Raw genomic sequence first — 57,671 nt, 5'->3', positions numbered from 1 at the left:
GGTCAGCAGCCATGACGTTCTGGGCGACACCGGCAACAGGACGGGCTACAGCGTTTCTGAGGCCGCCCATCCCTACCACGTCTTCACCTCCGCCGGTCACGAGGTGGACTTCGTGTCCGTGCGCGGCGGCGAACCGCCAGCCGTGATCTTCGACGGGGAGGAGAACGACCCGGACGTGGTCGGCTTCCTCGCCGACGAGACCGTGCGGGCGAAGCTCGCGGCGACCCGGCCGGCCGCGCAGGTGGCGTCGGGCGACTACTCGGCGATCTTCTACGTCGGCGGCCACGGAGCGATGTGGGACTTCCCGGAGTCGCCGGACCTCGCCCGGCTCGCGATCGAGATCTACGAGCGGGGAGGCGTCGTCTCGGCCGTCTGCCACGGCCCAGCCGCTCTCGTCAACCTCCGGCTGTCGGACGGCTCCTACCTGGTGGACGGGAGGAGGGTGGCCTCCTTCACCAACGAGGAGGAGCAGTCCCTGGGCCTGGTCCACGTCATGCCCTTCCTCCTGGAGGACCGTCTGAAGGAACGCGGCGCCCTCCACACCAAGGCGCCGAACTACGTCTGCCACACCGAGAACGACGGCCGGGTGATCACGGGTCAGAACCCGGCGTCGGCCGCCCCGGTCGCGGAACTCGTCGTGAACGAGCTCAAGCAGGCCGGGTAGCCCGGCGAGAGCGTGACGCCGGTCGCGGACGAGGAGGCCGCCGACGTTCCCGTTCGACGAGTCCGTCCTGACGGCTCGCGCACGTCCGCGGGCCCGGGACGCGGGCGACGGCGGCGACCGCCGCGGCGGCGGGTATGCGCGCCAGTCGTGACACGCGGCCGGCTGCGTCACGCCGATCACGGCACGGCTCCGGCCGGATCACGATCCGCCGATGTGCTCCGCACCCCACCATGTCTCCGGGTGTCACCGGGACACCGGCGCGGTTCCGCCTGCCGGAGCCGGGCTGGACCCGCGCGCCGTCCGGCCACCCCGTCGCGAACGGCCGCCGTGAACTGCTGTCACAAGAGGGAGATCACCATGCACGGTTTGATCCAGGTCGCGGGAATCATCGACCAAGCCGAGGCGAACCTGATCATCGAGGAGGGCGCCGACTGGCTGGGCTTCGCGCTGCGGCTCCCCGCGAAGAACGAGGACCTCTCCGAGGCGGACGCGGCAGCGATCATCAAGGCGATCCAGCCGGAGCACAAGGGCGTCATCATCACATATCTGACCGATGCCGACGAGATCGCGGCGTTCTGCGCCGAGATGGGCGTCGGCGCCATCCAGTTGCACGGCGACGTGACGCCCGCCGAGCTGCGCAGGCTGCGCGCCCTCACCCCCGACCTGTACGTCCTGAAGAGCCTGGTGGTGAAGGCGGACAACATCGACGAGCTGTCCACGATCGTCGCGGACTCCGCTGAATGGGTGGACATGTTCATCACCGACAGCTTCAACCCGGCGACCGGCGCCAAGGGCGCGACGGGCCTGGTGCACGACTGGGGCATCAGCGCCGAGCTGGTGCGGATCTCGCCGCGGCCGCTGATGCTGGCCGGCGGGCTGAACCCGGAGAACGTCGCGGAGGCGATCGAGCAGGTCCGCCCCGCCGCCGTGGACGCCCACACCGGCCTGGAGGACCCGGTCACCCGCCGGAAGGACCGCGTGAAGGTGCGCACGTTCGTCGCGGAGGCGCGCGCGGCCTTCGCCCGGACCGCCCCCGAAGGCGCGCGGAGGTGAGCGGGATGACCGACACGACCACGTCAGTCGAGGACGCGGTGCACCTGCTGCCGCAGACCAGGTACCTGCGCGCGCTGCACACGATCGTCCGCGACCGGCACGCGAAGCGCGACGACTTCGTCCTGAACGCGGGCCGGATCATCCGCAAGCTGATCGAGGCCGGCCTGGAGCTGCTGCCGTTCGAGCCGTACGACGTGCAGACCCCGGTCGGACGGACCTACCACGGCCTGCGGGTCGGTCCGCAGATCTGCGGTGTGGCCGTCGCCCGAGCCGGCGAGAGCATGGAGGCGGAGCTGCGGGCGCTGGCACCGGACGTCCGGATCGGCAAGATCCTGATCCAGCGCGACACGGTGACGAAGCTTCCGCACCTGTACTACGCGAAGCTGCCGCTCGACATCGCCCGCCGCCACGTGCTGCTGCTCGACCCCATGCTCGCCACCGGCGGCACCGCGCTGGCCGCGATCGAGGTCCTGCTCGGAGAGGGCGTGCCCGAGGAACACATCGTGTTCATCAACGTGCTCTCGGCGCCGGAGGGCATCGCGGCCGTTCGCGAGCGCTATCCGAGCGTGCGGATGGTGACGTCGTCCATCGAGGAACGGCTGAACGAGAACGCCTACATGCTGCCCGGCATCGGCGACTTCGGCGACCGGTTCTTCGGGACCGACGTGGTGTCGTGACCCGCGCCACCGCATGAAGGACAGCCAGGCCTGACCCGCGTCCCGACCGTTCACAACGCCCGAAGGAGCACAACGACCCATGCCCACCGCAGACGCCGGCAGCGTCACCAAAGTCGCCATCTTCTACTACTCCGGCACCGGCAACATCCACAAGCTCGCCACGGCCGCGGCCGAGGCGGCAGAGAAGGCCGGCGCGGAGACGCGCCTGCGCCGGGTGCCCGAGTACGTCGACGCGTCACTGGCGCCGGAGTTCACCGAATGGACGCAGGCGTGGTCGGAGCACGCCGAGTCGGTCAGGGACATCCCGACCGCCGGCATCGACGACCTCGACTGGGCGGACGCGGTCCTGTGGGGCAGCCCCGGTCGTTTCGGCCTCATCGCGGCGCCGCTCAAGCACTTCATCGACCTGGCCTGGCCCCTGCACGCCCGCCGCGGGCTGGTCAACAAGGTCATGTCGTCGTTCACCTCGACCGGCTCCCCGCACGGCGGGCAGGAGAGCACGATCCTGTCGCTCAACAACGTCTTCTACCACTGGGGCGCGATCATCGTGGCCCCGGGCGTCGCCGACGACATCCAGCTCGCGCCGAGCAACGGCAACCCCTACGGGGTGAGCTCGGTCTCCGGCGCGAAGGCGGTTCCCGGGCGGCTCGCCGAGAACGTCACCGAGGACAACCTGGCCGCGATCGCCTACCAGACCCGCAGGGTGCTCGAGATCGCCACCGCGTTGCGGCACGGCCTCGCCCTGAACCCGCCGGAGTGACCACCAGCGATTCCTCCACCTGATCCCGCCCTGTCGCCTGTTCCGCGCGGCGTGGAGCGGGTCCGTCCGGGGGCGGAGCGGGTCCGTCCCGGGATGGAGCGGGGTCCGTGCCGTTCCGGGCGTAAACCGGTCGCCGTTCCCGAAAGATCGACCGATTGCCACGTATGGGGGGACAAGTGAAACCGCTCATTGAGGCGAGACGGAACCCGTTCGCGCCCACCTGTCTTCCTGACTTCCTTCAGGAGGAAGCCCGGCTGCGGCCGGACGACACTGCCGTCGTGTACGGCGAACAGCACCTGACCTACCGTGAGCTGGTCCGGCGCAGCTCCGAGCTCTCCGGTTGCCTGGAACACCTCGGCGTGGCCGCCGACGACTGCGTCGGCCTGTTCGTCGAGCCGTCGATGGACCTGATGATCGGCGCTTGGGGAATCCTGCTCGCGGGCGGCGCCTACCTGCCGCTGTCACCGGAGTACCCGGAGGAGCGGCTCCGCTACATGATCGAGGACTCCGGCGCCGCGGTCGTGGTGACGCAGAAGGAGCTCGTGAACCAGCTGCGGGCGCTCGCACCCGAGGGCACGACGATCGTCACCCTGGAGGACGCCGAAGGCTTCGCCCCGGCCGGCACCCGGCCCGCCCCGGACGATCTGGCGTACGTCATCTACACCTCCGGCAGCACCGGCAGGCCGAAGGGCGTGATGATCGAGCACCGCAGCATCGTCAGCCAGATGCGCTGGCTCGCGGCGGCGTACGGGCTGAACCCCGAGAAGGTCCTGCTGCAGAAGACCCCCATGAGCTTCGACGCGGCGCAGTGGGAGATCCTCGCTCCCGCGTTCGGAGCGGTGGTCGTGATGGGCACTCCGGGGATCTACCGGGACGCCGAGCAGGTGATCCGCACCATCAACGCCCATGGCGTGACCATGCTGCAGTGCGTTCCCACGTTGCTCCAGGCGCTGCTGGACACCGAGGAACTGCACACGTGCACGTCGCTCACCCAGATCTTCACCGGTGGTGAGGCGCTGTCGAGGCGGCTCGCCCAGGCCTGCCTCGACACGCTGCCGTGGTGCGACCTGGTCAACCTGTACGGGCCGACCGAGTGCACGATCAACTCGTCGGCGTACACCGTCGACCGCGCCACCGTCGGCGAGGCCCCGAACGCGATCTCGATCGGCGCCCCGGTCGACAACACCGAGTACCACCTCCTCGACCGCGACATGTCCGAAGTGGCCGTCGGCGAGGTCGGGGAGCTGTACATCGGAGGCGTCCAGGTCGCCCGCGGATACCTGCACCGGCCCGAGCTGACGGCGGAGCGGTTCGTGGAGAACCGGTTCGGCGAGGGCAGGCTGTTCAAGACCGGCGACCTCGCCTACCGGAACGCCGACGGCACGGTGCAGTTCGTCGGCCGGGCGGACAACCAGGTGAAACTGCGCGGCTTCCGGGTCGAGCTGGACGAGATCAAGCTGGCGATCGAGGCCCACGACTGGGTCAAGCACGCCGCGGTCATCGTGAAGAACGACCCGCACAGCGGCTTCCAGAACCTCATCGCCTGCGTCGAGCTGAACCCCAGGGAAGCGGCCCTGATGGACCAGGGCAACCACGGCGCACACCACCAGTCCAAGGAGAGCAGGCTCCAGGTCCGGGCGCAGCTGTCCAACCCGGGGGTCCGCGACGACGAGGACCTCGCAGGCAGACCCGTGGCCGACCTGCCGGGGAAGACGGCCACGGAGGCGCAGCGGCGACAGGCGTTCGCCCGCAAGACCTACCGGTTCTACGAGGGCGGCGAGGTCACCAAGGCCGACATCCTCCGCCTGCTCGAACGGCGGACCGAGCGGCGGGCCGTGGGGCAGGCCGTGGGGCAGGCCGAGGGGCGGGTCGAGGAGCAGGCGGCCGGCGTCGGCTCGCGCGGCCTGGCCGAGGTCGGCGTCGCCGAGCTGGGCCGGATCCTGCGCCACTTCGGGCAGCACCTGAGCTCGGAACGGCTGCTGCCGAAGTACGCGTACGCCTCGCCCGGCGCACTGTACGCGACGCAGCTGTACCTGGAGATCACGGGAATCGGCGACCTGCCGCCGGGGACGTACTACTACCACCCGGTCGACCACCGGCTGGTGCTGATCACCGAGACGGCCGGCGCGGCCGGGCTGGCGGTGAGGCTGCACTTCGTCGGCAAGAGGCGGGCGATCGAGCCGGTCTACAAGAACAACATCGAGGAAGTGCTGGAGATCGAGGCCGGGCACATGGTCGGCCTGTTCGAGGAGATCCTGCCGGCGTACGGTCTCGACATCGCCGACCGGGAGTACACGCCGGCCGTGAAGGACGGCCTGGAGGTGGCCGCCGAGGACCACTACATCGGCACGTTCGAGCTGGTCCCGTACGCCGGGCCGCGCCCGGACGAGGTGGACGTGTACGTCCAGGCCCATCCCGGGAAGGTCGCCGACCTGCCGGCCGGCCAGTACGCCTACGAGGGCGGCCGGCTCGAGCCGATCTCCCCCGAGCTCGTCCTGCGCAAGCAGGTCATCGCCATCAACCAGGCGGTGTACGACAGGGCGAGCATCGGGATCTCACTGGTCAGCCGGACCGACCGGGAGTGGCGGCGGTACGTCGACCTGGGCCGCGCGCTCCAGCACCTGTCGATGAACGACCTCAACTTCGGGTTCATGTCGTCCGGGTACAGCTCGAAGACCGGCGACGACCTGCCCTCCGCCAGACGGATCGACGCCGTCCTGGGCGACCTCGGCCGGCCCACCGGCCCGTCGTACTTCTTCGTGGGCGGCCGGGTGAGCGACGAACAGCGGCGGCACGAGGGCATGAAGGAAGACGCCGTGCACATGCGGGGCCCGGTGGAGATGATCAGGGACGACCTGATCAAGCTCCTGCCCGAGTACATGATCCCCAACAAGGTCGTGATATTCGACGAGCTGCCGACCACCGCCAACGGCAAGATCGACGTCACCGCGCTCGTCGCGTCCGACCGGACCGACGTGGGCAGGGACGACCGTCCCTTCATCGCGCCCCGCACCACCGTCGAACGCCGCATCGCCGAGATGTGGAAGAAGCTGATGAAGCGGGAGACCGTCTCGGTGCAGGACGACTTCTTCGTCTCCGGCGGCAACTCCGTGATCGCGATCGGGCTGATCAACAAGATCAACCGGGAGTTGGGGGCGTCGCTGCCGTCACAGGCGTTGTTCCAGTCCCCCACCGTCGAGGCGCTGGCCCGGCGGGTGTCCGGGGTGGACGTGGAGGAGACCTCCCGGCTGGTTCCGTTGCAGCCCGCCGGGCCGGGCAGGCCGATCTACTGCTGGCCCGGCCTCGGCGGCTACCCGATGAACCTGCGGCTGCTGGCCGGGACGATGGGCACGGACAGGCCGTTCTACGGGGTGCAGGCGCAGGGCGTCAACGAGGGCGAGGTCCCCCACCCGACGATCAGGGACATGGCCGCCGAGGACGTCGAGGCCATCGTGCAGGTGCAGCCGGAGGGCCCGTACACGTTGTGGGGCTACTCCTTCGGGGCGCGGGTCGCCTTCGAGACCGCCTACCAGCTGGAACAGCGGGGTGAGCGGGTCGACCACCTCTTCCTGATCGCCCCCGGCTCGCCCAGGGTGAGCTCGGACGGCGAGCGGCAGGAACGGGTCGCCGGCTACGCCCACGAGGCGTACGTGACGATCCTCTTCTCGGTCTTCGCGGGCACGACCAGCGGTCCCCTGCTCGACCGGTGTCTCGCCGCGGCCGAGGACGACGAGAGCTTCGCCGCCTTCATCAGCGAGAACGTCGCGAATCTCGACGTCGACCTGGTCCGCCGGATCATGCGGATCGTGGCCACGACGTTCGAGTTCAGCTACACGTTCCGCGAGCTGAGCGAACGACGGATCGCCGCGCCCATCACCGTCTTCAAGGCGCGGGGAGACGACTACTCGTTCCTGGACGGCAGCCGCGGCTATTCGAGGTCGGCGCCGACCGTCGTCGAGCTTCAGGCCGACCACTACTCGCTGCTCAAAGCACCGGACATCGACGAGCTCGCAACCGCAATCCGCCGGCGCCTCGACACCCAGGAGGAAACCGTCATGCCGCACGTCAACATCAAGCACTTCCCGGTGCCGCTCACCGACGAGCAGAAGTCCGAGCTGGTCTCGGCCGTGACCCGGGCCCTGACCGACGCCTTCGGCTGCGACGAGGGCGCGGTGTCGATCGCCTTCGAGCCGATCGACAAGGAGGTCTGGAACGAGAAGGTCTACTTCCCCGAGATCGTCGACCGCAGGGACATCCTCAGCAAGCTGCCGGACTACGGCCCCGAGGCCAACTGAGGCGATGGCGGTGACGACGATGAGCGCCTACCCGCACGAGAGCATCCCGCTCGTCTTCAGTGCCGAGGTGGCCGACGCGATCCACGAGGGCCTCCCCGTGGTGGCGCTGGAGTCCAACGTCATCACCCACGGCCTGCCGTACCCGGAGAACGCCGCCACCGCCCGGAAGGTCGAGGAGGCCGTCCGGGCGGGCGGTTCGGTCCCGGCGACGATCGCCATCGAGAGCGGCAAGATCGTCGTCGGCATGACCGACGCCGACATCGAGCGGTTCGCCTCGACGCCGGGCATCCCCAAGGTCAGCAGCAGGGACATGCCGGTGGTCCTGGCGCAGGGCCGGATGGGCGCGCTGACGGTCGCCTCCTCCCTGGTTGCGGCCGAGCTCGCGGGCATCCCGTTCTTCTCCTCCGCCGGGATCGGGGGCGTCCACCGGGGCGCGGAGACGTCCATGGACGTGTCCTCCGACCTGATCCAGTTCACGCGCTCGAAGGTCGCCGTGGTGTCCGCGGGCGCGAAGAAGATCCTCGACCTCGGCCTGACCCTGGAGTACCTGGAGACCCAGTGCGTGCCGGTCGTCTCGTACCGGTCCGACGACTTCCCGGCCTTCTACTGCGTCTCCAGCGGGTTCCGTAGCCCGATGCGGCTCGACGACGACGACGTGATCGCCCGGGCGATCGAGAACCACTGGGCGCTGGGCAACCACAGCTCGTTCCTGATCACCACGCCGGTCCGGCCGGAGGAGGCGATCGACAGCGACGAGGTCGACGCCGCCATCGCCGAGGCCACGGCGGCCGCCGAGCGGGACGGCGTCCGGGGTCAGGCCATCACGAAGTACCTCATGCGCGCGGTGGACGCGGCCACGCAGGGCCGCTCGTCCCGGGCCAACATGGCGGTGCTCATCAGCACGGCCGAGGTCGGCGGGCGGCTCGCCGCGGCGCACGCCCGGTACCGCAGGGAGGTGGGGGGCTGATGCCCGCGGACACCAAGAACCTCATGCTGTTCGCCGGGCGCAGCCACCCCGAGCTGGCCGAGGAGGTGGCCAAGCACCTGGACGTGACGCTGACCCCCCAGTCGGTGTACGACTTCGCCAACGGCGAGATCTTCGTCAGGTTCGAGGAGTCGGTGCGCGGCAGCGACGCGTTCGTCATCCAGAGCCACTGCGCGCCGATCAACAAGTGGCTCATGGAACAGCTGCTCATGGTGGACGCGCTGAAACGCGCCAGCGCCGAGCGGATCACTGTGATCATGCCGTTCTACGCCTACTCGCGGCAGGACAAGAAGCACCGCGGCCGGGAGCCGATCTCGGCCCGGCTGGTCGCCGACCTGTTCAAGACCGCGGGCGCGGACCGGATCATGACGATCGACCTGCACACGGCCCAGATCCAGGGCTTCTTCGACGGCCCGGTCGACCACCTGTTCGCGCAGAGCCTGCTGGCCGAGTACGTCGGCGGCAAGTACGGCGACGCCGACATCACCGTGGTCTCCCCCGACGCCGGGCGGACCAAGCTGGCCGAGAAGTGGGCCGACCACCTGCGCGGCCGGCCGATCGCGTTCATCCACAAGACCCGCGACCCGCTGCGCCCCAACGAGGTCGTCGCCAACCGGGTCGTGGGTGAGGTCAGGGGACGCACCTGCGTGGTGATCGACGACATGATCGACACCGGCGGCACCATCGCCAAGGCCGTCCGCCAGATGCTGGACGAGGGCGCCGAGGACGTGGTCATCGCGGCCACCCACGGCGTGCTGTCCAACCGGGCGACCGACCTGCTGGCCGGCTCAGGCGCCCGCGAGGTGATCGTCACCAACACGCTGCCGATCCCCGCGGACAGGCGGTTCCCCCAGCTGACCGTGCTGTCTATCGCCCCCCTGCTGGCCAGGGCGATCCACGAGGTCTTCGAGCACGGCTCGGTCACCAGCCTCTTCGACGGACAGGCGTGACGCCCCTTCCGGCGGGAGCATCCCGTTCCGGGGGTGGACGTCCAGCATGGTGAGGAAGGCGCTCGCCGCGGGCGACTGGCTGACGCGGCTCCAGATGACGTATTCGACGCGGACCGGCGCATCGGTGACCTCGACGGTGACCACGCCGCTGAGCTGGGACACGTAGGCGGAGGGGAGCATGGCGACGCCGAGGCCCTGCCCGACGAGCCGGGCCAGGAAGTCCGCGTTGGTCACTTCGAACGCGACGTCGCGGGTGAGCCCGGCGGCGGAGAACGCCTGGTCGGACTGGACACGTCCGGCCGTCTTGGCCGGCAGGTCCACGAACATCTCCGAGGAGAGCCGGCGAAGGTCGACCGCCGGCTCCTCGGCGAGCGGGTGGTCCGGCGCGACCACGGCGACGAGCCGGTCACGGGCCAGCTCGCGGACGTTCACGCCTTCGGGCCGCACCGTGGTCGGCATCCCGAGGAAGGCCACTTCGATGGCCCCCTCCTTCACCTGCTCGACGAACTCCTCGCTCGCGCCCACGCGCAGGCTGATGCGCACGGACGGGTACCGCTCGTGGAACTCACGAAGGGCGCGGGGGATGTCGACCGCCGCGACGGTGGGGATCAGGCCCACGGCGAGCCGTCCGCGCACCTCGCCGACGGCCGCGGCCACCTCGGCCACCGCGCGCTCGGCGGCGTCCAGGCACTGGCGGGCGGCGGGGAGGAACGCGGCACCGGCCGGGCTGAGGCGCACCCGGCGGCTGGTCCGCTCGAAGAGTTTCGCGCCCAGTTCCCGTTCCAGCCGCGCTATCTGGTGGCTGAGCGCGGACTGGACGACCAGGCACCGTTCGGCTGCCCGGGTGAAGCTGTTCGTCTCGGCGACGGCGACGAAGTATCGCATCTGCTGCAGCTCCATGGATCTAGCTTGTATCACGATAGATGGCCTGACAAACATGTGTTGGACTCATTGATGGCGGCCGGGCGAGACTGTCAACGTGACGAGTTCGGCGGCACGAAGGATTTCCACAAAAAGCCGTCAGCGGTGTTCTCCATGGAAATCCGCCTAAGGGCTATGCCGAACTGCTCGCGCGAAATGCCCGAGAAGTCGCCGGGTCGCGGAACTCGTCCATCAGCCAGCCAGGTCGCGATTGAGAGGAAATATCGGTCATGAACCTCCCGCCACCGGGGAAGCAGGGGCCCACCGTCGCCGACATGTGGGTCGATCCGCGTTGTCCGTGGGCGTGGATCACCTTCCGCTGGCTGCAGGAAGTCGAGCAGGTGCGGTCGATCGACCTGCGTCTGCACGTGATGAGCCTCTCCGTGCTCAACGAGGGGCGGGAGGTGCCGGAGAAATACCGGACGGCCATGGTCGAAGGCTGGGGGCCGGTGCGCGTGTGCGTCGCGGCCGAACAGCGGCACGGTCGCGATGCGCTGCGGCCCCTCTACACCGCCATGGCGACCCTGATTCACCACAAGAAGGCCGGTCTGGGACGGGACATGATGCTCACCGCGCTCGCTGAGGCCGATCTGCCGGCGGAGCTCATCAAGGCCGCCGGCGTGACCGACTACGACGCGGCGCTGCGGGACAGCCACCACGCCGGGATGGACCCGGTCGGCGCCGAGGTCGGCACTCCCGTCATCCATGTCCCCGGGCCCGGCGGCGAGCTCATCGCGTTCTTCGGCCCGGTGGTCTCCCCCAGCCCGCGCGGCGAGGCCGCCGGCCGCCTCTGGGACGGCGTCCTCGCCGTGGCGGGCACCGACGGCTTCTTCGAGCTCAACCGCAGCCGCACCCGCGACCCCCTCTTCGACTGACGCATCGACTGGCCCCTCGCACGACGCGGCGGGCGACCCTCGTGAGTCGCCGCCGTCGGCAACCGCTATCCGAAAGGAACGGTCGAACGTGAACGCATGTATGGTGCCCGGCGCCCGCGGCCTCGGCTGCCGGCACGCCGGCACGGAGAGCGGCGCGACATGAGCGGCGGCCGGTCGTTCCTCACCACGGGTGTGACGGCGCTCGCGCCGGCGATCTGGGGAACCACCTATCTGGTGACGACGGAGTGGCTCCCGGCGGACCGCCCGCTGCTCGCCGCCACCGTACGGGCGCTCCCCGCGGGCCTGATCCTGCTGCTGTTCACCCGCGTCCTGCCGACCGGGGTGTGGCTGTGGCGCACCCTGGTCCTCGGGACGCTCAACATCGGCGCCTTCAACTTCCTGTTGTTCGTCGCGGCCTACCGCCTGCCGGGTGGCATCGCGGCGATGCTCATGACCGTGCAGCCCATGGCCGTCCTGGTGCTCGCGGCGGTGCTCATCGGGGACAGGATCCGGTTCACCCATGTGGCGGCCTGCGTCCTGGGCGCGCTCGGTGTGGTGCTGCTCGTGTTCAAGGGGACGGCGGCGCTGAACGTCGTCGGCGTGGTGGCGGCGCTGGCCGGAGCGGCCTGCATGGCCACCGGCATCACGCTCACCAAACTGTGGGGACGGCCCCCCGGAGTGGGGCTGCTTCCCTTCACCGGCTGGCAGCTCACCGCGGGCGGGCTCGTGCTGGCGCCGTTCACCCTGGCCATCGAGGGGCTGCCGACCACGATCACCGCGACGAACGTCCTCGGATTCGCCTACCTCATCTCCCTCGGCGCGGTCATCAGTTATGCGATCTGGTTCCGCGGGATAGAGAGGCTGCCGGCGCTGGCGGTCTCCGTCCTCGCCCTGGGCAGCCCGATCGTCGCGACCCTCCTCGGCTACCTGTTCCTGCACCAGACGCTGTCGATGCTGCAACTGGCCGGAATCGTCGTGATCATCGTCGCCGCGCTGCTCGCGCAACCCCGGCCGGCCGCCCCGCGAGGGGCCGACTTCCCCCAGGACAGCGGCGCTCCCCCGGTGCCCGAACCGAGGTCACCGTTGCCGGCGGAAGGGAGACGTTCGCGATGACGAGCCGGAACGACGAGAAGCCGGTAACCGCACGTCCGTAATCGGTCCGTACGTCCACACCTCGACCCCTGAGAGAGAAGACATGTCCTCAAACGACGAGCACCCGCTCTCGCCCTTCAGGTCCTGGCTGGGTGTCGCTGTCATCACAGCCAGCCTGTTCGTCTTCGTCACCACCGAGTTGATGCCCGTCGGCCTGCTCACCCCGGTCAGCAGAAGCCTGGACATAACGGTGGGAGTCGCCGGGCTGATGGTGACGTTGTACGGCGTCTCGGCCGGGCTGGGCGTACCGTTCATCGTGGCGTGGACCAGGCGCGTCAACCGGCGCGTGCTGCTGTCCGCGCTCCTGGCGATCCTGGCCGTGGGCAACCTGATCACGTCCATCTCGCCGAACTACCCGCTGGTCCTGACCGCGCGGCTCATCATGGGATTCGCCAACGGCGTGTTCTGGGCCATCGGGGTGAGCATGGCGATGCGCCTCGTTCCCGGCCGCCTCGCGAGCAGGGCGTCCGCCGTCGCGCTGTCCGGCATCTCGATCGCCACCGTGGTGGGCATCCCGCTGGGAACCCTGCTCGAAAGCCTGACCGACTGGCGGACCACCTTTCTCATCTGGAGCGGCCTCGGCGCGCTGGTGCTCCTCGCGGTGATCATCGTGGTTCCGTCGCTGCCGTCGGAGAACGCGGTCTCGGTCCGGGAGGTCTTCGGGCTTCCGATCAGAAACGTGCGACTCCGCGTGGTGCTGTTCGCCGTCGTCCTGTACGTGCTCGGGCACTTCGGGGCGTACACGTTCATCCGTCCCTTCATCGAGCAGAACTCCTCCACCTCCTCCCGGTTCTTCACCGTCCTGCTGATCATTTACGGCGTCGGCGGCGCGGCCGGGAACTTCATCGCCGGCTACACGGTGACCAAGAACCTGAGGGGCAGCTTCGCCGTCGCCTGCACGGGACTCGTCGCGGCCCTGCTCCTGCTGCTCACGATCGGTCACACGCAGGCCGGCCTGATCTTCTCGCTGATCCTGTGGGGCGTCTCCTTCGGCGCCGCCAACCTGTGCCAGATCAACGTGACGCTGGCCGCCGCGCCCGACACCTTCGAAGCCGCCATGTCCCTCAACACCCTGGCGTACAACACGTCCATCGCGCTCGGAGCGCTGTTCGGCGGGCTGTTCGCCGACCACCTGGGGGTCGACAGCGTCTTCTGGTACGGCGTGGTGCTGACGGCGGCCTCGGTGCTCCTCACCCTCGGCACGCGCCGGAGGACCGCACAGCCCGTCGCCGAGAACGAGATGGCCGCCAGCGCGTAGGCCGCCACTGCGCCGGAGGTCATGGGCCCGGTCGCCGGAGACGGCGGCCGGGCCCGCTCGGCGTCGGGCCGGCGCCGGACGTCTCGTCACCGGGGCGCGGCGGCGTCCTCCAGGTGGGCGATGATCGGGGCGATGACGGCGTCGAGCTCCCTGACCAGCACCGCCAGGGCCCGGCCGGCGGTCGCCGCCAGATGCTCGTCTGGCCCGGAGGGCGCGGGCGGCAGCTCCTCGAACGGCACGGGCACCTGCGCGAGCAGGCTCGCCCGCAGAAACGGCAGCGTGGCCGTCTCACGCGGGCTCGGCTCGACGAACTGGCCGAACACCCGCGGCCAGCCCTGCCAGCCGCGGTCCCGCCACCACACCCGGGAGGCGGTGAGGGCTCCGGGCAGCGGCGCGGCGATCCGCACCTCGGCGTTCAGCGTCCCGTCCCACGTGTTGCGGACGCACGTCGCCGACAGGATCCGGCGGTGCCATCGGACGTACGGCGGCGACATGACCGGCGTGGTGGCGACCCGCCACGCCGCGCAGGCGAAGGAGATCGGGGCGAAGTCCCCGAAGGAGTCCTCGAACGCGCCCACGTCGCGCCGGACCTGGTCGGCATAGCGGGTGTCGTCGCGGTCCAGCCAGAACGTCGTCACGGTCCCCCCACAAGTGGAGTGTCTACTCCGTTTGAGGATACGTCGTCAGGCCGGCAGCTCGAGCGTGACGATCGCGCCGCCGTCCGGGGCGTTGCCGAAGCGGAGCCGGGCGCCGATGACCCGGGCCTGGCCGACGGCGATGGTCAGGCCGAGCCCGTGCCCGCCGCCGCGTTCGGCCCTGCCGGTCCGGAACCGCCGCGGCCCGTCGGCCAGCAGGTCGCCGGGGAAGCCCGGGCCGTGGTCGCGGACCACGATCGTCCGGCCGCTCACCCCGATCTCCACCGGAGGCCGTCCGTGCCGGTGGGCGTTGACCACGAGGTTGGCGACGATCCGGTCCAGACGGCGCGGATCGGTCTCCGCCACGGGGTCGCCCACCACGGTCACCTCGGCGGTGAGACCCAGCCTGCTCAGCGACTCGGCCGTCAGCCGGTCGAGCGGCACCGGGAGGCGCTCGGCCTCCTCGGCGCCGGCGTCGAGGCGGGAGACCTCCAGCAGGTCCTCGACCAGCGACCGCAGCACGCGGACGCGGTCGCGGACCAGGTCGGTGGCCTCGCTCTCCGGCAGCAGCTCGGTGGCGGTGAGCAGCCCCATCAGCGGAGTGCGCAGGTCGTGCGCGATGTCGGCGGTGAAGCGCTGCTCGGCGAGCAGCCGGCGCTGGAGGTTCGCCGCCATCGAGTCCACGGCAGCCGAGATGTCGGCGATCTCGTCGCGTCCGCGCGCCTCGGTCCGGGCGTCCAGATCTCCGTCCGCGATGCGCCGCGCGGTGGCCGCCACGCGCCGGAGCCGGCGGTTCGGCAGCTCGGCCGCCAGGACCGTCACCGGGAGGATGACGCCGAGCGCGGCGAGCGCGGCGAGCACCATGTGGCGGTCGAGCGCCTGGAGGCTGCGCAGTTCCGGGCCCATCTCGATCCGTGCCACGAGCACCTGGCCGCCCACGCGTGCCGCCGCCCACATCCAGGGCTGGCCGGGCCGCTCCTCGACGTAGCAGGTGCTCCCGGCCAACACGGGGGAGAGGGCGCCCGTCTCCGGAGGCGCGAGCCGCTGCCGCAGCTCCGCGGGCAGCTCGCCCGGCTCCTTCATGGCGTCCGCGGGCGCCGTGCCCGTGCGCGCGTACTCCTGCTCGATCTGCGTGAGGGCCTGGAGCGCGTCGTCCTCGCCGAGGCGCATCGAACGGTCGAAGGTCGCCCGGTGAACCAGCACCCCGACCACGGCCGTGACCGCGCAGCATCCGACGGCGACGAGGGCGGCGATCTTCCACCGCAACGAGGTCGGGTTCACGACCGGCGAAGCTTGTAGCCGAAGCCGCGGACCGTCTCGATCCGGTCGGCGCCGATCTTCTTGCGCAGCCGCTGGACGCAGAGATCGACCACGCGGGTGTCGCCGTCCCAGCCGTAGTCCCAGACGTCGCGCAGCAACGTCTGGCGATCCAGGACGAGCCCGGGGTTGGCCGCGAACTCCAGCAGCAGCCGCAGCTCCGTGGGCGCGAGCGCGACCGGCCGCCCCGCCCGCCACACCTCCAGGGCGGCGGTGTCGACCGTGAGGTCGCCGAAGGCGAGCGCGGACCCGCCCGCCCCTTCGTCCGGGGTGCCGGCGGCGGACGCCGTCTCCCGCGGGGTGAAGGCCGCCCGCCGCAGCAGCGAGCGGATCCTGGCCACCAGCACGGAGATCTCGACCGGCTTGACGACGTAGTCGTCCGCGCCCGCCTCCAGGCCCGACACCACGTCCACGGCGTCGCCCCGGGCCGACATCAGCAGGATCGGCATCAGGCTGGACTCCCTGACCTTGCGGCACAGGCCGATGCCGTCCAGGCCCGGCAGCATGACGTCCAGCAGCAGCAGGTCGTGTCCGCCGTCCTGAAAGGACTCAAGGCCGCTCAGGCCGTCCCCGGCGGTCGACACGCGGTAGCCGTAGCGCTCCAGCGCCATCGTGACCGTCTTGAGGATGACGTCGTCGTCCTCGACCAGCAGCACGGTGACGGGCGCGTCGGAGGTCGTCCTGTCCACTACCGCGCGGCCCCTCGCCGGGCGGTTTCACCGCTGATGTCCACGTTGTACTGTACGGCGGCGGCGCGCGTGCTCATCGCGCCGCGCACGCCTCCCGTCCGGCCGGCCGCGACCAGCCGGGGCACGGCCGCCCGCACCGCCGTGATCAGCCGGTCGCTCGCGTCGAGCGCCGCCTGCTTCGCCGCCTCCGGGTCGGCGCCGACCCTCTGGGACAGGACGACGCCGAGCACGAGACGCGCCCCGTCGCCCGATCCGACCGTGACGGCCCACATCAGGCTGCCGCCGGCCCGCGTGCCGGATCCGGTCTTGATGCCGATCACCCCGTTCCTGCCCAGCAGCGTGTTGGTGTTGCGGATCACGCGCGGATCGCCAGGAAGGGACGTCCGCGTGGTGGCGACAATCCGCCGGAACACCTCGTTCCGCATCGCCTCGCCTGCCAGCTTCACCTGGTCGGCCGCCGTGCTCACCGTGGAGTCCTCGTAGCCGCTGGCGCCGGTGTAGACGGTGTCGGCCATGCCGAGGGCGCGGGCGGCGGCGTTCATCTTCCGCACGAACCCCTCCTGCGTGCCGGCGTCCCATCGGGCCAGCAGCCGAGCCACGTTGTTGCCGGACGGGATCATCATCAGCTCCAGCAGCCGACGCAGGGACAGCCGCTGTCCCTGCCGCACCGGGACGGTGGACTCCGTCGCCGACAGCGACTCGGCGGCGGCCGTCCCGTCGACCTCGATGAGCGGGCCCTCCTCGCCGTCCCTCAGCGGATGGCCCCGCAGCAGGACGTAGGCCGTCATCACCTTGGTCACGCTCGCGATGGGCACCGGCGTCATCGAGCCGCTGGATCCGAGGACGCCCTCGCCGGCCATGGCGACCACGGCCTGCCCGTCGGCGGGCCACGGCAGCGCGACGCCGGTGACGTGCCGCGGCGCGGGCAGCCGCTCCCAGCCGGAGGGGCCGAGACAGCCGGTCGCACCGGCGGCGACCACGAGGGCGAGGACGGCGAGGACGGCCCGCGGCAACGGGCGGACGCGGTCGCGGCGGGCGGAACGCATGACGGGGCACCTCCATGACGGACTTGTCCGCGCCCCACCAGGGCGCGTGCCCGTCACGATGCGATGCGCGGATGTCGGCCCCGCAGAGGCGACGCATCCGCCACGGCTCAACCGCGCATCAGTCCGCGCGCCTCCACCTCACGGCGGCTGTATCGGGCGTGAGATCGGGGGTGCCGACGAGCGGGATGCTTGTCGTAACATGTCGGGAAATCGGGGATGATCTCCGGCGTACGGTCGGCGTTCGCGAGGGGTGGGTCCACGACGCGCCGCCGACGGACGGCGGGCGGCCGTTCGCATCGGCGGGAGGTCAGGTGTCCGCACTCCGGCACCGGTGGTGGGCGCCCGTCGCCCTCGCGTACGCCGCCTTCGTCCTGGTGGGGCTCAGTGCGGGCGTGGGCGGGGTGCTGCTCCCCGCGCAGATCCGCGACTACGGCCTGGACAAGGCGACGATCGGGACCACCTTCTTCAGCTTCTCGGCCGGGTTCATGCTGGCGGGCTCGACGGCCGGCGCGCTGATCCACCGGTTCGGGGTCCGCGCGGCTTTGGCGGCGGGCGGCGGCGCGTACGTGCTGGCCGGGCTGTGCACGGCCCTGCGGCCGCCGTTCCTGGCCCTGGTGGTGATCCAGCTCGTCGCCGGGTACGGCACGGGGATCCTCGAGTCGGTGCTCAACGCCTACCTCGCCGGGCTGCCCAGGGCGACGACCCTGCTCAACCGCCTGCACGCGTTCTTCGGGGTGGGCGCGCTGCTCGGGCCCCTGCTGGCCACCTGGATGCTGGACCGCCTGCCGTGGACGGCGGTGTGGCTGGTCCTCGCGCTGATCTGCGTCCCGCTCATGGCCGGCTTCCTCCTGACGCTCCCCCGAGGGCGGACGGAGGTCCCGGAGACGACGGAGACGGGCGGGAACGGCCTGCTCGCCGCGGCGTCGCGGGAGCCGGCCGTCCTGCTGGGCGCCGCGTTCCTCGCCGTGTACGTGGGCCTGGAGATCAGCGTGGGCAACTGGGGCTTCACCTTCCTCGTGGACGCCCGCGGGCAGGCGGACCTGCTGGCCGGGTACACCGTCTCCGGCTACTGGCTGGGGCTCGCCCTCGGCCGCTTTCTGATCAGCCCGGTGGCCGCCAGGATCGGGATGACCGACACCGGCATGACCTTCGCCTGCCTGGTGGGCATCACCGCCAGCGCGGCGCTGGCCTGGGTCGCCCCGGGGACGGCGGTGGCCAGCGTGAGCTTCGTGCTGCTCGGCTTCTGCCTCGGCCCGATCTTCCCCACCACGATGGCCGTGGCGCCGCGGCTGACCGTCGCCCGGCTTGTGCCCACCGCGATCGGGCTGCTGAACGGCGTGTCGGTGGTGGGCGGCGCCGTGTTCCCCTGGCTGGCCGGCGCCATCGCCCAGGGGGTCGGGACGTGGACACTGCCGCCGTTCGCGGTCGCGCTCGCGCTCGCGCAGCTGGGCCTGTGGTGGCTGCTGGCCGCCCGGATGACGTCGCCGAGCGGAACGCCGGCCTGAGCGGCCCTCCCGGCGTGGAGCGGGAGGGCCCGGCCGCCGGGGGACGCGGCCGGGCCCGGGAGCGGGCGGATCCTAGGACGCCGGCTCCGCGACGGACGTCCGCCCGCCCTGGGCGGCCGCCTCGTAGAGCTCTCCGGTGAGCAGGCCCAGCGGGCGGTGCCGCAGCAGCTCTCCCACCCGGACGTGTACGCCGAGGTCCGCCTTGATCTGGGCGCTGAGCTTGGCGGCGAGGACCGAGTCGAGCCCGTGGACGGTGAGGGGGACGTCCAGGTCGACCTCCTCGGGTGACATGCCGAGGATGCTCGCGGACCGCAGGACGAGGTACTGGGTGACGGCGTCCAGCGACGAGGTGGCCAGCTCCGCGCCTTCGAACGGACCCTCGGGCGCCGGGACCGCGGCGTCCGCGGCAGGGACGAGATCGGCCACGGTGTCCGGAACCACAGTGTCCGGCACCACGGTGTCCGGCGCCCCGGCGTCCCCCGTCCCGGGGGCCGTGAGCGCGGGGTCGTCCGGGACGTCGACCCAGAACCGCCGGTGCTGCCAGGGGTAGTGGGGCAGGGCCACGTACCGCGCGCCGGGGTAGACCCGGCTCCAGTCCGGGTCGCAGCCCCGGACGTACGCGACGGCCAGGCCGCGGAGCAGGCACTCCAGCTCAGGCTCGTCCCGCTGCACGGACGGGACGGCGGTCGCGGCGACGGGAGCGGCAGCGATCTCGTCCTCGACCGCCGCGGTCAGCAGCGGATGCGGGCTCATCTCGACGAACAGGACGGGTTCGCCGCCGGACAGGACGGACCGGACGGCGGACGCGAAACGCACGGGACGGCGCAGGTTCTCCATCCAGTACGCGGCGTCCATCCCCGAGCCGTCCACGACCTCGTCGAGCAGCGTGGAGTGGAGGGGGACGGACCCGGCCCGCGGCCGGATGTCGGCCAGCGCGTTCAGCAGGGCGTCCCTGATCGGCTCGACCTGGGGGGCGTGCGAGGCGTAGTCGACCTGCACCTGCTTGCAGAACACCCCGCTGCGGCGCAGCGGCTCGACCACCTCGGCGACGGCGTCGGCGTCCCCGGCCAGGACGCAGGAGTGGGAGCTGTTGACGACGCCGACGCACACGCGCTCGGACCGGTCGCCGATGGCCTCGCGCGCCTGGTGCTCGTCGAGGTGGACCGCCCACATGGCCCCGCTGCGGCCGAGCCCGGCGAGCAGGTGGCTCCTGCGGCACACCACGGCCGCCCCCTGCCGTACGGTGAGGGCGCCGGCGACGGTCGCGGCGGCGATCTCGCCCATGCTGTGGCCGATCACGAGGTCGGGCCGGATCCCCCACGCGTCCCACACCGCGGCGAGCGCGACCTGGACGGCCCACAGCGTGGGCTGGATCTCGTCGGTGCCGGAGAGCGGGCGGTCGTCGCGGAGCCGGTCGATCACCGACCAGCCGGACTCGTCGCGGATCGCCCTGTCGCACTCCCGCAGGCGGCGCGCGAAGACCTGGCTCTCGCTCATCAGACCGCGGGCCATGCCCGTCCACTGGGCGCCCTGACCGGGGAAGACGTACACCACCCGGGGCGGGGTCCCGGCCGGCGAGTTCCCGAGGACGACGGACTGGGGCACCGCGCCGGAGCCGAACGAGCGCAGCGACGCCGCCAGCTCGCGCGGGCCCGACCCGACCGCGGCCATCCGGTGGTCGTGGTGGGTGCGGCGGTCGCCGGCGCTGTAACAGAGGTCGTGGAGGCCGGTCGCCGGCAGGGCTCCCGCGTAGCGCCGGGCGAGCGCGGGGAGCGCGCGGGCGTCCGGGGCCGACAGGGGCAGGAGGTAGGCGGCGGCCCGGCGGCGGCGGGGCGCGGGGACGGGCGTGGGCGCCTCGGTCAGCACGACGTGGGCGTTGGTCGCCGACAGCCCGAACGAGCTGACCCCCGCGGTCGCCGGCCACGGCCGCTCCGGCCACGCCTGGGTACGCCGCACCAGCTCCATCGGCATCCCCGGCTCGTCGAACACCGGGTGCGGCTGCTTCACGTGCAAAGTGGCGGGGATGGTCCGGTGCCGCAGCGCCAGCGCGGTCTTGAGGAGTCCGACCAGCCCGGCCGCGCCCTCGCCGTGCCCGATGTTGGACTTGGCCGAGCCGACCAGGCACCGGCGGCCGGGCTCCCGGCCCTCGCCCAGGACCCGCCCGAGCGCGGTCAGCTCGGTGAGGTCGCCGGACGGCGTCCCCGGGCCGTGGGCCTCGACGTACTCGACCTGCCCGGGCGAGATCCCCGCGTCGTCGTAGGCCTCCCGCAGCATCGCCTCCTGGCCCTGGACGCCGGCGGCGATCAGCGTCCCGGCGCCCCTGCCGTTGCTGTTGACGGCGGTCCCGATGATGGAGGCGTAGATGCGGTCGCCGTCGGCCACCGCCCGGCTGTACGGCTTGAGCAGGAGGGACACGGCCGCCTCGCTGCGCACGTAGCCGTCTGCCCCGGCGTCCCCGAACCGGCAGCGGCCTCGGGGGGACAGGATGCCCGCGTCGGACAGCCCGATGTAGATGTCGGGCGCGAGCAAGAGGTTGACGCCGCCCACGATGGCCATGTCGGTGCGGCCCGCCCACAGCTCACGGCAGGCCAGGTGGACCGCCACGAGCGAGGTGGAGCAGGTGGCCTCCACGCTCATGCTGGGGCCCCGCAGGTCGAACAGGTAGGAGATGCGCCCGGGCAGGTTGCCCCAGTTGCCCCCGCCGATCGCGGCGTGCATGTCGTACAGCCCGGCCCTGCGCAGCCGGTCCCAGTAGTCCGACCACAGGCAGCTCGTGTAGACCGCGGTCCGCGTGCCTGCCAGCCTGCGGGCCGGGATGCCCGCGTCCTCGATCGCCTCCCAGGTCACCTCGATGAGCAGGCGGTGCTGGGGGTCGATGCGCAGGGCCTCGTGCGGGGAGATCGAGAAGAACGCGGCGTCGAAGCGGTCGATGCCGTCGAGGAAGCCTCCGGAGCGGGTGCCGATGCGGTCGCGGACCTGGGCCGGCAACCGGTCGGCCGGGATCTCCCCCACGGTGTCGCACTCGCCCTCCAGCAGATCCCAGAACGCCGAGGGACCGGCGGCCCCCGGAAGACGGCACCCCGCTCCGATGATGGCGATGGGATCACGGGCGGGCTCCGGGTTCGCGCTCATGCCGCCACCTCCTCCGGGCCGACGGCTGGTCGCGGCCGCCTGCCGCGATCTCCCGGGGCCCGCCGCACCCCGTCCGGGGAGGGCCGGTCCCCGCCGCCGTGGCGTCCGGTGTGGTCCGCGCAATTCGCCTTCATGGGTTTCCCCCTCATCCGGTGGCACGTTTCGCGGCAGCCGGCCCGCGACGGGAGTCGAAGGCCGGGATCACGAGCCGGGCCATTTCTCGCCGGCATCGTCGATATGTGATCCCCAACACTCGGGCAGGTCGAGTGAGGACGTCCATGCAGAGATAACGGAATGAGCGATAAAGGCGGCGAATTGCCCTCAGGTGGGGCCGGGCAATGCACCGTCAATGGGCAGATGAAGGACGACGGAGTGGGGCGGACTGTCGACGAGATTCAGCACCGCGAGGTGGAACGTGCGCTTCCCCAACCCGGGCGCGACCAGCGTGCGGGAGCGCAGGCGCTGGCCGCGCACGTGGTGCTCGTTCCACCAGCACCGGAAGTCGGCGCTCGCGGCCTCCAGGTCGCGGACCAGCGCGCTCATCCTGCGGTCGGCCGTCCTGCTGGCGTAGGCGACCCTCAGCCGGGCGATCACGTCGAGGGTCTCGTCGGCCCAGTCGACCAGCCGTTCCCTGGCCTCGGGGTCGGTGAGCATCCACCACAGCATGTTCCTGCGGTCGCGCGGCAGCCGCCCGAAGTCGGTGTACCACTCGGCCGCGGCCGCGTTCCAGGCCACGACGTCGCCGTACTGGTTGCCGGCGTAGACCGGCCAGGGGCTCAGCCCGGCCACCTCCACCACCTGCGCGACCAGCTCCTCGTCCGTCCGGCCGCCGTCGGCGGTCCCCGCCGGGGACCGGCCGAACGCGAGCCGGTGGATGTAGACCCGTTCGTCCTCGGTGAGGCCGAGCACGCGGGCCAGGCTGTCGAGGACCTGCGGCGAGGGGTGGATGTCCCGTCCCTGCTCCAGGTACGTGTACCAGGTCGGGCTGAGCCCGGCGAGGACGGCCACCTCCTCCCGCCGCAGGCCCTTCGTCCGCCGATGGACGCCCGTCGGAAGGCCCGCCTGTTGCGGGGTTATGCGGGCACGGCGATTACGCAGAAACTGAGCGAGCTCCTGTCTGTTCTCGCTCCTGTCGGCCACGGCATCCCCCATCGACCGCCGCACTATGCTCGGAGCCGCACCCCGAGGTTTCGACTCCGGGACGTCAATGCTACGCATTATCCCGAAGTCACATCGTCAGGTGAAGTCCTCGGTAGGCGGCCTCCCGCGCGCGAAAGACGGGACGTCCCATTCACCCCCGGAATTTGTTACCGGCTCGTTTCGGGCGGTAACCCTGCCGATTCGTTTCCCGGTCAGGCCGACCGGTCGGCCTCCCCGCTGGGCGCGGCGAGCAGGCGGTGGGCGTGCGCGACCGACACCAGGGTCACGTGGTGGTGCCAGCCGCGGAACGACCGGCCCTCGAAGTGCCGCAGCCCGTACTCCTCCGCCAGCCGGGCCAGGTCGCCGCGGGCCCGCTCACGCAGCCCGATGAGGCCGATGAGCTCGGGCAGCCGGGCCTGGGCGAGATCGGTCAGCCACAGGCGGGCGGGCGGCACCCGCCCCGGCGCCCACTCGGCCACCACCCGCTTGCGCCCGCGGCCGATCTCGTACGGGGTGGCCGAGCCGGCGACCGGCACCGCCGTGAACCGGCACATCGCCCTCCCGTGGCCGTGCCGCCAGTTGAGGGTCTGCGCGTTCGGTCCCGCCGCCCCCGCGGCGGCCTGCCCGGCGGTGCACGCCTTCCCCGCGACGCCCACCTGCGTCCGCTCGTCGACGCGGATGAGGTAGCGCACGCCGCGCTCCTCGAGGCCGCGCACAAGGGGCTCGATGCGGGGGCTCTGCCGGGCGTCCACGATCACGGGCGCGGCCGGCAGCTCCCACTCGGCCATCTCGTCGAGCGCGTCGAGCAGGTGGTGCCATCGGGGGCGGGCCCGTTCGGCCGGGGGGAGGTGGGCGACCGCCCTCCTCCGGGCGTCGTCGTCCCACGACCGGGGGAGCAGCAGCCGCCAGTTGACGGGGCACGCGCCCTCCTCGCTCGCCAGCAGCACGCTCAGCCCGAGCTGGCAGTTGAGCACCCGCCCCGCGGAGTGCGCGTACTGTTTGGCGACGCCCACGGACTGGGTGCCGTTCTTGGGGAAAACGACCTCCTCGGCGACCCAGGCCCGCGGCCGCGCCGAGGCGGCCAGCTCGCGGGCCAGCAGGCGCCGTACGGGTTCCCAGCGCCACGGGCTCTGGTTGAGGAACTGCTGGAGCGACTGGTCGGCGGGCCAGCCGACCACCTGCTCGGAGATGCGCCGGATCGACTTGCGGCCGGGGACCGAGGCCAGGCCCCGGACGTACACCTCCGCCCAGCGGCGCTGGTCGGAACGGGCGAAGGAGGAGAACAGGCGCTGGCAGAAGTCGGCCAGCTCGAATCGGTCGGCGGACGCGTACATGTCAGGTCGGGTGATCATGGGCCGTCCCGGGATAGGTGGGCGGGCGTGTCAGCACGCCAGGGGCGTGTCGCTCTCCGCTGCGCCGACGCCGTCGTCGGGGGGAGACTCATAGGTGTCGCTCTCGTAGAAGATGCGGGCGGCGATGCCCGTCGAGTAGGGCGCGTACCGCCTGCGCAGGTCCTGGAAGACGATCTCCGCCGTCCGCTCGTCCCGCTCACGGGGCAGACCGGCCCCGACCGCGAGCCGCATCGTGTCGGCGAAGGCCCGCTCCTCACGGCCCTGCAGGCTCACGACCGCGGGGTGGACCACGACGCCGAGTTGCGCCGCGACCCGCTGGAGGCAGTGGGTGCCGGTGTCGAGCACGGTACGCGCGTGCGGGGGCGCCCAGTCCGGGGCGACCGCCTCGGTGAGCGCGGCCGCGTCCATCACGATGACGGCGGCCTTGAGCCAGCACAGCCGCCCCGCCGGGCGCTGGAACGTCAGGACGGGGTAGGCCACGTGGCTGCTGCCGACGTCGGCCAGCCACCCGGCCCACTCGGCGAACAGGTCGTCAAGGTGGTCGCGCGAGCCGGACCTGACGTACCCCGCGAGCACGGCCTCGGCGTCCGGCGGGCGTATGGCCTGCCCCGCGAGCCGGGCCACGAACCGCTCCCGGCGGCCGAAGGCGTCGATGATCCGCAGAAGGTGCGCGGTGAACGCCGCGAGCATCAGCGCGGACGACAGCCAGGCGGCGGCCGCGAGGGCGGCGCCCGGCGAGCGCATCAGGAAGACCTCGGCGAGGTCGTCCGGATGGGGTCGCACGCCGTACAGGCCTGCCGCCACCAGCCCGAAGCCGGCGAACGACGCCGCGAGCCAGGCCGCCGCCATGCTGAAGACCGCCGCCGGGGCGCACAGCTCCAGCACCCGCTGTCGCCCGGTCCGCGGCAGCCGCCGGGCGAGGAGATGACCCGCCGTCGTCACCGCGCGCAGGGTCCACAGCGCCACGCGCGACGACCGGGTCTGGGGGGTCATCACCGTACGCAGGACGCTGCTCCACACGGTGAGGATCAGCGCGATTCCCAGCACGACGGCCAACACATCGCTCACGGCTGACGCACCCTCCGGGTAGCTACGCAATTGCGGTCAAAAGGAAGCCTCGAACGCGCGCCCTCCCGTGAACAGAGCGCGTTGACGCTGGCATTGCCAATGCCAGCATTGGCGTCGGCGATCCCCAGGCGGGCGCATTCCGTTAGCTCGGCGTTGACCGGGCGTGCGCCGACCGGAAAAGGTCTGGCAATATCCCACATCCCGTCCGGGGGCAGCCATGGCGACCTGGCCGTACGTGAGCAGGACAGAGCAGACGGCTCAGCTGGTGAGCGTGCTGGACCGGCCCGCGTCGGGGCCCGTCGTCATCACCGGGGCGCCCGGCACCGGGCGCACCGCGATGCTGCGGACCGCGGTCGGCCTCGCCGAGCGGCGCGGCTACCTCGTGCTGCGGCTGCGCCCGCGCGGGACAGCGCCGATGGCCGCCCTGCGCGGCGTGCTCCCGCCCGCGCTCCCCTCGTCGGCGACCCCCGAGGAGGCGGCGCGCGGCCTGCGCCTGCTCGCCGGCGGCCGGCGGCTGCTCGTCACCCTCGACGACGCGCACCTGGCCGACCACGCCACGCTCCTCACGCTGCGCGCGCTCAACCGGTCGCACGCGGCCGCCCTCGTGGTGACCAGGACGACCGGGGAGCGCCTCTCGCGGCCCGACCCCACCGACTGCCTGCTGTACGAGCGCGGCCTGGTCACCCTCGTCCTGCCGCCGCTCGGGCAGCGCGACGTCGCCGCCGTCCTCTCGCGGATCGTGGGCGGTCCCGTACGGGCCGCCACGACGGCGGCGGTGCACACGCTGACCGGCGGGGTGCCGCGGCGGCTGCGCGAGCTGGTCGACGCCGGGCTCGTCCGGTGCCTGACCGAGCGGCGGGGCCGGTGGGAGACGGCGGAGCCGCGCGGCGACGATCCCTGGCTGCCGCGCGGCGCGGCCGACGCCGCGGCGGCCGCCCGCCGAGCATGGTCCTGCCTCGGCCTCGACCTCGCGGAGGAGCTGTGCCGGCTGGCGCTGTGGCAGCGGGCCTCGGCCGAGATCGCCGACGTGTGGGCCGTCGTCCTGCTGCTGCGCGGCCGCGGCGGGGACGCCGCCCGCTTCCTGGAGCGGGCCGCCTCACCGCGCGACGCCGAGAGCGACCCGGCGGCGGGCCTCGAACCGGCCGGGCTCACGTTCGCGCGCGCCCTCGTCGCCGCCTTCGGCCTCGGACGCCCGCAGGAGGCCGGCGACCTGCTGCTGACGCGTGCCCTCCAGGCGGAGGACCGCGACCTCCGGCGCGACCGGCACCTGGCGCAGCGGGCCTGGATCCTCGCCCTGTCCGGGGCGGTGCGGGAGCCCCTGGCGGGGCTCGACCGGGGCGACCGGGAGACCGCGCTGTTCGTGCACGCGGCCCGGGCGGTGCTGGCCGCCGCCCGGCCGGAGGAGGCCGTGTTCCACCTCCGGAGGGCGCTGGCGGTGTCGGAGGGCTGCCACATCGAGTCGTCCTGGCTCCCGGCCCACCTGCGGGCCGAGCTCGCCGACGCGCTCGTGCGGGCGGGGCGCTCCCCGGACGCCGGCTCCGGCGAGCGCGGCCAGGACGGCGTGGCGGCCGCGGTGGCCGGCATGCTGCGCGGCGCGGCCGTCGCCAGGGACGCCGTCCAGGCCGCCTGACCCCCGGGCCGCGCACGCAGCCGTGGGCCGGCATCCGGGCACGTCCTCTCAGGCCGCCGCCGGTGGGACGTTCTGGTTCAGCGCGAAGACGTTGCCGGGGTCCATGCGCGCCTTCAGGCGGGTCAGGCGGGCCCAGCTCTCGGGCAGGTAGGCCTCGCGGATACGGCCGCCGCCCTCGTCGCCGAGATGGTTGACGTAGGTGCCCTGGGCCCATCGCCGAGTGGCGTCCCACGTCTCGCCCACCCAGCGGCGGTGCGGCTCGGGATCCTCCGCCGGATCCTCCCAGGTGGCCGCGATCATCGTCATGTAGTCCGCCGATCGGTGCCCGAAGGCCGTCGCGTCGCCGTCCCTGTCGCCGATGGCGCCGCCGAGACGGCGAAGCAGGACCTGGTTCAGAGGGGACGACGGGCGGGTGCCGTGGCGGGCCAGCGCGGCGACGGCGTCGTCCGGCAGGCCCACGAGAAAGTCGGAGCGCACATACTGCTGCCGCCCGGGGACGTTGGCGTCGTCGAGCATCCTCTGCAGGTCGGCGTACCCCATTACACCGAAGGTGTCGATGAGCGGCCGTCCGAGACTCCGCAGAGGCGCGGTGAGCTCCTGTCCGGCGTCGTGCGGGCCGAAGTGGGCGGCCGCGATGCCGACGACCGGCCTGCCGACGGCCTCGGCGGGCACGAAGGGCGCCGGAGGGGCGGACACCAGGGCCGCGACGAGCGACAGCTCACGCGGCGCCTCCTCGCCGATCCGGTGAAAGGCCTGGAGTGCGGCCTCGGCCAGCGCTCCCGGATACATGACCATGCCGGCCCAGGCCGGGGCCACCGGGTGGAGCCGGAACGTGAAGCGGGTGACGACGCCGAAGTTGCCCCCGCCGCCTCGCAGGCCCCACATCAGTTCGGGTTCGCTGTCGTCGTCGGCCGTCACGACGTCGCCGTCCGCGGTGACGAGCTCGACGGCCAGGAGGTTGTCCGCGGCGAGGCCGTACAGCCGGGAAAGCCAGCCGATGCCGCCGCCGAGGGTGAGGCCGGCGACTCCGGTGTCGGAGATCTCCCCGCCGGGTGTCGCGAGACCCTCCGCCTGCGCGGCGGCGTCGAACTCCCGCCACAGGACGCCGGGGCCCACGTCGGCGCACCGGTCTCGGGTTCGAACCGTGATCTGCTTCATGAGACTGCAGTCGATCATCAGTCCGCCTTCGACCACCGAGTACCCCGGGATGCTGTGGCCGCCTCCGCGGACCGCGATCGGGAGGCCGTGCCGGCGGGCGAAGACCACCGCCGCGGCCACGTCCGCCGTCGACCGGCAACGGGCGATGAAGGCGGGCCGACGGTCGATCGACCCGTTCCAGATCCGCCGGACCGTGTCGTAGTCGGCATGGCGCGGGGTGAGCAGTTCGCCCTCGAAGCCGTCGAGGGCGGGAACCGGGGTGCTACCGGTGACGGTCATGTCGTTTCTCCTGTCTGTCGCCGTGCTCGCGCCAAGCGTCGGACAGGTCGGCCGGTGGGCGGCATCCCTCGTTCCAGGGATTTCCTGACGCCGGAGCCGCGGCGATACTGGCGCTGTGAGAAGTGCGACGGCGCGGGACGTGCGGGAGGTGGTGGCCGGCCTGTCCCGCCGGGTGGAGTCCCCCCTGGCGCTGGAGCGGGAGGTGGCCGCCCAGGTGACCCGCGTGGTTCCGGCCGATCTGTGGTGTGCGCTGACCATCGACCCCGAAACGGGCAACATCAGCGGCGGGTTCCACGACGAAGGGCTGCCGTACGAGCGTCTCGGCCGGTTGACCGAGATCGAGCAGCAGGAGACCGACCCGGATGTCCTCACCATGCGTGAGCTGGTCAGCAGCGGCGTGACGGCGCGGACCCTGGCACAGGCGACGGGCGGCGACCTGGCGCGCAGCCACCGCTTCCGCGACGTCTTGAGCCCGTCCGGTATCCGGCACGAGGTCCGCGTGGCGTTCCGCGCGGCGGACGGCCGGGTGTGGGGGGCGATGGTCCTGATGAGAGGCACCGACCTGCCCGACTTCACCCGGCGGGAGCTCGCTCTCGTGAGCGCGCTCAGCCAGGGCGTGGCGGACGGCCTCCGCCGGGCCACGGTCCTGTCCGGAGGACCACCGGCTCAGGACGACGGGCCCGGCCTGGTGCTCTGCCGGGTGGGTGAGACGGCCGTGCCCGACCACGTTTCGGCGTCCGCCCGGCGCCTGCTCGACGAGATCGACGACGGCCGCCTCGGGGATCTGCCGTACACCCTCGCGTCACTGGTGCACGCGGCACATCGGCGTGCCGGCGCGCCGCACCGGGTCCGGATCCGCACCCGGGCGGGACGGTGGCTGACCGCGCACGCCGAGCGTCTGGGAGAGGCGTCCGTCTCCGTCATCCTGGAGGCCACGCGGCCGCAGGAGATCATGGAGCTGCTGGCCGACGCCTACCGGCTGACCGGCCGGGAACGGCAGATCGCCGCACTGGCCGGGCGGGGCCTGACCAACAAGGAGATCGGGTCGACGCTGTTCCTGTCGGCGTTCACCGTGCAGGACCATCTCAAGGCCGTCTTCACCAAGACCGGCACCCGCAGCCGGTCCGAGCTCGCGGCACTCCTGCACGGTCACCCGACGCCGCGGGAGTGACGCCTCAGCCGCCGGCGGGGGCGGCTCCCGGGCGGCGCATGACGAGGGTGTTGCGGTTGCGCCCGCCCACGTGGTCGTACGCGAACCCGTCGAGGCGGCCGAGCGCGAGCAGGAGTCCGTACCCGCCCTCCTGCCGCAGCGGCGGATCGGCGGCCAGGCGCGGGCCCGGGTCGTACCCGGTCGGGTCGAACGGCGGCGCGTCGTCCTCGACGCGCAGCCACACCCGGTCGGGCTCCACGGCGCCCTCGACGTCGATGACGCCGCCTCGGCCGCCGTAGCCGTGCTGCGCGATGTTGGTGGTGATCTCGTCGGCCGCGAGCCGCAGCCAGTACGCCTGGCGGGCGGTGAGCCCCGCCTTCGCGGACAGCGTCCGGACGAGCCCGGCCACCTCCTCGGCGAACGACGAGCCGGCGTCCAGGCGGAGTCGGCAGCCGATCATCAAACCTCCGCCGGCCCCTTCGTCACGGACTCCTGCAGGACGACGCTGCGGTCGAAGCCGGTGAGCCGGATCGTCTCCGCGACCTCCGGCCGGGTGCCGACCAGCACGATCTCGGCGCCCCGTGGAAGCTTCTGGTGGGCGAACACGAGACAGCGGATGCCCGCCGACGACATGTAGGTCACGTCGTGGACGAGCAGCACGAGACGGCCGACCTGGGCCGCCACCGCGTCGGCGATCAACTGGTTCAGTGTGGGCGCGGAGCGGCCGTCCAGCTCGCCGGTGAGCCGGACGACGGCGGTGCCGTCGTCGATGCGCATCGTCGCGTCGAAGGTCATGGTGTCTCACTCCTCGGTGGGTCGGTCCCGGGCGACCAGGACGATCACGGCCCGCGGGCCGATCGGCACGCGGGCCTGGTCGGCGAGCGGCGGCTCGCGTCCCGGCTCGCAGGCGTCGTGCGGCGGGGCCGCCGCGGTGTCGGCGAACAGGTGCCAGGCGGTGCCCCCCGGCGGGGCGGGAAGCTCCAGGACGAGGCCCTCCCAGTAGGAGTTGGCCGCGACGTAGACGCAGTCGTGCCCGCCGTCGGCGCCGCTGTAGAACATCGCGGCGACGAGCCGGCTGTGCGGCGACCAGTCGGGCGTCCAGGCGCGGACGCCGTGCCAGCTCACCTCGGGCAGGTCCCCGGTCACGGGGTGGCCCACCGCGCCCTCCCGCCGGCGCAGGGCGGGATGGGCCCGGCGGAACGCGATCGCGTTGCGGACGAAGCGGACCAGGTCCGCGTTCTCCTCGGCCAGGTCCCAGTCGAGCCACCATTCGGGGCCGTCGTGGCAGTAGGCGTTGTTGTTGCCGTGCTGGGTGCGGCCCATCTCGTCGCCGGCCAGCAGCATGGGGATCCCGTGGCTGGTCAGCAGGAGCAGCAGCGCGTTGCGCGACTGCCGGGCCCGGAGGGCGAGGACGCCGGGGTCGTCGGTCGGGCCCTCGTGGCCGCAGTTCCACGAGTGGTTGGCCGAGTCGCCGTCCCGGTTGTCCTCACCGTTGAGCTCGTTGTGCTTGCGGTCGTAGGAGACCAGGTCGCGCAGGGTGAAGCCGTCGTGAGAGGTCACGAAGTTCACGGACGCGACCGGGCCGCGGGACCCGTACAGGTCGGTCGAACCGGTCATCCGGGCGGCCAACTCGCCGGCCGTGCCGAGATCGCCCTTCACGAACCTGCGCACGGCGTCGCGGTAGCGCCCGTTCCACTCCGACCACCGGGAGTAGGACGGGAACGAGCCGACCTGGTAGAGCCCGGCGGCGTCCCAGGCCTCCGCGATGAGCTTGCAGTGGTTCAGCACGGGGTCGTGGGCGAGCGACTCGAGCAGCGGCGGGTTGGCCAGCACGGTCCCGTCCGGGGCCCGGCCGAGGATCGCGGCCAGGTCGAACCGGAACCCGTCCACGTGGAACTCCGCCGCCCAGTGGCGCAGGCAGTCGAGGACGAACTCGCGGACCACGGGGTGGTTGCAGTTCATCGTGTTCCCGGTGCCGCTGAAGTTGTAGTAGTGCCCGTCGGGCGTGAGCATGTAGTAGGCGCTGTTGTCCAGGCCGCGGAACGAGATGGCCCGCCCGCGCTCGTCGCCCTCGGCCGTGTGGTTGAACACGACGTCGAGCACGATCTCCAGCCCTGCCCGGTGGGCTTGCTTCACGAGGTTCTTGAACTCGTCGACCTGCATGCCGTACGGCCCGGACGCGGCGTACGACGCCTTCGGGGCGAAGAACCCCACCGGGTTGTAGCCCCAGTAGTTGAGCAGACCCCGCGGGTTGTCCAGTTCGTCGAACTCGAAGACGGGCATGAGCTCGACGCACGTGACGCCGAGGCGGGCGAGGTACGGCAGGCGTTCGGCCAGCCCCGCGAACGTGCCGGGGGCCTGGACGCCGGACGACGGGTGCCGGGTGAACCCCCGGACGTGCAGTTCGTAGACGACCGTGTCCTCGGGCGCCACGCCGGGCGGCCGGTCGTCCTCCCAGTCGAAGTCGTCGAGGGCGATCCGCGCGCGGTAGGGGTAGACCGGGTCGTGCGGGGCGCCCCACTCCTCCCGCCCGCCGACGAGCGTGGCGTACGGGTCGAGCAGTATCGCGCCCGGGTCGAAGCGGTGCCCCTCCCGTGGCCGGAACGGCCCGTCGGCCCGGTAGCCGTACTCGAGCGTCTCCAGGTCGAGGCCCGCCTCCTCCAGGCCGAAGACGGTCATGGCGAACACGGCGCCCCTGCGGAACGACGACGGGAACGGCAACTCCGCGACCGGGGCCGCCTCGCCCCGCCGGAACAGCACGAGCGTCATCGCGGTCGCGTGGGTCGAGTACACCGAGAAGTTGACGCCGCCCGGCACCGGCCGCGCTCCGAAGGGCAGCGGCCGGCCGGCGCGGACGGGGAAGCCGCCGATCCGGTGCGTCGGGTAGGCGTCCACCCGGGTCTGGAGCATCGGTCCGCCCATCAGTCCGTCACGGTGAAGAAGTCGAGGAAGCCGGTCGCGGCCATCAACGCCCTGATCTCCGGCGGGACCCGGGCCAGGGCGATCCTCGCGCCGGCCGCGCGGTGGAGCAGGAGCAGCACCCGCAGGCCCCCGCTGGACAGGTAGGTCAGGCCCGCCATGTCGAGCAGCACGGGCCCGTCCTCGGGCAGCATCGCGAGCAGCCGCCGCTGGACCTCGGGGCCCGACCGGCCGTCCAGTTCCCCGGCGATCCCGATCACGGTCACGCCGTCGCGGACGCACGACTCCACCCGCGCGCCCGGACCGCTCATCCCGGCGTCCCCGAGGGCGACAGGTGCGCCCGCACGGTCACCGGCCGCGCCGAGTCGGGCAGCTTCACGGTCAGGGCCTCGGGGTCGTAGGCCGAGTGAGGCCGGCCGTCCACCTCGACCCAGTCCAGCCGGACCAGGCCGGGCGGCAGCGCGTCGGGGGCGACCCGCAGGACGCGGTCGGGGAACCCGTCCGGCCGGGGCCGGAACCACAGGCTGAGCGGTTCCCGGTCGAGCAGCAGCCGCTGGTAGACGGTGGCGAGGAAGCACAGCTCCGCCGCGTGGCACATGCTCATCGAGTGGCTGCCCTTCAGCCGCTCCGTCCCGACCAGGTACGGCGTGCCGTCGGCCAGCACGTTGAAGTAGACGCCGCCCTCGTCGTGGTCGAGGAAGAACGCGTTGTAGAACGCGGCCGACTCACGCGCACGATCCCGGAACTCCTCGTCGCCGGTGAAGGCGGCCAGGATCTGGTAGGCGAGGATCGCCTGCTCCTGCTGCCACCATGCCTTGCGGTCGTGCCACACGAACCGGTGGACGCGCTCCCCGGGGGCGAGGGTCCGCTCGACCATGTCGTACCAGCCGCCGCGGCGCAGGTCCGCCCCCACACCGGGCATCCGGCGGCCGATCTGCTGGGCGAGCGTCCGGTACCGGTCCTTGGGCCGGATGGACATCATCCGCATCAGGTTCCAGGAGATCTTGAGGTTGTGCCCGACGACGGCCCGGTCCTGCTGCCAGTCCCAGGTGCGGTCGGGCGACCAGTCCCCGTGGAACCGCTCCTGCACGAACGGGCTCGCGTCGTCCGGCATGTGCCGCACGATCAGGTCGAACGTCTCCTCCAGCATGTCGGCGTGCCGCTCGTCCCCGGTGCCGAGGAACAGGTTGATCAGGTACGCCGGGGCGTGGTCGCCGATCGAGTTCCAGTTCTTGCGGGAGCGGTTGGGGCCCAGCGACTCGTGGTGGGGACTGAGCAGGATCGGGTCGATGTGCGAGAAGTAGCCGCCCTTGTCCGGGTCGCGGAAGAACTTTCGGAACAGGCGGAGCGTCCCCTCGATGTCCCGGGCCACGTCCGGGTCGCCCGTCACCCGGAACAGCTGGGTGGGGCCGGCCAGGGCGTAGATCTGCTCGTACATCGGGATGGCGTCGTAGTCGTCGCCGAACTCCGACGTGAAGAGCTTGCGCTCCACCCCGTCCCGTACGTCGACGCCGTGGTACCAGTAGACGACGTCCTCGTCGGGGTCCACGAACCGCATGTGCTCGCGCAGGTACGCCGTGCCCCGCTCGGCCACCTCCAGGAAGTCCTCGTCCCCGGTGAGCATGTAGGCCGACGACATGCCGTACACCATGCGCGAGATGGTGTCGGTCTCCTGCACGTGGTGGTCGGTCTTGTCCCCGCCGAGCCGCAGCACCGTGCGGTAGTCGGCGAAGTCCACGGGGCCGCCGTCCCCGAACTGCGCCCGCCGGTAGAAGCGGCCCAGCTCGCGGATCTGCCGCACCCACCAGCCGGGCTGCTCGAAGACGTGCTCCTCGGGCCGCCGCCCGAGGAAGACCAGCCGTTTGGCGTCGAAGGGGGCGTCGCCGCCGTCGGGGTAGAAGACGCCGTGCGCGAACACCCGGCGCCCCGGTGAGAGCAGTTCCCGCAGGTGGCCGGACGCGTCGAGGTACGGGTCTCCCAGGTTGCGCAGGAACTCCGCCGAGGTGGTGGGCGTGAGCCGGGCGCGGATCGTGCGGCCGTCCCCGGTGCGCAGGTCGAGCAGCCCGCGGGCGCCGTCGTGGCCGGTCACGGTCCCGAAGACCAGGTCGGAGAAGGCCACGTCGCGCTCCGCCGGCGGAGCCGGTTCCCGCTCCGGCCGGGCGCCGGCACGTACGGGTTCGGCACGTGAGGGTTCGCCGCGGACGCCACCGGCGGATGCGGCGTCACGAGTCACGGCGTCACGAGTCACGGCGTCACGAGTCACGGCGTCACGAGTCACGGCGTCACGAGTCACGGTCCGGGGAGTGGCGGGGGCGGGATGCGGGGCGCGGAGCCGAGCGGGCGCGTGCCGGGGCGCGACGCGCGGCGGCACGCCTGCCGAGCGCCGCGCCCGCCGGGCGGCCATCAGCTCGATCATCATGCGGGCGAAGGCGTGACAGTGGTCCGCCGTCCGCGCCGTCACGAGGTCGCCGTCCACCACCACGTCCTGGTCGGTGTAGACGGCGCCCATGTTGCGCACGTCCGCGACGAGGTTGTTGTGGCAGGTCACCCGGCGGCCGCGGACGACCTCGCCGATCGGCGAGACCAGCCACAGACCGTGGCAGACGATCCCCTTGAGCACGCCGGGAGTCGCGAACGCCTCCCGCAGGAGCCGCACGGCGGGGCTGATCCCCCCGGCGTCCTCCGTGTAGCGCAGCCGGTCCGACACCATGCCCGAGGGCACGATCAGCGCGTCCAGCTCCCGCAGGTCGCCGGGCCCGATCGCCTCCAGGTCGTCGTCGACCGTGAGCGGCTCGCGGAACTCGTGGCCGTGGAAGGTCAGCGCCTGCTGCCCCCACAGGCGGGTCACGAACCGGGTCCGCGCCCCCTCCTCCGCGAAGCGCCGCTGGTAGTAGTGCACCTCGGGCTCGACGAAGTCGCTCTCCATGAGTACGGCGACGATGGCGCCGTCCAGCCGGTTCACCCGGTGCCTCCCGTGTCGAGGTCGACGAGGAACGGGCCGGGGGCGGCCAGCATCCGCTCCACGGCGCGGTCCACCTGCTCGGGCTTGTCCACCCGTACGGCGTCCACGCCCATGCTCCGCGCCAGCGCGGGGAAGTCGATCTCCGGGCGGGCGAGGTCGAAGCCGGACGGGTGGGCGTGCGAGGGGACGTCCCGCTCGCGCCAGTACTGCTCGATGTTGTCGTCCAGCAGCTGGTAACGGCGGTTGTTGCAGACGACGAAGCGGGCGGCCACGCCGTGCCGGGCGGCGGTCCACAGGGCCTGGATCGTGTACATGCTCCCGCCGTCGCCGGTGAAGCCGACCACCTCGGCCTCCGGGCGGGCCAGCTTCACCCCGATCGCGCCGGGGATCCCGACGCCCAGCGACCCGCCCCTGGTCAGGAAGTACGACCCGGGGACGCGGGCCGGCAGGCGCCGGTTGAGTGCGGGCGAGGCGGTCAGCGCCTCGTCGAAGACGAGCAGGTCCGCCGGCGCCAGCCGGGCCAGCTCGGCCGCGAAGGCGTCCATCAGCGTGTCCCCCTCGGCGGGCGCCGGAGCGGCGGAGACTTCCGGCGCGTCCGGGAGGCGCTCGGCGAGGGCGGCCAGCGTGGGCTTGGGATCGGCGCACAGGGCGACGTCCACGGGGAAGTTCTTGGCGATCTCGTAGTCGTCCAGATCGATGTGGACGATCCTCGCGTCCTCCCGGAACGGGCTGCCCAGGGATGGGAAGACCTCCGGGAAGACGTACGTGCCCACGATCAGCACGGCGTCCGCGTCGCGCACGGCGGCGGCGCTCACGGACCCGAACATGTGGCCCAGCTGACCCCGGTAGAGAGGGTGGGCGGCGTCGATGTTCACCTCGGAGGAGTCGACGCCCCAGACCGGCGCGCCGAGGCGCTCGGCCACCCGGGTCAGCTCCTCCTGCGCCCCCGACACCGCCACACCGTCGCCAGCGAGGATCAGGGGCGACCGCGCGTCCCGCAGCGCCGCGGCGGCCCGGTCCAGCTCCCCCGGCAGGGGGACGACGGCCCGGCTGGGCACCGTGCTGGGGACGACCGGCTCGTCCGTCTCCGCGTCGAGGACGTCCATCGGCAGCGCGACGAACACCGGGCCGCGCGGCGGCGTCATCGCCGTCTTCACGGCCCGGCGCAGCACGCGCAGCACCGAGCCCGGATGCGTGACCCGCGTGGCGTGCTTCGTCACCGGCCGGGCCATCCCGACCAGGTCGGCCGCCATCTGGGCGTCCATGGCGTCGTACCGGACGCCCGCGTCGCCGGCCACGACGACGAGCGGCGAGTGGCCGCGTCTGGCCTGGTACAGCATGCCGACGGCGTTGCCCAGCCCCACGCCCGCGTGCAGTTGGACGAGCGCGGGCGCCGCCGCGGCTCGCGCGTAACCGTCGGCGATCGCCACGGCCACGGTCTCCTGGAGCGCCAGGACGTACTCCATGTCCGGGCGCTCGCCGAGGACGTCGAGGAACCCCTGCTCGACGGTGCCGGGGTTGCCGAACATGTGCCTGATGCCGTCCGCCGCGAACTGCTCGAAGATCGCGACCTTGCCCGGTCTCGAAGCCACGTCGGATCACCAGCCGTACCGGCGCAGCCCGGTCTCGAGGACGTCGACCAGCTTCTCGCCGGACAGGAACGAGTCGGGCGTGGACCTGGCGGTGACGAAGGGATAGTCGACGATGACCGACGTCTCCCGGCCGACGTTCCCGTGATAGCGCCCGTCGGGCCCGGTGGCGTCGCGCAGGATGTACTCCAGCGGGTACGGCGGCGGGCCCATGTTGAAGTCGACTCCGAGGAAGCCGGTGCCGTCCTTGTAGTCGTACTCCTTGCAGTGCCCGGTGACGTGCTTGCCCCAGATGATGCTCCGCCGGTCCTCCCAGTCGCGGGCGAAGGCCAGGCAGGCGATGCCGTAGCACTCGGCCAGGATCGGCTTGTCGGCCCGCAGGAACGCGAGGATCAGGTCGTGCACCCGGCCGTTGTTCGCCAGGTCGACGATCGGGCCGCTGCCCCCCACGATCACGAGCGCGTCGTACTGCTCGATGTCGGCGTCGACCTCGCCCAGCTCCCGGTAGTACGCCTCCAGCCTGCGCAGATGGTCGGGCTCGCTGTCGTACGGCCGCTCGGGCAGCCACGCGCTCAGGCTGAGCGGGGCGTCGAGCCGGTTCGACTCGTCGAGCTCGCGGGCCGCCACCGCCACCTCGGGCGTGGTGACCGAACGGCCGAGCGGCGGGTCGACGTAGCCGGGGTCGAGGCTCGGCGGAAGGGCCCGGGGCCGCTTTCCCGTGGGCGTGGCGAATACGCTCTCGTATCCCTCCCGGTCGAATGCGGTGATGGGGCCGAGCAATTCCTCACCCCAGTAGCCGTACTCCGACAGGAGCACGAGAATTCTTCTCGACATAATTGTTCTCCCATCTCTTTCGGCGGTCGTTGGAAAGTCAATTCGACGGCCGCCGGGGAAACAAGGAAATCGGCGGAGGGCGGGCCTACTTCATGAAGTCGGCCGCGACACTCCGTCAGGTGCGCGGCTGCGCCAGCAGCCGGGCGACGTCGTCCAGCGCCGCCGTGAGGGGGTGCGCGGGGAAGGCGGCGGCGAACGGCCCGGCCGCCCGGCCGGCGGCCAGTTCCGGCGCCCACGGCAGCGCGCCCGCCATCGGGCACTCGTACCGCCGCCGGGCGATGTCGTCGAGGGCCGCGTGCTCCGTCCCCGGCGGCACCATCGTGAACAGGACGAGCGGGCGGGGCACGCTGAGCCGCCGGGACATGTCGGCCAGCAGCGGGCCGCCCGACATGCCCCGCAGATCGGGCCGCGCCGCCACCAGGCACACGTCGGCGAGCGCGAGGGCGTGCACGGCCTCGTGGTTCACGCCGGGGTGGGTGTCGATGACGACCACGTCGAGGCCGAGCAGGCCGGCCATCCGGCGGACCCCCTCGTGCAGCAGGCCGGTGTCGTACTGCCCGGCCAGCGCCGGCCGGGCGATCGCCCCCATGTCCACGACGCCCGGCGCGAGGAACAGCGCGCCGGGGCCGCCGGGCAGGCCCGTTGACGGGCCGAGGTCGTGCAGGATGTCGCCGATGCCGCACTCACCCACCAGGTAGCCGGCGACGCCCTGGCGGAGCAGGCCGTCGGGGACGCCGCAGGCGAGATGGAGGCCGGGGGCCTGCAACCCGGCGTCCACCAGCCCGACGCGGAGCCCGGCGCGGGCCATCAGGTAGCCGAGGCTGGCCACCGTCGTGGTCTTGCCCACCCCGCCGCCCCAGGAGTGCACGGTCACGATCAGCGGCGTGCCCGGGGTCATGGGGGCGCCAGCCGCCGCAGGGCCAGCATCGTGATGTCGTCGTACTGCTCCCCGTCCCGCAGGTGGGCGTGGACGTCCGCCTCGATGCGGTCGAGCAGCTGCAGCGGGGAGTCGAAGGGCGCGGCCACGAGCGCGGCCAGCCGGTCCTCCCCGTAGAACTCGCCTCGCGGGTCGCGGGTGTCGGTCACCCCGTCGGTGTAGGCGAGCAGCGTGTCCCCGGGGTCGAGCCGGGCCTCGGCCAGGCGGAACTCGGAGTCGGCGTGCAGCCCCACCGCCGGCCCGGTCACCTGCAGCCGTTCGAGGCGGCCGTCGGCCCTGCGCAGCAGTGGCGGGTTGTGGCCGCCGTTGGCGTACAGCAGGCCCCCCGAGTCGGGGTCGAGGACGGCGAAGAAGACGGTGGCGAAGTATCCCGGGTGGTTGCTCGTCATGTAGCGGTTGGTCCCCGCCATCGCCTGCAGGAGGGGGGCCGCGCCCGGGACGAGGGCGGGCGCCTCGTCCCCGCGTGCGAGGGCCCCGAGCGGCGGCAGCCCGTCGAAGAGGTTCCACTGCCCGGCGTGCTCGGCCGTGTGCCGCAGGAGCGTGCGGATCAGGGCCATGAACAGCGCCGCCCCCACGCCCTTGTCGCACACGTCGGCGACGACCAGCGAGACGCGCCGGCCCTGGAGCAGGGGGAACGCGTCGTAGAAGTCGCCCGCCACGGCGCGCGCCGGGCGGAAGCGGACGTCGATCTCCCAGCCCGGCGCGTCCGGCAGGTCGGAGGGCAGGAACCCGACCTGGATCTCCTGGGCGATGCGCAGTTCGCGCTCGTACTGGCGGAGGGAGACGGCGAGCGTCGCCTCCTCCGCCAGCCGGGCGAGCCGGTGCCGCTCGATGTCGCACATCAGCTGCGTCCTGATGAGCGAACCGCGGAACGGCGGGACGAGGTAGTGGTAGCCGTGCTTGACGCAGGCCTCCAGGGCGGACACGTCGCCGTCCAGGTAGACCATGACGGCCGTGTGGTGCTCCGGCCGGTCCGCCTCCCCCGGCTCCTCCCGCCCCGGGAGGCCGGTCTCGCCGGCCTCCCGGGTGGACGCGCCGCGCAGCATCCGGCCGATGCGGCCCACGCGGTCCGCGCCCAGTGAGGAGGGAAGCAGGAGCAGGTCCGGCGGGTCCGGGCCGGTCAGATGGCCGGCCACCTCGCCGGGCAGGGCGCGCACGACGCGCATCCGCGCCGCGCGCAGGGCCTCGTCCAGGTCGTCCCCCCCGTCGGCGTACGGCGTGTCGCGCAGGACGAGGACCGCGGACAGCTCCGCCATCGGGCTACCCCTCCGGCGACTCGAGGGGCAGGGCGACCGGGGCCGGTTTCGGGGAGACGAGCGCCTCCGCGGACGCCGCGACGGCCTGGGGGGCCACGGCGGCGGCCCGGCGCCGCGGCCGGCTCCAGCGCCGCATGGCCGGCACCTCCACCAGGCGGTAGAGCAGCCAGGACAGCGCGATGGTCACGGCGAGGGCGGCCAGCAGCATCGCGATCGCCGGCAGCGTCGCCCACTGCCGCCCCGTCCCCACCAGGACGTGGCCGAAGCGCAGCACCAGCCGGTGCCACAGGTAGAACGCGAACGAGATGTCGCCGAGCCAGACCATCACCGGGCTGCGCAGCAGCGACCGTCCGCCCCTCACGTCGGCCACCGCCGCGGCCGGGATGACCAGGGCCATGGGGATCGCGGTCACGGCGACCATCCGGTAGATCACCGGCACCAGGTCCGCGGCCAGGAACCCGGCCACGAGCAGCGCGAACGCGGGACCCAGCGGCAGTCCGATCCATTTGCCGCTGAGCACGACACGGGCCATCACCATGCCGAGCACGAAGTCGAGCGCGCGCACGGGCGGCGCGGTGTACGCCAGCCAGAACTGCCACTGCGACACGTCGTGCCACGGGATGTGCGGCCCGCTCGTGGGCAGCGGCAGCCGCGCGACGACGGTCGGCACCAGCCACATCAGGGCGAGCAGGCCGCCGGCCCACCACCACAGCCGTTCCGGCCTGATCCGGTTGATCCGGGTCAGCAGGAACGGGAACAGCAGGTAGAACGCCGCCTCGCAGGACAGCGACCAGGAGACGGAGTTCACGCTGAGCATGACCGACAGGTCCGGGGTCCACGCCTGGAGCAGGGACAGGTTGAGCAGCGCGGGCCCGGGCTGCGGAGGCGTGGCCAGCCAGGTCAGCAGCAGCGCCGCCGCCAGGAAGGTCACGAAGTGGTTCGGGTAGACCTTGAAGAACCGGCGGCGCCAGAAGCGCCCCGGGGTGTCGTCCGCCCTGGCGGACCAGGTGAGGACGAAACCGCTGAGGATGAAGAAGAAGCCCACGCCGGTCGGGCCGCCCTGGCCGAGGATCGCCGCGTAGACGTCCTGCGCGGCGGGGTCGGTGAAGACGTGCTCGAACTGGGCGTGGAAGAAGAAGATCATGCCGGCCGCGATGATGCGCATGCCGGTCAGCGACGGCAGCCGTGTGGTCGGCACGGCGGTGTCCAAGCGATCCATGGGGATCTCCTCACGGAGCGGGAACGAATGCGGCGTTGTGCCGCACGAAGTCCGCCAGCCCGTCCGCCCCCAGTTCGGGCGGCGGCCACAGGACGAGGCGGTCGACCCCGAGCCGGCGGTAGCCGTCGACCAGGTCCTTGTCCACCCCGCCCCGGGGCGGCGAGACCGTGATCTCCAGCGGCTCGAGCCGGGCGGGCCGCTCCACCCCCGCCGCGACGACGCGCAGGCGTTCGATCAGCGCGCCGAGGTGGGCGGGGGGCAGGCCGAAGGCGAACCAGCCGTGCGCGTGGGTCACGGCCAGCCTCAGGGCCTTGTCGGTGTGGCCGCCCGCCACCACGGGCAGGTCGGCCTGGACGGGACGGGGGAAGGACTCGACGCCCTCGAAGGCGACGTGCGCGCCGCGGTAGGACACCGGCGGCTCGTCGTACCACAGGGCCCGCATCGCCTCCAGGTGTTCGCGACCGCGGTCGGCGCGGCCCGCGAAGGGCACGCCGACCGCGTCCGCCTGGGCTCTGATGTAGCCCATCCCGAAACCGAGCGTCATCCGCCCGCCCGACAGCCGGTCCAGCGTCGCCACCTGTTTGGCCGCGATCACGGGATTGCGCAGCGGCAGCAGCATCACGCCGGTGCACAGCCGGATGGTGCCGGTCAGCGCCGCCAGGTGGGACAGGGTGATCAGCGGGTCGTTCAGGACGTACCCGGGGTGGAACCAGCCGCCGGGAGGCGGAGGCACCGGCATCACCGGGTGCTCCCCCATCCACAGCGAGTCGTAGCCGAGGTCCTCGGCGAGGCGGGCGGTCCTGCGCATGTCGCCGGGATCCCGTACGGTCTCGCCGCCGTTGAGGGCGAACAGGCCGATGGCGGGCGGCGCGGTCTCCGCGCGTGCGGTTTCGGTGGTGAGCGGCATCGTCATTCCTGGTCGGCCCGCAGCCAGTCGGCGACGCGCTCGCCGATCATGATGCAGGTGAGGTTGGTGTTGACGCGGACGGTGACGGGGATGACGGACGCGTCCGCAATGGTGAGCCCGTCCACCCCGCGGACCCGGCAGCGCTCGTCGACGACCGCGTCGGGGTCGCCGGCGGAGCCCATGCGGGCCGTCCCCATGGGGTGGCAGTGGTTGTCGACGGTGGCGCGCATGAACGCGTCGAGCGCCTCGTCGGACTCGATGACCTCCGGCGACGGCACCATGTCGCCGGTGGCGAACGGCCGGAAGTAGGGGGTGCGCGCGATCCGGGCGGCGAGGCGGATGCCCTCCCGCATGCGCCGCCGGTCCTCGGGGTGGTCGAAGAAGTTGTAGACGATCCTCGGAGGCGCGGCGGGGTCGACGGACTCGATCGTCACGTGCCCCACGGAGAAGGGGCGCTCGACCCCGGCCGAGATCATGAAGACCTTGTCCGTGCCGATCTGGTCGCGCAGGCCGGCGGCGAACCCGTTGAGGTCGACGTGGCTGAACACGTAGATCTGCATGTCGTCGGTCTCGTCGGACCCCGGGTAGGTGCCCTGCAGCATGATCTGCACGACCGGCAGCGACTCGTCGTAGACGCCGGGGCGCGGCCGGAAGGTGACCAGGCACGTCGGGTGGTCCTTGAGGTTCGCCCCGACGCCCGGGAGGTCGGCCACCACGGGGACGCCGAGCCGCCGGAGCGTCTCCGCCGGCCCGATGCCGGAGCGCATCAGGACGGCCGGGGTCGCGACGGCGCCCGCGCTCAGCACGATCCGGTCGCCGCGGACGGTCTGCTCGCCGTCCGCGCCGCGGACCACGACGCCGACGGCGCGGCCGTCCTCGACCAGGATCCTGTCCACCAGAGTGTCCGGACGGATCTCCAGGTTGTCCCGTTCGCGGGCGGGGCCGAGATACGCGATCGCCGTGGAGATCCGCAGCCCGTCCACCTGGTTGGTGGCCAGCGGGCCGACACCGGAGCGGTCGGGCGCGTTGTGGTCGTCGGTCTCGGGGTAGCCGAGCGAGACGCAGGCCTCCCGGAGGGCCACCTGGAGAGGGCCGAGCTGCTCGTCGCGCCAGCGCCAGACGGGGATGGGCCCGCCCTTGCCGTGGTCCGGTGGCCCGAAGTCCCGGTCGTCCTCCAGCTTGTTGAAGTACGGCAGGACGTCCTGCCAGGTCCAGCCCGCCACCCCCAGCGAGGACCACTCCGCGAAGTCGGCCGGCCGGGGCCGCACCGCCAGCGAGGTGTTGATGGCCGAGCTCCCCCCGACGACCTTGCCGCGGGCCAGCGGGATCTCGCGCCCCGGCACAGCCTCGGCGCGGAACCCCCAGTCATGGTCGACGAACGACGGGTAGAGGCCGTTGCGCAGGTCCTCCGGCATGGTCTCGACGTCCGGGTAGTCGGGGCCGGCCTCCAGCAGCAGGACCCGGCGGCGGGGGTCCTCGGAGAGCCGGGCGGCGACGACCGCCCCGGCCGACCCGGCCCCGATGATGATGTCCGTGTACATGAGGGCAACTCCTGAGTCAGGTCGCGGTCACCCGGCCCGCACCCGCCCGGTCCACCACCGGTCCGGTACGGTCACGACGGCGGCCAGCGCCGCGAGCGCGATGAGGTAGACGAGCGCGGCCGCGAACGCCCGGCCGTAGTCGCCCGGGGCGGTCGAGCCGTGGAGCATGCCGAAGAAGATGATCCCGATGACCGCGACGCCGAGCGCGCCGGCCATCTGCTGGGTCGTGGACAGCACGCCCGACGCCGACCCCGCGTGCTCGGACTCGACGCCGAGCAGCACCTGGGACAGCAGCGGGGCGCCGACCATGCCGATGCCGGCACCGGCCACGGCCATGAGGATCTCGTACAACGGCAGGTTCACCCGGGCGCCGGCGTCGCGGGTGATCAGCGCGAGGCAGACCTCCCCGGCGACGATCAGGATCGCCCCGATCGTGAGCGTGCGGCGGCCGAGCCTGCGGATGAACTTCGCCGCGTTCATGGACGTGAGGAAGAACGTCACGCCCATCGGCAGGAAGACCAGGCCCGCCCGCAGCGGGGAGTAGCGCAGGCCGTCCTGCACGTACAGGGCGATGACCAGCATGAACGAGGCCATGCCGCCGTAGACGGCGAGGACGGTGGTCAGGCCGGTGACGAACGACCGCGCCCGGAACAGCGACGGCTCGACCAGCGGCGTGCCGCCCGACCGGGACAGCCGCACCTGCTGCCGCGCGAACAGCGCGAACACCACGGCGCTCGCGGCCAGCGAGACGAACGTCCAGGCGGGCCACCCCTCCTGCCGGCCCTCGACGAGCGGCACGAGCAGGAGGAGGACGGCGGGGACGACGATGGCCACCCCGGCCAGGTCGAGCCGCCGGGCCGTCTCGGAGCGGGACTCCGGGACCAGGCGGGGCAGCACGAGCAGCGTGACCAGGCCGATGGGCAGGTTCACCAGGAAACAGGCGCGCCAGCCGAGCCCGAACACGTCCGCGGCGATCAGCAGGCCGCCGATGACCTGGCCGCCGACGGTGGCCAGGCCGAGGGCGGCGCCGTACCCCGCGAACGCCCTCGGCCGGTCGTCCCCGGTGTAGGTGACGTTGATGATGGACAGGACCTGGGGGAACATGAGCGCGGCCGCGACGCCCTGCAGAACGCGGGAGGCGACGAGCATCTCCGCGTTCACCGCCAGCCCGCAGAGCACGGACGCGACGGTGAACCCGGTGAGGCCGGCGGCGAAGACCTTGCGCCTGCCGTACAGGTCGCCGAGGCGGCCGCCGGTGATCAGGCCAGAGGCGTAGGCCACGCCGTACCCCGCGACCACGAACTGGATCTGGGCGTCGCTGGCGTGCAGCTCGGCCTGGGCCGAGGGGATGGCGACGTTCACGATGAAGAAATCCAGAATCGTCATGAACGTGCCGACGAGAATCACGGGAAGCGCCAGCCATCGGGTTCGCTCCTGCGATTCCCCGACACCGATGGCGGGGGAGCCGGTGACGCTGCTCACGACGTCACCTCCCCTGCCGTCTCGTCGTGCGACCGTGCGGAAGGCGCGTTGTGCGGCGCCTCGGGAAACGCACGGCGACTGTCGTTTCGCTCGCTCATCGTGGTCTCCTGGCTTTTTCGGGCGGAGGGATTCCGGTAAAGCCTTTCCGGCGGCGGCCGCGGCCGCCAGAATCGGCCTGTGCTGGTATCGCGAGTACCACCGTCAGTCGCGGTCCCGGTATCCCTCGCTCACCTCGACGACGACGCCGTCCGGGTCGCGCAGCCACACGCTGCGCCAGCCGTGGATGTGGGCGGAGAAGTCGAGCGGGCCGAGCGTGATGTCGGCCCGCCCCTCGACGGCGCGCAGGAACGCGTCGAGGTCGTCGGTCTGGAAGGCGATGTGCCGGACCGTGCCGGTGACCTGGTGGCCGTCCCCGCCGGCGGGCTCGCCCGCCGCCGGGGACGCGGCCCCGAAGAGCTCCAGATAGGCGTCCCCGACGCGCAGGAACACGATCCGCAGGTCCCCGAGGTCGAACTCGTTGGCCCGGCGGGCGCCGAACCAGGTCGTGTAGAACTTCTCGGTGGTGTCGAGGTCGCCGCAGTTCAGGGCGGCGTGTGACCAGCGCACTCAGATCACTGTGCGGGTGCCGTCGGGGTTCAGCGGCGACCACCACTGGTTGAAGGCGGTCATGCCGTCGCCGAAGATCGCGCCCCGCCCCTCGACCACGCGGCCGTTCTCCCACTTGAGCAGGTGGAGGCCCTCGATCTCGAGGCGGTCGAACGGCGAGACGCTGCCGGGCGCGGCGTGCGCGCGGGTGGCGTAGGTGCGGTTGACGTCCACGGAGTAGCCGTCGGCGGCGTTGACCAGGACGGTGACGGGCTCCATGGTGAAGGTCCCGCCGGAGGCCTCGTTCACCTTGTTGATGAACGCCACGAAGGCCTCCAGGCCCTCGTGCCAGCCGGCGTACGGGTGGTGGCCGGGGGTGAGGAACCGCACCGCGGGGTCCCAGTACTCCGCGGCCTTGGCCCGGTCGCCGGACATCAGGGCGTCGTACGCCTCGTAGACGCGGGCGGCGGTCAGGTCGCTCATGATTGCGCTCCTTCGCTGGGGGTTCTGCTACAGGGAGGCCGAGCCGGGCATGGGGTCGAGGGCGTCGACCACGTACGAGCGGATGCGCACGGCGCCGTCCTCGGACACGACCGACCAGGTCTGCGTGGCGTCGAACCCGAGCCAGGCGCTGCGGGGGGCGGGCCTGTCCCAGATCCGGGCCTGCCAGTTGACGACGACCCGCACGTCCGCCTGGCCGGGGCCGGCCGGCGTCACGTCCACGGCCTTGAGCTCGTGGACCTCGTCGAAGAACCGGTTGATCACGGTGTCGTACCAGCCGCGAAAGTCGTCCAGGCCGTGCAGGGTCCCCTCGGGGAATTTCATGACCAGGCCCTCATTGGCGAGGAAAACGGCGACCTTCTCCACCGGGTCGTGCCGGTCGAGCGCCTCGTACCATTCCCGTACGAGCCGCCGCACTTCTGCTTCGGTCACAGAGCACTCCTTTCCGGGATTCCGTTTCTCCGAGCGATTCCGAGTTAACGGAGGCGGCCCGGCGGGGGGCAAGGAAAGCGACGCGAATTCGGCTCACTGCGGTAAGTGCACGAAATACGCCCCGGGCGCGGCGCGCCCCGCGGGACGGCGGCCGGGAAGTCTCCCGCGCCGCGCGGAGATGATGCCTCTTCAGCATCAAAGGTTGACAAAGTGGATTACTAGCCTCAATCATTCGCATGTCAGAACGCGTCCCGATCACGAGAGGCCGTCGTGCGCCTGCCGCGAGTGAAAGCCGAACACCTCCCGCACCGGTACGGACACGACAGGATCCGCATCGGCGGGTCCATCTACGGGGTGGCGGGGGAGATCACCGATCCCGACGGCTACGCCTGGGCGGCGCTCGGCGCGATGGACGGCACCCGCACCCCCGGCGAGATCGCCGGGCGGCTGCGCCGGCTGTTCCCCCGGCTGACCGACGAGGACGCCCAGGGGGTCGTCGACCTGCTGCTGACCTCCGGCTACATCGAGGACGCCGGCGTCCGGGAGCCCGAGGAGCTGAGCCCGGACGAGCAGGACCGGTACTCCAGGAACGCCGCGTTCTTCCGCCGTACGGACCTCACGCCCCGGCCGAGCAGCTGGGAGGCGCAGATCCGGCTCAAGCGCTCCCGGGTGGTCGTCCTCGGGCTCGGCGGCACCGGCAGCCACACGGCGTGGGCCCTGGCCGCCTGCGGGGTCGGGGAGATCCACTGCGTGGACCGCGACGTCGTCGAGCTGTCGAACCTGACGCGGCAGGCCCTGTACCGCGAGGCCGACATCGGGCGGCCCAAGGTGGAGGTGGCCGTGGCCCGGCTGGCCGAGGTCAACTCCTCGGTGCGGATCACGGGTGAGAGCCGGGCGGTCGAGTCCGAGGGTGACATGGCCGACCTCGTGAGCGGCTTCGACGCGTTCGCGATGTGCGCCGACGAGCCGGGCGGCACAGGCGGCATCCGCGTGTGGGCCAACCGGGCGTGCCTGGCGGCGAAGGTGCCGTGGGCGCTCGGCGGGTACAGCGGCCCGCTCGTCAGCGTCGCCGCCTTCGACCCCGACGGGCCCTGCTACGAGTGCCTCACCGCCAACGTCGACGCCTCGCTCGCGCCGGGCATCCCGGTCGACCTCGGCGGTCCCGGCGTCATCGCGCCATCCGCCGGCGTGTCGGGCCACCTCACGGCCCAGGCCGTCATCTCGTTCCTGACCGGCATCCCCGAGCGCCCCGGGTCGTACGTGACCGGGGTCAACCTGATCGCCCCCGACCAGCACGTCTACACCCGCCACCCGGCCGTGCCCGGTTGCCCGGCCTGCGGCGCCCTCTCCTCCGAACCCGCCGCCGGGCCGTCCCCGGCCGAGTCCACCGCCGCCGCCCCAGCGACGACCTGACGAGGAGCATCACCTCCGAGAGAAGGGAAAGCGATGGAACACGTCGAGCCCGCGATCCAGGACGAGCCGGCCGCCACCGAGGAGCCGGCCCCCACGAGGATCTCGATCCGGCTCCTGGACAAGATCGAGACGACCAACACCTACAGCGGAAACTCCAACAGTTAGGATCCCGGCCCGGGCGGCGGCCCGCCGCCCGGGCCGGTCCGCCGTCCCCGTGCAGGCGACTCAGGGAACCGCGATGAACGCACGCCCACCGCGCATCGACTCCGCCGACGGCCGGGTGCTTCCCCTGCGGGAGTACGCGGCCGACTTCCTGGTCCTGTTCCACGAGATCGACGGCGTCATCTGGAAGCTCGAACGGGCCCAGGACTTCGACGAGGGCGACAACCCCAGTTGGAACGCCATGCGCGCCGGGGATTGGGAACGTTCCCTCGCCCTCCTGGAGGAGGCGCGGGAGGCGATCGCCGCCGACCTGCCGGCCCGGGCCACGATGCGCCGGGTGCGGGTCGTGGAGTGGCCGCTCACGCCGTACATGCAGTGGGAGCTTCACCTGCTCGCGCTGCGGGAGCGGCTGGGCGAGGGCTGCCGGGTGGTCGCCGCGGAGGACGTGGCCGGGCTCGAGGCCGACGGACCCCTGCCCGAGCTGGTGATCTTCCCCGGCCACCACGCGTACCGGGTCAGGTACGACGAGCGCGGCGCCTGCGTGGGGGCGCGCAAGGTCGCCGACCCCGCGGTCGTCGAGCCGTGGACCGAACTCGTCGCCTCCCTCTACGACCGGGCCGAGGACCTGGGGGACTACGTCCGGCGGCGGGTCGAGCCCCTGCCCCCGCCCGCGCCGTGACCACCGTCCGCTTCCACGGCCTCGCGGTCCGCCGGGACCGGGAGGAGTGGATCGTGGGCCGGGCCGAGACCGGGGTGTGCGTCGCCCTGCCGTACGAGGGCGTGCGGGCCATCGAGATCCTGGAGACGGGCGCGACCGTCGAGGAGACGAGCGACCTGCTGCGGCGGGAGACGGGCGTCACCCTCGACGTGGCCGGCTTCGTCGGCGAGATGGCCGGGGCCGGGCTGGTGGCCGCGGTCGACGGCCGGCCGGTCGGCCGGGACGAGGTCCCCCGGCCGTCCCTGCCCTGGCTGACGCCGCGGCTGGTCCGGTGGACGCTGAGCCCGGTCCTCCCCTGGGTCGCGGGCGCGCTCGTCCTCGCCGGAGCCGTCGCCGCAGCCGTCCGCCCCGGCGTGGTCCCCGGCTGGCACGCGCTCATGTGGAGCCCCCACGGCACGCCGGTGCTGGCGGCCGAGGTCGTCCTGGTCGCCGCGCTGGTCGCCCTCCACGAGCTGGCCCACCTGTGCACGGCCCGGGCCTCGGGCGTGCCCGGCCGGATCCGCCTCGGCACCCGGCTGCAGTTCCTGGCCGCGCAGACCGACGTCTCCGGCATCTGGCTGGCGGGCCGGCGGGCCCGGCTGACCGTCTACCTGGCGGGGATCGCCGTGGACGCCGCCGTCCTGGCGCTGTGCCTCGTCGCCATGGCCGTGCTCGGGCCGGACGTGCCGCTGTCGATCGTGGCGCTGACCGAGATGACCGGGCTCGCCCTGCAGTTCCTCGTGTTCATGCGGACGGACCTCTACTTCGTGCTGCAGGACCTGTCCGGCTGCCGCGACCTCTACGCCGACGCGGGGGCGCACCTGCGGCACCTGGCCCGGCGCCTCGCCGGGCGGCCGTCCGAGGACCCGCTCCGCCTGCTGCGCCCCCTCGAGCGACGGTTCGTCCGGATCTACAGCGGGGTCGTGCTGACCGGCACGGCCGCCTGCCTCGCGGTCTTCCTGCTGGTGTCGCTGCCGTTCACCCTCACGATGGTGTGCCGGGCGTTCGGCGCGCTCACCCGGCACGCCACCCCGGTGGACACAGCGGACGCGGTCGCCACCCTGGCGGTCCTCCTGGGATACCAGGGCGCCTGGGCGTACGCGTGGGCCCGCAGGCACGGCCCGCGCCTGCGGGGCCTCACCGCCCGTGCCGGCGCCCGGCTCACCGCCCGTCCGCCGGGCCGACCGGCTGGCCGGGGACGCACGGGACGCACGGCAGCCTGAGCACGAACCGGGCACCCTTGGGCGAGTCCTCGACCCGGAGCGAGCCGCCGTGGGTCTGCGCGATCTCCCGGGAGATGGCGAGGCCGAGCCCGCTGCCGCCCGGTTCGCGGCGGCGCGCGTCGTCCAGCCGGACGAACCGGGTGAAGATGCGCTCCCGGTCCTCCGGCGCCACCCCGGGCCCGTCGTCCGCCACGGCGGCCATCGCCTGCCCGCCCTCCGCCCGCACCTGGATCCGGACGCCGGTCGCGGCATGCCGCTGGGCGTTGGCCAGCAGGTTCTCCAGCAGGCGGATGAGCTGGATGCGGTACCCCCGGACGAGCACACCGGGCGCGGCGACCACGAAGACCGGCGGGCGCACCGGCCGGGAGGCCGCCACCTCCGCCGCCAGGGCGCCGAGGTCGAGCTGCTCCGGGGGCTCCGGATCGGCGGCCCGCAGGCGTGCCAGCACGAGCAGGTCGTCGACGATCGCCTCCAGGCGGTCGGTCGTCGCCAGCGCCTCCCGGATCGCCTGCCGGGGCTCCACGTCGTCCGGGTAGAGCAGGGCCTCCTCCAGGCCCGTGCGGAGCCCGCTGATCGGCCTGCGCAGCTCGTGCGAGGCGTCGGAGGCGAACCTCCGCTGCTGCTTGACGGCGGCCTCCAGCCGGGCGAGGGTCTGGTTGGCCGTACGGGCGAGCATCGTGATCTCGTCCCGGCCCGGGGGCAGCGGCACCCGGAGGCTCAGGTCGGTGCCGCTGATCTCGGACATCCGGGCCCGGATGATCTCGACCGGCCGCAGGGTCCGGCCGACCAGGCTCCAGGTCATCAGCGTCACGAGGATGAGGACGGGGAGAGCGCAGGCCGTGATGGCGGCTTCCAGCCAGTGGTCTGTGAGGAGGGGAGGCACGCGGAGCCCGGCGTACACGAACGGGGAGTCCTTGGCCGGGGTGTCACGGATCGCCATCAGCATGACGCACTTGCCGTCGGGGCTGCACTCCTCCAGGCTCTTGAACCGGTCGTCCGGCGGGGGCCGGACGTGGGTCAGCGGGGGCAGCCGGCTCGCCGCACGGCTCGCCCCCAGGATGTGCCCGTCGGCGTCGATGATCTGGATCAGGTCGACGCGGGAGGAGGTCGGGATCACCCGCGGCACGCTCCCGTCCCGGACGGCGGCGCTCCACTGCGTGGCCACCCGCTCGGTCTCGACGTACGCCTCGCTCTCGGCCTTGTACCGGGTGACCACGTCGAGGTAGGCCCCGACCACGGTCAGGAAGACGAACGACAGGGCCGCGGCGACCAGCGTGTAACGAGCCCGAATGGACCGTACGCGGGGTAGTGGCAAACTCATCGTTCCCGCCTCGGGGAGCCGGCCATCCGCGACCAGGCTCGCCATCAAATCTGGCGGTGCACGCGGGGCGCGGCACCGACCTGGGGGACGAGGACGGGCTCCTGGGGCGGCGGGACCAGGGACGACAGCATGGCGAGGCCTCGTTCCGAGGGGCTTCCGGGGTCGGCCTGGAAGATGACGAGCTGCTGACCGGGGGCGCTGTTGATCGTGAAGACCTCGTAGGAGAGCATCAGCTCGCCCACGATCGGGTGCCGGAAGCGCTTGCGCTCGGTATGCCGGGGCAGCACGTCGTGACGGGCCCAGATGCGGACGAACTCGGCGCTCTGGTCGGACAGCTCGTCGACGAGCTGCGGGAGGAAGGGGTCGTCGGGATCGGTGCCCGCGCCGGTCCGCAACTGCGCCGCCTTCAGTGCCGCCGACTGCTCCCAATCCGGGTAGAAGGCGCGCGCCTCGGGGTTGAGGAAGCAGAGCCGCAGCAAGTTGTCGTTGTGGTCGAGCCCGCCGTAGAGGGCGTCGGCCATGCCGTTGGTCGCGAGCAGGTCCATCCACCGGCCCCGGATGAACGCCGGGGTGTGGTCCCACAGCCGGAGCAGGCGGAGCAGCCCAGGGGCCACCTCCTCCTCCCGCCGTACCGGCCGCTGCCGGGGGCGCGGGTGGGCGAGCTCGTAAAGGTGCTCGGTGGCCGCGGGGTCGAGTTCCAGCACCCGGGCCAGCGCGTCCAGGACCTGCTCGGACGGACGGCGTTCCCTGCCCTGCTCCAGCCGCACGTAGTAGTCGGTGCTGACGCCGGCGAGCATGGCCACCTCTTCCCTGCGCAGTCCGGGGGTACGGCGGCGTCCCACCCTCGTCAGCCCGACGTCCTCGAGGCGCGTCGACTCGCGACGTGCGCGGAGAAAGTCTCCAAGGAGTCGTTGACGGTCCATTCCGTCACCATATGCCCGTTATCTGTCTACTTGGGTGGTTGTACTACACCTAGGGTCCGGCGTCCCAGGAGACCGGCGGCCTTACCCATCCCGTCCTGATGGCTGACGATTGTGGCGTAGTCGTTGGATGTCGTCCCGCTTCCTCCCTGGTGTGGGGCGGCCTCCCCGGAGAGAGAAGAGCAGCCATGGTGCACTACGGCGCGGCGATAGGCGCAGGCACGATATTGGTCCCCGCCCTGGGTGGCGTCCTCCTCTGGGTGGCGATCCTCGGCTGCGCCCTGCTGCGCCCGTGGGGGGGCGACTGGCATGCCGCGGGTGCCCACGAGCCGGAACCGGTCCCCGGCGACGACGGGGAGATGCCCTTCATGGACGACGAGCCCCGTGTGTTCTGGGCCGACGAGGCGACCGGCGTGTTTCCGTTCGAGGAGCAGGGCACCGGCGAGCAGTGGGCCGCCGAGCCTCGGGGTGAGGGGTCGCTGAGCGAGGGCGCCGCGTCCGGCGATCTCCGGGACGACCCCACGCCGCTGCGGCGCCGCGCCCCCGAAGGCCCGCCCGCCGCGCACGCCCACCCCATGCCGGCCGCCGCGCACGCCCTCCCCACTCCAGGACCCGCCCGGCCCGCCGCGCACGCCCACCCCATGCCGGCCGCCGGGCCCGCCCGGCCCCCGCACGTCCTGCCCGCCGCTCATGCCCTCCCCACCCCACGGCCCGCCGCGCACGTCCTGCCCGCCGCTCACGCCCTCCCCACCACCCCAGGACCCGCCCGGTCCGCCGCGCAGGCCCGGCCCGCCGCGCACGGCCACCCCATGCCGGCGGCGGGGCCCGCCCGGCCCGCCATGCATGCCCTCCCCACCCCCGGGCCCGCCCGGCCCGCCGCGAGGGCCATGCTCGTCACGAAGGCCGGGCTCGTCACGAAGGCCGGGCTCGTCACGAAGGCCGGGCTCGTCACGAAGGCCGGGCTCGTCGCGAAGGCCACGCTCGTCGCGGACGGGCTCCTACGCGCGCACATCGCAGCCGTCGCGGACGGGCTCCTCACCGGGGGGCTTCCTCCCGCGAACGGCCTGCCCTCCGCGGCCGGGCGTCGCGTCGTACGAGGCCGCGCGACCGAGAACGCGCCTGTGGTGAACGTCGTCCTCCCCCGGTGCGCCCGCCTCCACGTCTCCGCCTGCCGCCCCCCCACCGATCACGGTTAGCGGTCGCACCCCATGCCCGCCGTGCCCCGCCTCGCCCACCTCCGGATCGGCTCCCTGTCGCTCCGGAGCCGGATCACCCTCCTGGTGACCATGCTCGCGGTGGTCCTCCTGGCGCCCACGGGACTGGGTGCGGCGACCATCGCGCGGCAGCGCCTGTCCGACATGGAGTGGCGGCAGGCCCGGGCACAGGCCGCGATCACGGCGCAGGACGTGCTCCGGGGACGGCTGACCCACCCCGTCGTCCCGCGCGTCGCCGGCATCGACCTGGTCCAGGTCGTGACCTCCGATCACCACGTTCTCGACTCCTCGGCCGCCGCCCGGACGCTTCCGCCGCTGACCGCCGTCCTGCCGTCCCCGCAACGGCCCCGGCTGGACGTCCAGTCCTGCGGCGACCCCCGCGTCGGCTGCGTACGCCTCTCGGTCGTCCTCGCGGGCACGTCCGGCGCCTCTCCCGTCGTGTACGCCGGGGGACGCGTCCCCGGCCTCGTCTCCACCGGGATCTTCGACACCTTCTTCGCCGTCCAGGTCGCGGGGCTCGTCTCGCTGACCGCCTGGACGACGTGGCGCGTCACCGGCCGCGTGCTGCGCCCGGTCGAGGCCATCCGCGCCGAGCTCGCCTCGATCAACCTCGGCGACCTCGACAGGCGGGTGCCGGTACCGTCCAGCCGGGACGAGATCGCCCAGCTCGCCGACACCGTCAACGGCACCCTGAGCCGGCTCGACCAGGCACGCAGATGCCTGGAGAGGATGGCCGAGCGGCAACGGCAGTTCGCCTCCGACGCCTCCCACGAGCTGCGCACGCCGATCGCCGGCCTCCGCGCCCAACTGGAGGAGGCCCAGCTCCACCCCGAGGACTCCGACCTGCCGGCCCTGCTGGAGCGCGCGCTCGGCGACGTGGACCGCCTGGAGTCCATCGCCGCCGACCTGCTGCTGCTCGCCCGCCTCGGCTCCGAGGGCGCCCACCGGCGAATCCGCCTGGACCTCGCAGAACTCGTACGGGGGGAACTGACCCGGCGGCTGCCCAGGTGCCTCCTCCACGCCCGCCTCGAACCGGGGACAGAGGTCGAGGCCGAGGCCTTCCACCTGCGGCGCGCCTGCGGCAACCTGCTCGACAACGCCCTGCGCCACGCGCGGCGCAACGTGTGGGTCGAGGTCCGCCGCGTCGGGGACGGCGCGCTGCTGACCGTCACCGACGACGGCGACGGCATCCCCGAACCCGACAGGGAGCGGGTCTTCCACCGGTTCACCCGGCTCGACACCGCGCGCAGCCGGAACCACGGGGGCACGGGCCTCGGGCTGGCCATCGCCCTTGAGGTCGCGCACGCCCACGGGGGAACCCTGTCCATCGAGGACTGCGCGGAGGGCGGGGCGCGGTTCGTCCTGCGCCTTCCCCTGGCCCCGCCGGGGACCGGGGCTCCGGAGGAGCCGGCGCCGGGCGACCTCTGAGGGGGCGACCCCCGCGGCACGGCGACAGCGGGGCGGCACAACCCTGTTCATGACTCGGGGAGCGCTCCCGCACGACGAGAGTGCGCTTCTCCCTCAGGTTCTGTCAAGGCCGGGATTAACCTGCCGGAAACCCGCCGTATCCGTTCCCAAGGTGAGTGGGAGCGCTCCCCCATTGCCCGCAGAGCCCAAAAAGACCGCTCTTGACCTGCATGAATGCGGGCGATTTCGAGAAAACGCTCCATTACGGAGGCCGGCCCGGCGTGCCGTTTTGTTACGAAGCTGGCGACCCTCTGCCCGTTGACACCCCGCTCCAGGCGGGCGACTCTTTCCAGAGAGCGCTCCCTCCATGATCAAATATTCGCCCCCCCAGGAGGGTCCATGGGCAGCTTCAGCCCCAGGATCGTGACCCCGTTGCTCGCCGCCGCCGTTCTCGTCGGCGCCACCTCGTGTGGCGGCGGAGGAACGGGCGGTACGAACGCGTCGGGTCAGCCCGCCGGAAAGATCAAACTGACCGTCGCGCTGTTCAGCGACTTCCACTTCGCCCCCTTGTACGAGGAGTTCAAGAAGACGCACCCCAACGTCGACATCGTGGAGCGGCGGGCGCAGTTCAACGACCACCACCGGAACCTGACCACGCAGCTGGCCACGGGGGCGGGCGCGGCCGACGTGGTGGCGGTGGAGGCGGGCTACATCGCCCAGTTCACCCCGATGGCCGACAAGTTCTACGACCTGAACCAGTACGGGCTCGGCAAGCGCCAGGGCGACTACCTGGACTGGAAGTGGAAGCAGGGACTGTCCCCCGACGGCGGCAAATTGCTGGGCCTCGGCACCGACGTCGGCGGCCTGGCCATGTGCTACCGGACCGACCTGTTCAAGAAGGCGGGCCTGCCCACCGACCGCGACGAGGTCGGCAGGCTCTGGCCGACCTGGGAGGACTACATGGCGGCCGGCAAGAAGTTCGTCGCCAACGCCGGCGGCGCCAAGTGGTTCGACGGCCCGGGCGAGAACTTCCGTGCCATGGTCGACCAGGCCCCCGTCGGGTTCTACGACCAGCAGAACAACCTGGTCGCCGGGACCAACCCCGACGTCAAGAAGGCCTTCGACCTGAACGCCGAGATGATCGAGGCGGGGCTGTCCGCCAAGCTGGCGGCCTTCAGCCCGCCGTGGAACACCGGCCTGACCAAGGGCTCGTTCGCCACGGTGATCTGCCCGTCCTGGAAGACCGGCAGCATCAAGGACGCCGCGCCCACGACGTCCGGCAAATGGGACGTCGCCGCGGTGCCCGGCGGTGGCGGCGGCAACCAGGGCGGCACGCACCTGATGGCGCCCAAGCAGGGCAAGCACCCGAAGGAGGCGGCCGAGCTGATCGACCTGCTCACCAGCAAGGACTCCCAGCTGCGGCTGTTCACCGAGGCCGGCGCGCTGCCGTCGATCCCGGCGCTGTACGACGACCCGACGATCACCTCGTTCACGAACCCGTTCTTCAACGACGCGCCCACCGGCAAGATCTTCACAGACGCCGCCAAGGCGCTGAAGCCGCAGTACGTGGGCCCCAAGGCCGGCGACGTGCTGACGACCTTCGGCAACGCCCTCCAGCGCATCGAGCAGGGCAAGCAGAACCCCCAGGACTCCTGGACCCAGGCGCTGGACGACCTGCAGCGCATCAAGTGATCCCGGAGGCGGCCGGCCCGAGCGGGCCGGCCGCCTCCCGTTGGCAGGCGAAGGACGTGAAGGAGTCGTCGTGGCCGCTGATGGCGCCGATCGAGTGGCGGTGATCGGGTCCGGGCCGCCGGCCCACGGCAGGGAGCCGGCCCCGCCGTACGGGGAGGGGCGGTCCGGCCGCATGAGGAGGACGGCCCGCCGGCAGTGGGTGCACCGGGTGGACCGGGCGGTGTCGCCGTACGCCTACGTGACGCCGTTCTTCCTGGTGTTCGCGGCGTTCGGGCTGTTTCCCCTGGTGTACACCGCCTGGGTGAGCCTGCACGACTGGAGTCTGCTGTCGGAGGCCCACAAGTTCGTCGGGCTCGACAACTACCGGACCCTCATGGGCGACTCCTACTTCTGGAACGCGGCGTTCAACACCGTGTCCATCGGGATCCTCTCGACGGTGCCGCAGCTCGCCCTCGCCATCTGGCTGGCCCACCTCCTCAACCGGCCGCTGCGGAGCCAGACGCTGTTCCGGGTCACGCTGCTGCTGCCCAACGTCACGAGCGTGGTGGCGGTCGTGGTCATCTTCAGCCAGCTGTTCGGCCGGGACTACGGCCTGATCAACTGGGTGCTGTCGTGGTTCGGCATCGGCGCGATCGACTGGAACGCGGGCACCGCGACCTCCCACGCGGCCATCTCCACCATGATCATGTGGCGCTGGACCGGCTACAACACGCTGATCTTCCTGGCCGCCATGCAGGCCGTCCCGAGGGACCTGTACGAGGCCGCGA

Annotated in this window: 48 protein-coding genes and 1 pseudogene (2 of these 49 cut by a window edge); 21 read left to right on the top strand and 28 right to left on the bottom strand. The window is 72.4% G+C overall.

What is annotated here, in order from left to right; genetic code table 11:
- From Mco01_RS21545 to Mco01_RS21515, 7 genes are all read left to right on the top strand, one after another.
- Window positions 1-664 carry the 3' portion of a type 1 glutamine amidotransferase domain-containing protein gene (locus Mco01_RS21545; protein ID WP_204058700.1) on the top strand. Its footprint begins 20 nt before the window's first position, so 664 of the gene's 684 nt are visible here — the last part of the coding sequence; the start codon falls outside the window, past its left edge; its stop codon occupies window positions 662-664.
- Window positions 665-1,021: 357 nt separating this feature from the next.
- Window positions 1,022-1,717: a phosphoribosylanthranilate isomerase gene (locus Mco01_RS21540; protein ID WP_204058699.1), complete on the top strand. Its 696-nt coding sequence runs from the start codon at window positions 1,022-1,024 to the stop codon at window positions 1,715-1,717.
- A 5-nt stretch (window positions 1,718-1,722) separates the two neighbouring features.
- Window positions 1,723-2,394: a uracil phosphoribosyltransferase gene (gene upp / locus Mco01_RS21535; protein WP_204058698.1), complete on the top strand. Its 672-nt coding sequence runs from the start codon at window positions 1,723-1,725 to the stop codon at window positions 2,392-2,394.
- 79 nt (window positions 2,395-2,473) lie between these two features.
- Window positions 2,474-3,154, top strand: a complete 681-nt coding sequence (locus Mco01_RS21530; RefSeq protein ID WP_204058697.1) for an NAD(P)H-dependent oxidoreductase — start codon at window positions 2,474-2,476, stop codon at window positions 3,152-3,154.
- 164 nt (window positions 3,155-3,318) lie between these two features.
- Window positions 3,319-7,449 carry an amino acid adenylation domain-containing protein gene (locus Mco01_RS21525; protein ID WP_275410539.1) on the top strand — a complete coding sequence of 1,377 codons (4,131 nt, stop codon included), beginning with the start codon at window positions 3,319-3,321 and terminating at the stop codon, window positions 7,447-7,449.
- A 19-nt stretch (window positions 7,450-7,468) separates the two neighbouring features.
- Window positions 7,469-8,416 carry a pseudouridine-5'-phosphate glycosidase gene (locus Mco01_RS21520; protein WP_239103797.1) on the top strand — a complete coding sequence of 316 codons (948 nt, stop codon included), beginning with the start codon at window positions 7,469-7,471 and terminating at the stop codon, window positions 8,414-8,416.
- A complete protein-coding gene (locus tag Mco01_RS21515; protein WP_036325182.1) occupies window positions 8,416-9,384 on the top strand; it encodes a ribose-phosphate diphosphokinase in 969 nt (322 codons plus the stop codon). The genes Mco01_RS21520 and Mco01_RS21515 overlap by 1 nt, the downstream gene beginning before the upstream one ends.
- A 54-nt stretch (window positions 9,385-9,438) precedes the next feature.
- Here Mco01_RS21515 and Mco01_RS21510 read toward each other — a convergent pair.
- Window positions 9,439-10,269, bottom strand: a pseudogene (locus Mco01_RS21510) (LysR family transcriptional regulator); the annotation flags it as partial.
- A 266-nt stretch (window positions 10,270-10,535) separates the two neighbouring features.
- Here Mco01_RS21510 and Mco01_RS21505 point away from each other — a divergent pair.
- The 3 genes from Mco01_RS21505 to Mco01_RS21495 all read left to right on the top strand — a co-directional run bounded on the left by Mco01_RS21505 (window position 10,536) and on the right by Mco01_RS21495 (window position 13,590).
- Window positions 10,536-11,180 (top strand): mycothiol-dependent nitroreductase Rv2466c family protein, encoded by a 645-nt coding sequence (locus Mco01_RS21505; protein WP_204058694.1) that lies wholly within the window; start codon window positions 10,536-10,538, stop codon window positions 11,178-11,180.
- Between the two features lie 159 nt (window positions 11,181-11,339).
- Window positions 11,340-12,293 carry an EamA family transporter gene (locus Mco01_RS21500; RefSeq protein ID WP_204058693.1) on the top strand — a complete coding sequence of 318 codons (954 nt, stop codon included), beginning with the start codon at window positions 11,340-11,342 and terminating at the stop codon, window positions 12,291-12,293.
- 82 nt (window positions 12,294-12,375) lie between these two features.
- A complete protein-coding gene (locus Mco01_RS21495) occupies window positions 12,376-13,590 on the top strand; it encodes an MFS transporter (protein ID WP_204058692.1) in 1,215 nt (404 codons plus the stop codon).
- Between the two features lie 86 nt (window positions 13,591-13,676).
- Here the strand turns inward: Mco01_RS21495 and Mco01_RS21490 are convergent, their stop codons facing one another.
- Genes Mco01_RS21490 through Mco01_RS21475 form a run of 4 tightly spaced genes read right to left on the bottom strand, consistent with a single transcriptional unit; the run spans window position 13,677 to window position 17,277 of the window.
- Entirely contained in the window at window positions 13,677-14,228 is a 552-nt protein-coding gene (locus Mco01_RS21490) for a hypothetical protein (protein ID WP_204058691.1), read from the bottom strand.
- A 45-nt stretch (window positions 14,229-14,273) separates the two neighbouring features.
- Window positions 14,274-15,506 (bottom strand): sensor histidine kinase, encoded by a 1,233-nt coding sequence (locus Mco01_RS21485; RefSeq protein ID WP_204058690.1) that lies wholly within the window; start codon window positions 15,504-15,506, stop codon window positions 14,274-14,276.
- Window positions 15,503-16,231 carry a two-component system response regulator CseB gene (gene cseB / locus Mco01_RS21480; RefSeq protein WP_275410538.1) on the bottom strand — a complete coding sequence of 243 codons (729 nt, stop codon included), beginning with the start codon at window positions 16,229-16,231 and terminating at the stop codon, window positions 15,503-15,505. Before cseB ends, Mco01_RS21485 begins: the two co-directional genes overlap by 4 nt.
- Entirely contained in the window at window positions 16,231-17,277 is a 1,047-nt protein-coding gene (locus tag Mco01_RS21475) for a D-alanyl-D-alanine carboxypeptidase family protein (protein ID WP_204058689.1), read from the bottom strand. Before Mco01_RS21475 ends, cseB begins: the two co-directional genes overlap by 1 nt.
- Before the next feature lie 311 nt (window positions 17,278-17,588).
- Here Mco01_RS21475 and Mco01_RS21470 point away from each other — a divergent pair, with 311 nt between their 5' ends.
- Window positions 17,589-18,782 (top strand): MFS transporter, encoded by a 1,194-nt coding sequence (locus Mco01_RS21470; protein WP_204058688.1) that lies wholly within the window; start codon window positions 17,589-17,591, stop codon window positions 18,780-18,782.
- Between the two features lie 72 nt (window positions 18,783-18,854).
- Here Mco01_RS21470 and Mco01_RS21465 read toward each other — a convergent pair whose 3' ends face one another.
- From Mco01_RS21465 to Mco01_RS21450, 4 genes are all read right to left on the bottom strand, one after another.
- Window positions 18,855-21,914 (bottom strand): type I polyketide synthase, encoded by a 3,060-nt coding sequence (locus tag Mco01_RS21465; RefSeq protein WP_204058687.1) that lies wholly within the window; start codon window positions 21,912-21,914, stop codon window positions 18,855-18,857.
- Between the two features lie 321 nt (window positions 21,915-22,235).
- A complete protein-coding gene (locus Mco01_RS21460; protein WP_204058686.1) occupies window positions 22,236-23,066 on the bottom strand; it encodes a helix-turn-helix transcriptional regulator in 831 nt (276 codons plus the stop codon).
- Window positions 23,067-23,266: 200 nt separating this feature from the next.
- Window positions 23,267-24,406: an IS701 family transposase gene (locus tag Mco01_RS21455; protein WP_204058685.1), complete on the bottom strand. Its 1,140-nt coding sequence runs from the start codon at window positions 24,404-24,406 to the stop codon at window positions 23,267-23,269.
- Window positions 24,407-24,436: 30 nt separating this feature from the next.
- Window positions 24,437-25,474, bottom strand: coding sequence for a hypothetical protein (locus Mco01_RS21450; protein WP_204058684.1), 1,038 nt, complete (start codon window positions 25,472-25,474; stop codon window positions 24,437-24,439).
- A 235-nt stretch (window positions 25,475-25,709) separates the two neighbouring features.
- Here Mco01_RS21450 and Mco01_RS21445 point away from each other — a divergent pair, with 235 nt between their 5' ends.
- Window positions 25,710-27,104: an ATP-binding protein gene (locus Mco01_RS21445; protein ID WP_204058683.1), complete on the top strand. Its 1,395-nt coding sequence runs from the start codon at window positions 25,710-25,712 to the stop codon at window positions 27,102-27,104.
- 48 nt (window positions 27,105-27,152) lie between these two features.
- On the opposite strand, the gene Mco01_RS21440 is transcribed toward Mco01_RS21445, so the two are convergent.
- A complete protein-coding gene (locus tag Mco01_RS21440) occupies window positions 27,153-28,541 on the bottom strand; it encodes an FAD-binding oxidoreductase (RefSeq protein WP_204058682.1) in 1,389 nt (462 codons plus the stop codon).
- A gap of 115 nt (window positions 28,542-28,656) precedes the next feature.
- On the opposite strand from Mco01_RS21440, the gene Mco01_RS39180 reads away from it, so the two are divergent.
- On the top strand, window positions 28,657-29,712 hold the full coding sequence (locus Mco01_RS39180; protein ID WP_239103795.1) for a helix-turn-helix transcriptional regulator: 1,056 nt from the start codon (window positions 28,657-28,659) through the stop codon (window positions 29,710-29,712).
- A gap of 4 nt (window positions 29,713-29,716) precedes the next feature.
- Here the strand turns inward: Mco01_RS39180 and Mco01_RS21430 are convergent, their stop codons facing one another.
- From Mco01_RS21430 to Mco01_RS21355, 16 genes are all read right to left on the bottom strand, one after another.
- Entirely contained in the window at window positions 29,717-30,151 is a 435-nt protein-coding gene (locus Mco01_RS21430) for an ATP-binding protein (protein WP_204058681.1), read from the bottom strand.
- Window positions 30,151-30,486, bottom strand: coding sequence for an anti-sigma factor antagonist (locus tag Mco01_RS21425; RefSeq protein ID WP_204058680.1), 336 nt, complete (start codon window positions 30,484-30,486; stop codon window positions 30,151-30,153). The genes Mco01_RS21430 and Mco01_RS21425 overlap by 1 nt, the downstream gene beginning before the upstream one ends.
- A 6-nt stretch (window positions 30,487-30,492) precedes the next feature.
- A complete protein-coding gene (glgX, locus tag Mco01_RS21420; RefSeq protein WP_204058679.1) occupies window positions 30,493-32,601 on the bottom strand; it encodes a glycogen debranching protein GlgX in 2,109 nt (702 codons plus the stop codon).
- A gap of 11 nt (window positions 32,602-32,612) precedes the next feature.
- Window positions 32,613-32,921: an STAS domain-containing protein gene (locus Mco01_RS21415; protein WP_204058678.1), complete on the bottom strand. Its 309-nt coding sequence runs from the start codon at window positions 32,919-32,921 to the stop codon at window positions 32,613-32,615.
- Window positions 32,918-35,572 (bottom strand): DJ-1/PfpI family protein, encoded by a 2,655-nt coding sequence (locus tag Mco01_RS21410; protein ID WP_204058677.1) that lies wholly within the window; start codon window positions 35,570-35,572, stop codon window positions 32,918-32,920. The genes Mco01_RS21415 and Mco01_RS21410 overlap by 4 nt, the downstream gene beginning before the upstream one ends.
- The gene (locus Mco01_RS21405) at window positions 35,569-37,164 is read right to left on the bottom strand and encodes a thiamine pyrophosphate-binding protein (protein ID WP_204058676.1); all 1,596 of its coding nucleotides are present in this window, start codon (window positions 37,162-37,164) and stop codon (window positions 35,569-35,571) included. Before Mco01_RS21405 ends, Mco01_RS21410 begins: the two co-directional genes overlap by 4 nt.
- Window positions 37,165-37,170: 6 nt before the next feature.
- Window positions 37,171-37,995 carry a type 1 glutamine amidotransferase domain-containing protein gene (locus Mco01_RS21400; protein WP_204058675.1) on the bottom strand — a complete coding sequence of 275 codons (825 nt, stop codon included), beginning with the start codon at window positions 37,993-37,995 and terminating at the stop codon, window positions 37,171-37,173.
- Window positions 37,996-38,110: 115 nt separating this feature from the next.
- Window positions 38,111-38,893, bottom strand: coding sequence for a ParA family protein (locus Mco01_RS21395; protein ID WP_204058674.1), 783 nt, complete (start codon window positions 38,891-38,893; stop codon window positions 38,111-38,113).
- Complete coding sequence (locus tag Mco01_RS21390) at window positions 38,890-40,188, bottom strand: PP2C family protein-serine/threonine phosphatase (protein ID WP_204058673.1); 1,299 nt, start codon at window positions 40,186-40,188, stop codon at window positions 38,890-38,892. Before Mco01_RS21390 ends, Mco01_RS21395 begins: the two co-directional genes overlap by 4 nt.
- A gap of 4 nt (window positions 40,189-40,192) precedes the next feature.
- Window positions 40,193-41,407, bottom strand: a complete 1,215-nt coding sequence (locus Mco01_RS21385) for an acyltransferase family protein (protein WP_204058672.1) — start codon at window positions 41,405-41,407, stop codon at window positions 40,193-40,195.
- 10 nt (window positions 41,408-41,417) lie between these two features.
- Window positions 41,418-42,314 carry a TIGR03619 family F420-dependent LLM class oxidoreductase gene (locus Mco01_RS21380; RefSeq protein WP_204058671.1) on the bottom strand — a complete coding sequence of 299 codons (897 nt, stop codon included), beginning with the start codon at window positions 42,312-42,314 and terminating at the stop codon, window positions 41,418-41,420.
- Window positions 42,315-42,316: 2 nt separating this feature from the next.
- Complete coding sequence (gene mftG / locus Mco01_RS21375; protein ID WP_204058670.1) at window positions 42,317-43,855, bottom strand: mycofactocin dehydrogenase MftG; 1,539 nt, start codon at window positions 43,853-43,855, stop codon at window positions 42,317-42,319.
- Between the two features lie 27 nt (window positions 43,856-43,882).
- Window positions 43,883-45,262 (bottom strand): MFS transporter, encoded by a 1,380-nt coding sequence (locus Mco01_RS21370; protein WP_275410540.1) that lies wholly within the window; start codon window positions 45,260-45,262, stop codon window positions 43,883-43,885.
- Between the two features lie 276 nt (window positions 45,263-45,538).
- On the bottom strand, window positions 45,539-45,943 hold the full coding sequence (locus Mco01_RS21365; protein WP_204058668.1) for a VOC family protein: 405 nt from the start codon (window positions 45,941-45,943) through the stop codon (window positions 45,539-45,541).
- Window positions 45,944-46,405, bottom strand: a complete 462-nt coding sequence (locus Mco01_RS21360) for a nuclear transport factor 2 family protein (RefSeq protein WP_204058667.1) — start codon at window positions 46,403-46,405, stop codon at window positions 45,944-45,946.
- 27 nt (window positions 46,406-46,432) lie between these two features.
- On the bottom strand, window positions 46,433-46,855 hold the full coding sequence (locus Mco01_RS21355) for a nuclear transport factor 2 family protein (protein ID WP_204058666.1): 423 nt from the start codon (window positions 46,853-46,855) through the stop codon (window positions 46,433-46,435).
- Window positions 46,856-47,140: 285 nt separating this feature from the next.
- On the opposite strand from Mco01_RS21355, the gene Mco01_RS21350 reads away from it, so the two are divergent.
- The 4 genes from Mco01_RS21350 to Mco01_RS21340 all read left to right on the top strand — a co-directional run bounded on the left by Mco01_RS21350 (window position 47,141) and on the right by Mco01_RS21340 (window position 50,350).
- A complete protein-coding gene (locus Mco01_RS21350; protein WP_239103794.1) occupies window positions 47,141-48,268 on the top strand; it encodes a ThiF family adenylyltransferase in 1,128 nt (375 codons plus the stop codon).
- Between the two features lie 33 nt (window positions 48,269-48,301).
- Window positions 48,302-48,433, top strand: a complete 132-nt coding sequence (locus tag Mco01_RS39830) for a hypothetical protein (RefSeq protein WP_275410536.1) — start codon at window positions 48,302-48,304, stop codon at window positions 48,431-48,433.
- 73 nt (window positions 48,434-48,506) lie between these two features.
- Window positions 48,507-49,109, top strand: coding sequence for a DUF6879 family protein (locus tag Mco01_RS21345; RefSeq protein WP_204058665.1), 603 nt, complete (start codon window positions 48,507-48,509; stop codon window positions 49,107-49,109).
- Window positions 49,106-50,350, top strand: a complete 1,245-nt coding sequence (locus Mco01_RS21340) for a hypothetical protein (protein WP_204058664.1) — start codon at window positions 49,106-49,108, stop codon at window positions 50,348-50,350. The genes Mco01_RS21345 and Mco01_RS21340 overlap by 4 nt, the downstream gene beginning before the upstream one ends.
- Here Mco01_RS21340 and Mco01_RS21335 read toward each other — a convergent pair.
- Window positions 50,289-51,671 carry a sensor histidine kinase gene (locus tag Mco01_RS21335; RefSeq protein WP_204058663.1) on the bottom strand — a complete coding sequence of 461 codons (1,383 nt, stop codon included), beginning with the start codon at window positions 51,669-51,671 and terminating at the stop codon, window positions 50,289-50,291. The two genes, Mco01_RS21340 and Mco01_RS21335, sit on opposite strands and share 62 nt — an antisense overlap.
- Before the next feature lie 44 nt (window positions 51,672-51,715).
- Complete coding sequence (locus tag Mco01_RS21330) at window positions 51,716-52,594, bottom strand: helix-turn-helix transcriptional regulator (protein WP_204058662.1); 879 nt, start codon at window positions 52,592-52,594, stop codon at window positions 51,716-51,718.
- Between the two features lie 185 nt (window positions 52,595-52,779).
- Between Mco01_RS21330 and Mco01_RS21325 the strand changes: the two genes are divergently transcribed.
- From Mco01_RS21325 to Mco01_RS21310, 4 genes are all read left to right on the top strand, one after another.
- Window positions 52,780-53,787: a hypothetical protein gene (locus tag Mco01_RS21325; RefSeq protein WP_204058661.1), complete on the top strand. Its 1,008-nt coding sequence runs from the start codon at window positions 52,780-52,782 to the stop codon at window positions 53,785-53,787.
- Between the two features lie 12 nt (window positions 53,788-53,799).
- Window positions 53,800-55,233 carry a sensor histidine kinase gene (locus Mco01_RS21320; protein ID WP_204058660.1) on the top strand — a complete coding sequence of 478 codons (1,434 nt, stop codon included), beginning with the start codon at window positions 53,800-53,802 and terminating at the stop codon, window positions 55,231-55,233.
- Window positions 55,234-55,611: 378 nt separating this feature from the next.
- Window positions 55,612-56,904 carry an ABC transporter substrate-binding protein gene (locus Mco01_RS21315; RefSeq protein WP_204058659.1) on the top strand — a complete coding sequence of 431 codons (1,293 nt, stop codon included), beginning with the start codon at window positions 55,612-55,614 and terminating at the stop codon, window positions 56,902-56,904.
- Window positions 56,905-56,974: 70 nt separating this feature from the next.
- Window positions 56,975-57,671 carry the 5' portion of a carbohydrate ABC transporter permease gene (locus Mco01_RS21310; protein ID WP_239103793.1) on the top strand. It continues 320 nt past the right edge of the window, so 697 of the gene's 1,017 nt are visible here — the first part of the coding sequence; its start codon is at window positions 56,975-56,977; its stop codon lies beyond the right edge, outside the window.

The sequence above is a fragment of the Microbispora corallina genome (assembly GCF_016863035.1).
Classification (GTDB): Bacteria; Actinomycetota; Actinomycetes; order Streptosporangiales; family Streptosporangiaceae; genus Microbispora; species Microbispora corallina.
This window is presented reverse-complemented; position numbering and strand designations above follow the sequence as displayed.

Coding starts and splice junctions, on each gene's coding strand:
- Mco01_RS21540 (WP_204058699.1), top strand. CDS start 1,022: ATGCACGGTTTGATCCAGGTCGCGGGAATCATCGACCAAGCCGAGGCG.
- upp (WP_204058698.1), top strand. CDS start 1,723: ATGACCGACACGACCACGTCAGTCGAGGACGCGGTGCACCTGCTGCCG.
- Mco01_RS21530 (WP_204058697.1), top strand. CDS start 2,474: ATGCCCACCGCAGACGCCGGCAGCGTCACCAAAGTCGCCATCTTCTAC.
- Mco01_RS21525 (WP_275410539.1), top strand. CDS start 3,319: ATGGGGGGACAAGTGAAACCGCTCATTGAGGCGAGACGGAACCCGTTC.
- Mco01_RS21520 (WP_239103797.1), top strand. CDS start 7,469: ATGAGCGCCTACCCGCACGAGAGCATCCCGCTCGTCTTCAGTGCCGAG.
- Mco01_RS21515 (WP_036325182.1), top strand. CDS start 8,416: ATGCCCGCGGACACCAAGAACCTCATGCTGTTCGCCGGGCGCAGCCAC.
- Mco01_RS21505 (WP_204058694.1), top strand. CDS start 10,536: ATGAACCTCCCGCCACCGGGGAAGCAGGGGCCCACCGTCGCCGACATG.
- Mco01_RS21500 (WP_204058693.1), top strand. CDS start 11,340: ATGAGCGGCGGCCGGTCGTTCCTCACCACGGGTGTGACGGCGCTCGCG.
- Mco01_RS21495 (WP_204058692.1), top strand. CDS start 12,376: ATGTCCTCAAACGACGAGCACCCGCTCTCGCCCTTCAGGTCCTGGCTG.
- Mco01_RS21475 (WP_204058689.1), bottom strand. CDS start 17,277: ATGCGTTCCGCCCGCCGCGACCGCGTCCGCCCGTTGCCGCGGGCCGTC.
- Mco01_RS21465 (WP_204058687.1), bottom strand. CDS start 21,914: ATGAGCGCGAACCCGGAGCCCGCCCGTGATCCCATCGCCATCATCGGA.
- Mco01_RS21460 (WP_204058686.1), bottom strand. CDS start 23,066: ATGGGGGATGCCGTGGCCGACAGGAGCGAGAACAGACAGGAGCTCGCT.
- Mco01_RS21455 (WP_204058685.1), bottom strand. CDS start 24,406: ATGATCACCCGACCTGACATGTACGCGTCCGCCGACCGATTCGAGCTG.
- Mco01_RS21440 (WP_204058682.1), bottom strand. CDS start 28,541: ATGACCGTCACCGGTAGCACCCCGGTTCCCGCCCTCGACGGCTTCGAG.
- Mco01_RS21430 (WP_204058681.1), bottom strand. CDS start 30,151: ATGATCGGCTGCCGACTCCGCCTGGACGCCGGCTCGTCGTTCGCCGAG.
- Mco01_RS21425 (WP_204058680.1), bottom strand. CDS start 30,486: ATGACCTTCGACGCGACGATGCGCATCGACGACGGCACCGCCGTCGTC.
- glgX (WP_204058679.1), bottom strand. CDS start 32,601: ATGCTCCAGACCCGGGTGGACGCCTACCCGACGCACCGGATCGGCGGC.
- Mco01_RS21415 (WP_204058678.1), bottom strand. CDS start 32,921: ATGAGCGGTCCGGGCGCGCGGGTGGAGTCGTGCGTCCGCGACGGCGTG.
- Mco01_RS21400 (WP_204058675.1), bottom strand. CDS start 37,995: ATGTCGAGAAGAATTCTCGTGCTCCTGTCGGAGTACGGCTACTGGGGT.
- Mco01_RS21395 (WP_204058674.1), bottom strand. CDS start 38,893: ATGACCCCGGGCACGCCGCTGATCGTGACCGTGCACTCCTGGGGCGGC.
- Mco01_RS21390 (WP_204058673.1), bottom strand. CDS start 40,188: ATGGCGGAGCTGTCCGCGGTCCTCGTCCTGCGCGACACGCCGTACGCC.
- Mco01_RS21385 (WP_204058672.1), bottom strand. CDS start 41,407: ATGGATCGCTTGGACACCGCCGTGCCGACCACACGGCTGCCGTCGCTG.
- Mco01_RS21380 (WP_204058671.1), bottom strand. CDS start 42,314: ATGCCGCTCACCACCGAAACCGCACGCGCGGAGACCGCGCCGCCCGCC.
- mftG (WP_204058670.1), bottom strand. CDS start 43,855: ATGTACACGGACATCATCATCGGGGCCGGGTCGGCCGGGGCGGTCGTC.
- Mco01_RS21360 (WP_204058667.1), bottom strand. CDS start 46,405: ATGAGCGACCTGACCGCCGCCCGCGTCTACGAGGCGTACGACGCCCTG.
- Mco01_RS39830 (WP_275410536.1), top strand. CDS start 48,302: ATGGAACACGTCGAGCCCGCGATCCAGGACGAGCCGGCCGCCACCGAG.
- Mco01_RS21345 (WP_204058665.1), top strand. CDS start 48,507: ATGAACGCACGCCCACCGCGCATCGACTCCGCCGACGGCCGGGTGCTT.
- Mco01_RS21335 (WP_204058663.1), bottom strand. CDS start 51,671: ATGAGTTTGCCACTACCCCGCGTACGGTCCATTCGGGCTCGTTACACG.
- Mco01_RS21330 (WP_204058662.1), bottom strand. CDS start 52,594: ATGGACCGTCAACGACTCCTTGGAGACTTTCTCCGCGCACGTCGCGAG.
- Mco01_RS21325 (WP_204058661.1), top strand. CDS start 52,780: ATGGTGCACTACGGCGCGGCGATAGGCGCAGGCACGATATTGGTCCCC.
- Mco01_RS21320 (WP_204058660.1), top strand. CDS start 53,800: ATGCCCGCCGTGCCCCGCCTCGCCCACCTCCGGATCGGCTCCCTGTCG.
- Mco01_RS21315 (WP_204058659.1), top strand. CDS start 55,612: ATGGGCAGCTTCAGCCCCAGGATCGTGACCCCGTTGCTCGCCGCCGCC.